The organism is Photobacterium sp. S4TG1, assembly GCF_036040035.1.
GTDB lineage: Bacteria > Pseudomonadota > Gammaproteobacteria > Enterobacterales > Vibrionaceae > Photobacterium.
This window is the reverse complement of sequence record NZ_JAYXUH010000012.1, coordinates 1-57671: the sequence shown is the minus strand read 5'-3', so window position 1 is coordinate 57671 and position 57671 is coordinate 1. Positions and strand designations below refer to the sequence as shown.

The following is a 57671-nucleotide window of genomic DNA, read 5'->3' as shown; positions in this document are numbered from 1 at the left end:
GAAAAGTCTCAAAATCTTGTGCACTCTTACAATGAACTTACACTAGGCGCTTGGGCAATAGGTATTCTCGCTTTAATCACGATCATAATGGAGATAGTAAAGTGACAGAAAATAAGAAACCTCAAAATAACAATCAAAAAACCCCACCAACAATAGATTATGTTAAAAAATCTAGAAATCCTGCACAAAATAATCAGAAAGATAAAAAAGAGAAGTCAACTAGTTGATAACTCGTATATACTAAGAAATTATGAGGTTAAATTTAATTTTTAGTAACTATATATCTATTAATGCGAATAAATGAATTAAGTGACAGTGTATCTGTTAGTATGCATAAATAGAAATAATGTTAAATAACCGCCCTTTTGTGGCGGTTTTTTCCATTCACCTCCCCATGGTTTCATCTCACCTCTGTTTTATTCGTTATAAACAAACATTGCTTTTTCCCCAAAAAATAATACTGTATATAAAAACAGTATTATTGGTTTTGTTATGGCTACCCGAAATCTAAAAGACAACAGCAAGAAACCATGGCTTTGTGAGTGTTATCCGCAAGGACGAGAAGGTAAACGTATTCGAAAGCGGTTTTCTACTAAAGGAGAAGCTATCACTTTTGAGCGTTTTACTATACGGGAAATTGAAGATAAACCTTGGCTTGGTCAAAAAGAAGATAATCGGCGCTTAACCGATCTAATTAAATATTGGAAACATGCTCATGGTATGACCCTTTCTAATGGAGAAAAAATCTATAGTTTATTAATACTTATTGCTGAAGCGATGAATAACCCAATAGCCTCTCGATTAACAAGTAAGCACTTTTCTGATTTTAGAAAAAAACGCTTATCTGGTGAGATTTCATTTATTGAAGATAAAAGGAATAGAGGAACTGCTAGTATTGCAACGTGTAATCTAGATTTAGCCTATCTTCACTCTGTTTTTAATAAGCTCATAGAACTAGGCGAATGGCACTCCCCTAACCCGCTTAAAGATATAAAGCCGTTTCGTAAAAAAGATAATGTAATGTCTTTTCTTACTAAAGAACAAATTACTATTTTATTAGACAGTTTAGCCACTGGACAAAATCCCGACATTATTAAAATCGTTAAACTATGCCTATCTACAGGAGCTCGTTGGAATGAAGCGGCTCAGCTTAAAGGTAGCCAACTAAGTAAATACAAAGTGACCTTTACCAAAACAAAAAGCGGTAAAAATAGATCGGTGCCTATCAGTAAAGAGCTCTATGACGAAATATATCAATCGACTGCAGGAGCTTTATTTTCGCCATGTTACTATGCATTTTTGTATAGGCTTAAAACGATGGACTTTAATCTGCCATCAGGACAGGCATCACATGTATTACGCCATTCGTTCGCAAGTCACTTCATGATGAACGGCGGTAATATATTGGTGTTAAAAGAAATATTAGGTCATTCTGATATTACCATGACCATGCGTTATGCCCACTTCTCACCAGATCACCTATCAGAAGCGCTCACCAAAAACCCTCTATTCAGCCTATAAAAATGGCGGCAGAATGGCGACAAACATCATTAAACGTCGCCTAATATCATAAAAAATCGTATACTTAAGTCATGTAAGCTATTGATTAAAAGTCTAACTTATTGTTTATTAATGATTTGTTATATGTTATTAACTTCTATGTTATAACTTTAAAATAGTAATAACCGTCGTCTTTTACTACACTCCTGACTTGTTCTGATGGCATAAATTACCGACAATATATCGGAACTTATTTTGAATGAAATAACGTCTGCTTCTTGTCGGTCTCATTAATAACGTTATAAAGACTCATCACTTTACGCAGATAACACTTAGTCCAACACAAAAAATCACAGACAGAACAACGTTAAATACTGCAAATTTAGTCATCATTATGCGTTGTTTATTTGGAGCTCTAGATTGAAAAAGTTATACCAACATCTCTATTTAGCCTTTGCCTTACTCACAGCTTTGTTTGGCATTACCTTTTCATCAATAGCAGCAGCAACACCACAACACAGTACTGGCTGGGTAACAAATCCACAGCACCCTCCTGTTGAAGTCAGACTGATGCTAACAGGACAGCAAGATCCCGCTAAGCACACTGTCCAAGGTTTACTTGAAGTTAAACTTGATACCGATTGGAAAACATATTGGCGATCACCAGGTGAAGGTGGTGTTGCACCAAGTATTAATTGGGAAACATCGTCAAATATTAGCCATGTCGATTGGCAATGGCCTTTACCTAAACGCTATGAATTTTTAGGTGTTGAAACTCTCGGCTACAAACACGATGTTGTATTTCCTCTTTCAATCCATGTAAAAGACATGACAAAACCAGTATTTCTTTCTGGAAAATTAACCATGTCATCATGCACAAGTATTTGTGTGTTAACCGATTACGAACTCTCATTTGATTTTATCCCAAGTAAATTACTGCCATCAACAGAAGCGATGTTTCTGTATAACAAAGGGGAAAGTCAGGTTCCAAAATCATCACCAACAGTCACTTTAAAAACGCTGTCTTATAATAAAGCAGAAAAAAAAGTGACCGTTGTGGCAACGAATAGTACTGGTTGGCAGCAACCAGATGTCATTCTTGATGGTGATACACAAGCAGTCAAAGACACGTCATTTCTCAAGCCAACAACAACTATCAAGGGCGACACACTTTATGCGACCTTGCCTGTAACAAGTTGGTTTGGCACTCCCAAGCTCGTAGGACAACCACTTCACGTAACAATAGGCGATCATGATCTTGCCGTTGAGATGACAGCGACTGCCACCGACACTCCCGTTAATATTCCAACCACGAATAGTAATCTTCTTAAAGTGATCGGTTTAGCCTTACTTGGCGGTCTGATTCTTAATATTATGCCATGTGTATTACCTGTATTAGGAATGAAGTTAAGTAGTGTTATTTCGGCTCAAGGACTTGCTCGTCGTCAAATCAGAACTCAATTTTTAGCCTCTGCTGCTGGCATCATTGTTTCATTCTGGCTGTTAGCTTCATTTTTAACCGCAATGAAACTATCAGGCCAAGCACTTGGATGGGGAATTCAATTTCAAAGCCCATGGTTTATTGGCGCAATGATCACAATTACGGTGTTATTTGGCGCTAATATGCTAGGTTTATTTGAAATTCGCCTTTCAAGTAATACCAATACATGGCTAGCAACTAAAGGTGATAGTTCTCATCTCGGCCATTTCATTCAAGGTATGTTTGCTACATTACTAGCAACGCCATGTAGCGCACCTTTCTTAGGCACTGCCGTTGCCTTTGCATTAGGCGCAGATTTAATTACCCTCTTTGCTATCTTTACTGCCCTGGCCGTTGGTATGGCTGCACCATGGTTATTGATCGCTCTTTTCCCACAACTAGCGACATTAATGCCCAAACCTGGCGCATGGATGGATCGCGTTAAGACATTATTTGGCTTAATGATGCTAGCCACATCTGTATGGCTATTAAGCTTAATGACCAGCTTTTTTAGTCCTACCTTAGTATGGGGATTAGGTGCTGTTATCTTAGTCACCATCTTATGGCTAGTCGGTCGTAAAAAAGGCCGTAAAACGGTAATTATTACCTTGGCTGTAATGTTGCTTGGTGCTGGTGCAAGTTTATTTACAGGTAGCTTAACTGCCAATAAATGGTCCACACCATTACCCGCAGATCATCACTGGATCCCATTAGATACTGCAAAAATTGCTACCGAAGTAGCGCAAGGTAAAACCGTTTTTGTCGATGTAACTGCACAATGGTGTATCACTTGTAAAGCCAATAAAATCGGTGTGATTTTACAAGAGCCAGTATATTCAGCCCTGGATAATAAGAATATTGTTCTAATGCGAGGTGATTGGACTAAACCATCAGATTACGTAACTGGATTCCTACAATCTCACGGTCGTTTTGGTGTGCCTTTTAATATTGTTTACGGCCCTAATGCACCAAAAGGTATTGAGTTACCAGTTATTTTATCGAGCGAAACTGTCCTTAGCGCCTTAAAAGAAGCGGGGAAATAATGACATCAGATACCAATAAAAAGCCTCGTTATACAAAACGACGATGGATTCAAAGTATTATTATACTTATCATCATGGCTATCGTTGCAGGTACAGCATTAGAAGCGTGGCGCAATCGCAATTTAGATAAAATGCAAATATCGACGTCACAGCCAACTTATACCACGATTGATAATAAAAAAGTTGATATTTTTAAAGACAGCTATGATCAAACGGTGCTGGTATATATATGGGCAACATGGTGTGGAAGTTGTAAGGTCGTTTCTCCTGTCATTAACTGGCTAAACAACCAACAATGGGCAGATCTCAAAATTGTAACCATTGCTATGCAATCAGGCGATGATCGCCGTTTACATGCTTACTTGCATACGAAAGGCTATAACTTTGCTGTTGTGAACGATAACAACAGAGCATTAACCCGTCAGTGGAAGCTTTCAAGAGCGCCAACTATTTTAATGATTAAGAATGGTCAGATTCAAAGTACAACGGCTGGATTGGTTACACCACCGGGATTATTTGCCCGTTTAGCATGGGTTGATATGAAGTAATAAAATACCAGCTACGCCGTTATTGTTTCGATTGAAAAGAATAATGCGTAGCTGGATAATTTTTTAATATTTGTCTAAGCGGCGTATTTGCCAGAAATGTCGTCGCCAATATGGATTATCTAAACGAGAGATAATAACGCCTTTTGATTGTGATGCATGTAAAAATTCTGAATTACCCAAATAAATTCCTACATGACGTGAATTACGCCCTGTTCTAAAAAAGACTAAATCACCTTCTTTGGCATTATTACGCTTAACTTGTTTACCTCGTTTTACTAATTCTAACGTTGTTCGTGGCAATGACTTTTGATAAACAGCCGAATAACCAACTTGCACGAAGGCCGAACAATCTATCCCTTTTTTAGAGGAACCACCATAGCGATATGGAGTACCTTTCCAATTATGATAAACACCATCAAACATTCCGTTATCAACAGGTAATGTATGTGCTATTTCTTGTTTTGGTGCTGGTGTTAATACCTTTGTGGTGTCTTTTTCATTCGATGGTGTCGATGAACACCCAACTGTTGACAATAAGGTCAATAAAATTAATATCGTTTTTTTTGTAATCAATCCATTCTTCACGACTTTTCCTACAATCCTTCAGTGGAAATAAATATATTCGATACAATCTACTAAATATTATAGTTACGTTCGTCATACTAACGTAAATCGTAACTAATAATTGTGCTATTGATTCAATTGTTCTATATATTATTATCTAATTTATATAATGATACATGACGAATTATACTATTCAAGAATACAACGAAGGCGGGTATAGATATTAAAGTGAATTTATCGTTAGTACAGATTGAAACTCACAAAGAAACATAATCGAAAATTAATATACAAATTAATAACACTTAAATTAAGTAAAAAAAAGCTCACACCGTAATGCAAGCTAAAACTAATACAATAGAAGAGATAAAATGATGATGTATCATCAATCACTACTGTAAATCTTTTAGTACTAAAAGCGAGGTCTTTAGCTTTCATTTTAAGAAAACGAGATACAATTCACAGGGTTATGTAACTAGCTATATTATTAACAGCATAAAAAAACCCTATGGATATCAGGTGATTATACCAAGATTATTCACAGGGCTAGTATTTTATAAACTTATAGGTAAAGCTTAGCCACTTCTGAAGGCTCTAATTCAATACCTTCCAGTGATTCATTCCAGTTCAAACCAACTAATACGCCGTCTTCTACTAGTGTGATCATCCAATCTTCAAGAAAAATGTCTAATGGTAGTTCACTTGGTTGAAACTCAGCCCATTCATCTGCACATTGCACTTTTGCATCAGCTTCATTTGACCAAAATGGCATCACTTCAGAGTCTTCAAATTCAGAAGATGCAACAGATAACCAATCACCCTCTTCGTTACGAAGGCTCCAAACAACACGTGTTGCTTGTGTTTCTGTTACGAACAAAGCTTTATTTGCTTGGATATCTGCAGTTAATTTAGTCATCATTTTCTCTCAATTAAAATGCTATAATATGGCTTTATCAGTTAAATATATCAACCTTTACCCTACCTAGATATTTTATCAAAAAAACACCTTATCAGCATTATTATTTAGTCATTGTTCCTTCGGCAGCATCAACAAAAAATCTAAGCTTACAATATGTGCCTTTTCTTCACAGCGTATATTGACTTATAAAATTTCAGTGACAGAATGTCAGCGAATATGATCAGTCTACACTAGGATAGTTTTTTAGGCCTGAGCGCCATTTTGATCATTCATCACAATAGCTTCTCAATATTGCAATGATATTGAGGCAACAACTACTTTTTAATCTTAGGTGTAAACATGCAATCACGTCGTGCAGGTAATATGCTTGCGGCATTTTCATTTATTCTTTGGGGAATATTACCGCTTTATTACCAATATCTACCTCAAGCAAATACAAATGAATTACTTGCATTAAGGCTTATATTCTCAGTACCTGTAATGTTAATTGTCATGGTATTACTACGACAGCCAATACCTGCGATGAAAACGATTCTTGCGGATAAAAAGTCATTAGCCATGTGTGGGTTAGCTGGCGTTATAATGAGTGTATCTTGGTATGCATTTACATGGGCTATCACTCATGACGATGTGTTAGCTGCCAGTTTAGGTTATTTTATTAACCCATTATTTGCGATTGCATTAGCCATGTTTTTTCTAAAAGAACGACTCACTAAAGCACAAGTCATTGCCGTTATTTTGGCTATTTTAGGTATCGGCTATCAGGTATGGGAATATGGGCGGTTGCCTTGGTTATCATTGATCATGGGTAGCTTTTTTGCCATCTATGGATTAACGAAAAAGTACATAAAATATGATGCACTGACGTCTGTAACCATTGAAGCGGCAATACTGACACCTTTTGCTCTTGTGTATATGATGTGGTTATATTTCAGTGGTGACAGTGTTGCATTAACATCAGGTACGACGACCTTTCTACTTTATGCTGGTGCTGCACCAGTGACCGTTGCACCATTGATATTTTTTGCTTTAGCACTCAATCGCACTAGCCTTACTATGGTCGGTCTCATGCAGTACATTGAGCCAAGTCTACAATTTCTATTGGCGGTATTCTTATTTGGTGAAGTATTTGATCAAACAAAAGCCATCAGTTTTGGCTTAATTTGGCTAGGATTAATTTTTTGTACGGTAGAAGCCCTACCTGCACTATTTCGTCGAAAAAAAATCATTCTAACGAGCCATTAATAAATACATAGCCTAACACCGTTTCATTATCGTTAGGCTATTGTATTTTCTACCGCCACTTATTAGGAAATAAATATGCCAACAACATCTCCTAAAGCCTCATTGAATGACCTTAAAGATTTACAACATGCACTTACTGAATTTGCTCAACAACGTCATTGGGATCAATTTCATACGCCTAAAAATCTCGTAATGGCATTAAGTGGCGAGATCGGTGAATTAATAGAGATATTTCAGTGGCTAACCCCAGAGCAAAGCCAGCAATTATCACCAGAAAAGAAACAACAGGCTCGCGAAGAAATCGCTGATGTAATGATGTATTTAGTGCGCTTAGCCGATAAATGTGACATTGATATACTTCAAGCATGTCAAGATAAGATTCAAAAAAATGCGGCCAAATATCCTATCAATAAGTGCTACGGCTCTGCTAAAAAATATAACGAATTAGATTAATATTACTGACTAATAAATGCAGAGAATAAAAAAGCTGACATAATGTCAGCTTTCTATAATGGTTTATTTTTCACCGACACCGCGGTTTTCTTTCTTCGCAAGCGCTATTTTACCAAAGCCCAACTTACGGAAATAACTATCTCGGTATTCACGCCCAGCTTTACTACACGTAGATACTGCTTCAACTTGTTGCTCCATTTTTAGAAATGTCGTTAAATCAATACCTTCAGCAGCAGCTACCGCTTCATGAATGTTACGGTGTATATCAAAAGAGAAAATTAATCGCTTCTCTTCTTCTTTGTAGGTATAAACAATAGTACGTGACATAACGTCCCCAATAGAGCATGAAAGGATAGCGAATTTACCGTATAAGACATCAATATGGAAGTAGAACCGTATTTAGTATAATGATTTACTTTTTTATGCCTTAATTATCAACAACTTCACACTGTTGCGGCATTAATAAATTATGTTGGAATAATTCACCTTCAGACATCGGCTTATAAAAATAAAAACCTTGAATATAGCGCACACCAAGTGAAGCTATAAATTCTAACTCTATTTGTTTTTCCACCCCTTCCACAACAATATCTGCTTGCGTAATTTTTCCAAGTTGTACTGCAATTTTAAATAACTCTTTTCCTCGTTGGCTATCAAGGTTTAAGACTAATGAGCGATCAATCTTAACTTTATTAAATTCAAATCGAGATAGATAGGCCAAAGAAGAATAACCAGTACCAAAATCATCGAGTGCAACTGAAATGCCAATACATTGTAATTCTGATATTATTTTAGTTACTTTTTCTTCGTCTAAAATTAAGAGTTCCTCTGTAAACTCCAATTCTATATGATGAAAAGATAACGCACTATTGCTGATTCGATCTTTTACAATATTAACAAAGTTTTTTAGTAAAACAGTATCAGGAGAGATATTAATCGATAATTTAAAATTAGGATTAATAATAATAAATTTTTCTGCTGCTTTTATCGCATTATCTAATACCCACAAATCTAATTCTGGCATTAAACCTAATTGATTGAAATCAGAAATAAAGGTTGGTGGTAATATTTTACCTTGATGATTTCTAAAGCGGATTAAAGCTTCACAGCCAACAATACGATTATTTTTAATATCTACCTGAGGCTGATAATAGAGAATAAATTCACCATCATTCTGTAATTTCTCAATACTCCTCTGAGCACGAAGATTATCGTGCAGCGACGGAATAAAACTGGTTAAGCGTGTTTTTGATTCAATGTCTTCACTTGTAAATAACCGATTTGAAAATATGTCAGAAACACCGATACCTAAACTACGCTTATCCATTAATTTGAAAAATGGAAAATAAATCGCTAAGCCAATGAACACTAATACTAACTGTAGTATTGCACCAGAAATTGCACCTCCTGTCGCCATATAGCCACTAATAAAAGGAGGCATTAACCAACTATGAATTTCACTTAACGGCGGTACGATACCCATATAAATTGCGCCATAAGCAATAATAAAACTTACTGTTGGTACTAATAAAAATGGAACTATCATTATTGGATTAAAAATAACAGGAATACCGTATAAAATAGGTTCATTGACATTAAATAAACAAAGTATTAATGCAGCTCTTGCTAATAATTTATAACCTTTACTTTTCGCAAAGAATAACATGCAAAGAACTAAGCTCAGCATATTGCCACTACCGCCAATACCTGTGAAAAAATCATAAAAATTGGTACTTAATATATTTAAGTTTACACCAAAGTTATGCCATTCAGTAATATTGACTAAAGTAATATTATATAAATCGGTTTTATAGGAATGCAGTATGTGATGCCCATTAATGCCAACAGCCCAAAATAAGCCTCGCAGCATTTCATAAATAAGGCCATCAATAAAAGAAGTTGGATCTAATCGTGGAATAAACGACCAAGGAATTAGCGATGATAATTGGTCACATACTTTACGAAACAAAAAACTCACAGATAATGTTATCGATATCGTAACAATAGAACCAGCCAACATACTCATCGATATATCAATAAATGACTGGTCAGTTTTTCCTTTGAATAGTTTTATTTTTCTTAATTTAGCAATAATTTCACAAGAGACATACGCCGTCAGCAATGACACAGGAAAATTATTAGGAAGAGGAATTAATGGCGATATCAAATTCCATTGATAGGAAACAATAAAAAATACCGTTAGTGACGTAGCAATTACCATTCCTTTTGGTATACGTTTTACTGCTGACAAATAAGTTGCAAGGTAAAAGTTAACCAATATAGGAATCATTATCCCTGTCGTTTGACCGACATAATGAACTGTTTTTCCAAAATCACTAAAATCAAAATAATCACAGAATAACGCTATCAACTCACAAAAGGTCGATATTAATACCAATGGTAACGCCATTAAAAAAACATTTGAGACTGCGACAAGATATTTATTAACAGATAACTGCGACATTCTTGTAAAGATTGGCATTATATTTTCTGCTTTAAAAGCATTATATTCAATGAGTTAAATATAATGCTTTTTTAATCAAGAGCCAATAATTTTCATCTCGAAATCTAGGTCAAACCACTAAAAATAAAAAATATTTTCTATTGCTTTTTCATTCCATTTGGCATTATTCAAAACACCACTACATATTCAATATGTTTCCCCATAGTTATACACAGAAACTGTGGATAAGTTCAACAACGAAACAAAATAGCACAATAACGCAACAAAATAGAAACAATAAACACTAACAAAAGCCTATTATTGACTAATTAATCAGCACTGCTTAATTATCGATCTTAAAATAATGAATAATCTGATTTTCACTGCCTTTCCATACCAAAGAAGGATTTCGTTGTTCTTGTTCATATTTACCATCAACCATAACATCGATTAGATCAGTAATTTGCTGTTGTTCTGGTGTCAGTTCTGACAATAGATACCCTGTCCATAACCAAATATCTTTATCATTGCATTCACGGCGCACACGTTGTACTAATTTGAGAACTGCAGCTACGTTTTGTGGATGCAGCGGATCGCCACCTGATAACGACAGTCCACGACGTTTAATACGCGTATCATTAAGGTCGTTAATCACTTGATCTTCCATTGCTTGCGTAAATGGATGGCCAGCATCAACACGCCACGTGCTTTGGTTATAACAACCTTTACATTGATGAACGCAACCAGAAACAAATAAAGTCACTCGCGTGCCAGGACCATTAACGATATCGACAGGGTAATAATTATGGTAGTTCATTTTATATCTCGGTTAATCTCAGCACATGTCATAACATGCTATCAATGCCCAAAACATAAAAAGTGCCCTAAAGCACTTTTTATATTTAACTTAAGTTTACTTATTACGATTACATGTGCTTAACGCGACGCTTAACTTCTTCTTGTTTACCGAAGTTAAACGGACGAGCATCTGGACTGCCTAAGTAGCCACATACACGGCGTGTTACAGATACACGTGATGGCTCATGGTTACCACATTTAGGACATGTAAAGCCTTTGCTCGTACAGTCAAACTCACCAGTAAAACCACAGTCATAACACTCGTCAATTGGTGTATTGGTACCGTAATATGGAACGCGGGTATAGCTGTAATCCCATACGTTTTCTAATGCTTCAAGGTTATGTTGAATATTTGGGTATTCGCCATAACAAATAAAACCACCATTCGCGATATCTGGGTATGCCATTTCAAAGTCAATCTTGTCATACGGATTCACTTTTTTCTCAACATCCAAGTGGAAACTATTCGTATAAAAACCGCGATCCGTTACGCCATCAACAACACCAAATTCTTTGGTATCAATCGCACAGAAGCGACTACATAGATTTTCACTTGGCGTACTGTAAAGACTAAAGCCGTAACCAGACTCTTCTTTCCAAGCATCTGTTGCATCACGTAAACGTTGAACAATAGCAACCGCTTTCTCACGCAGTATTTCACTGTCATACACATGAGTTTTATTACCGTACAATGCATTTACGGTTTCATGAATACCAATGTAACCTAATGAAATCGATGCACGGCCATTTTTGAAGATTTCAGAAACATCATCATCTTCTTTTAAACGTACACCACATGCGCCTTCCATATAAAGGATAGGAGCAACACGTGCTTTTACGCCATTTAAACGTGTAATACGCGTATCTAATGCGCGACGAGACAATGCTAAACGCTCATCCAAGATCTCAAAGAAGCGCGCTTCATCACCTTGTGCTTCTAATGCAATACGAGGTAAGTTGATACTTACTACACCAAGGTTATTTCGACCCTCATGAATGAGTTCACCATTTTCTTCATAAGGACCAAGGAAGCTACGACAGCCCATTGGGGTTTTAAACGAACCTGTTACTTCAACTAATTTGTCATAGTTTAGAATATCAGGGTACATACGTTTAGATGCACACTCTAATGCTAACTGTTTAATATCGTAGTTGGCGTCATCAGGTTTGTGGTTAAGACCATCTTTAATCGCAAAAACAAGCTTAGGGAATACAGCTGTTTTATGATTCTTACCTAAACCGGCAATACGGTTTTTAAGAATAGATTGTTGAATTAAACGCGATTCCCACGATGTGCCTAAACCAAAGCCAAAAGTTACAAAAGGTGTTTGACCATTCGCGGTATGTAATGTGTTTACTTCATATTCTAATGATTGGAATGCGTCATAACATTCTTTTTCAATGCGTGCTTGTGCAAAAGCAGTAGGATCAGCAATGCCCCACTCTGTTGCGACCTCTAAATGCTTGCTGTAACTTACCGTTACATAAGGTGCTAGCACTTCATCAATACGGTTAATTGTTGTGCCACCATATATATGACTCGCAACTTGAGCGATAATTTGTGCAGTAACAGCTGTAGCTGTAGAAATTGACTTAGGAGTATCAATTTCAGCATTACCCATTTTAAAGCCATTATTCAACATGCCATTAAGGTCAATTAGCATGCAATTAAACATTGGGAAAAATGGTGAATAATCTAAATCATGGTAGTGAATTTCACCACTTTCATGTGCTTTAACAATATCACGTGGCAACAAATGTTGGGTTGCATAATGTTTAGCAACAATACCAGCCAATAAATCACGTTGGGTTGGAATGACTTTACTGTCTTTGTTAGCATTCTCATTTAGCAAAGAAGCATTACTTTGTTCGATTAGGCCACGAATTTCATTATTTAAGCGACTTTTCTTCTCACGAGAGATATCTCGATCGTGACGGTATTCAATATAAGCGCGAGCAACAACCTTGTGTGGGCCTGCCATAAGTTGCGTTTCAACCGCTTCTTGAATGGCATGTATGTCAACATTATCAGCACCAGAGAACTGCTCTAATACTGCGTCAGCGACTGATGTAGCATAGGCTTCATCCATTGTATGACAATCTGAATCGCTGATGGAATTCGCTGCTCCAATAACAGCTTCTTTAATGCGTAAAACATCAAAAGACACACGGCAACCATCACGCTTTATTACTACAGGATTCACACAATGCTCCTAAAATCACAGAAAATTACAGTGTCACGTAACCACAAAATATAGTGTTCTATTTGTGTTCAGCAACAAGATGTAGGGTATTAGGCGCGATCTAGCGCAAAGAAACATTGATCAAGATCAATTTAATTAACGAGCAGTTTGTCTTCTGAACGATGGTTATGACTCGTCACAAAAATTTGAATGTAACCCTATTTAGAAAGCTCATTGTCAATAAATTTATTGTCACATTTACTAAAAATTAAAAAAAAATCACTTGCCTTTCGAGCAATTCTTGAGACTATCTCATGTACGACAACTATGGATCTAACTGAATGTATTTCTCTTCACTAGATACGCGCATTGATGACACTATATATAAAAATCTACGTCTTGGTTTTATCTGGGCATCTAAAATTTCTTTAATAACATTAATGTTAATTACTGGTGTTATTTGGGTTGATTTTTTTAACAAAGAAAATAGTAATTTACTATTAACAACGGTGAACTTTGGGATTCAAGGTCTACTTTTTGTCTTCGGCTTAGTTTTTTTTGTACAAAATAAAACACTTAAACATTATAAAATAATTTCATCTATTTATGCGTTACTGTTTGGAACAACGTGGGGAGGAGCGATTATCAATCTAAATAACTTAGGTCACGCCTATGTTATTGTTGAAATCGTCGGCAACCTATTATTTCTGGTGGTACTGCTCAGTTTTTATACCTATCGTATGGCTGTCTATCTAGCCACGCTACCAATCCTTGTATTTACAACTTGGTATAGTATTGCCGACCCTAGGTTTGATCTACTTTTTGCTTTTACTAAGCTGGCTATTACGATCATTATTATTGAATCAGGCCGACAATTACTTTTTAAATGGTTTACAACTCGAATTAAACAAGAGCACGACAACAAACGCTTACTTAATGAGTTAACAAACTTATCTTTTACGGATCAGCTAACTCAAATTAATAATCGCCGTTTTTTTGATTTTGCAATTGATAAACAAATAACTCATGCGAAGCACCACCGCACTCCACTATCGATTATTTTAATTGATATTGATTATTTTAAGCTTTTCAATGATACACAAGGGCACATTAACGGTGACATCTGTTTAAAATCAGTTGCAATGACGATTAAAAATAGCCTATTAAGACACAATGACACCGTATCTCGCTATGGTGGTGAAGAGTTTGTTGTACTATTACCCAATACAGATCTAAATGGAGCATGCCGGGTCGCCAAACGTATTCAATCCAGTTTAGCGACATTAGCTATTGTTCATCCATGCTCTGATATTAATGATTATGTAACAATCAGCCAAGGCATTGCTACATGGCAAATAAACCAACGCCCTAATCAATTAATTAATGAAGCAGATAATCGTCTTTATGATGCTAAAGAAGCAGGCCGTAACCAATATTGCAACGCAAAAAAATGAAAAGAGTGACAACATAATTGCACAGAAATATGGCACTCCATGGCAAATAAACTATCACCAATACATTTGTACAAAGAAATAAGGCACGGTCAATATTTGATCACCATAACCGATGATAATGACCATGCCTTATTTCTTTTTTGTGATACTCTTTTTCATATTATTTTCATTCACTACAAGTAAGAGCTACGCGCAGTCCTTTACGTTAATGAGCTGGAATATGCAATGGCTATCATTAAAGCAAACTTCGCCAGTCAAACGTTCAGTTGCTGATTATAATGCGTTACGCCAATTATTTACGACTTATTCACCTGACATTCTTGCTTTCCAAGAAGTTGATAGTACTGAAGCTCTATATCGAATCGTTGATAAAACACAATATAATATTTATCTATCAGATCGCATTCATAATCCACAAGATACCTTTAAAAAGAATAATCAATATACGGGGTTTGCTGTTAAACGGCATATCGTTGTTAATGATATTACAGATTTATCGCAATTAAGTTCACCTGCAATAGCGACTGGAATTCCAATGCCATTTAAAAACAAATTACGTTATGGCAGTATTATCGAAATAGTGATTAATCAACAATCAATTCAATTGCTCAACCTTCATCTCAAATCAGGTTGTTTTACCGAAACACAGTTATTCAAACAGAAAACGCAAGCATGTAAAACTCTCACACAACAGCTCACTTTAATCAAACAATGGGTTGAAACACAACAGCAGCAATCTTATCCCTTCATTATTGTTGGTGATATTAACCACCAGATAGTTGATAGCCGACAATTTCTCAGAAAAATCTCAAATGATGCAGGAGCAATCAAACTATTATCAACAGCAATAAAAGCCAATTGCACAGTAAAATTAGTAACAAAAAAAACGCGCATCCGTACTTATCGTCAACTCATTGATCATCTAATTGCTACCACTGATATCAAAGCACTAAGTCAACAACAAATTCAATATGATAGACAGAAACTCTTACAGTTTACTCTCAGCGACCACTGCCCATTATTGTTTACGCTATCACTTAATTCCATTGAAAAAAGTTAACTATTCGGCCGCATAGCCACCATTATAATAGCGTACATCCGGAATAATATTGTGCTTGTTGAGCAAGCGATACATAGTAGCACGTGAGACGCCTAAATCTTTTGCGGCCGATGCCACTTGCCCTTTATGAGTTTCCAACATCGTTACTAATACATCTTTTTCTGCTTCATCTTTTATGGTTCGTAAACTCTGCTTAGTATTTATCTTTTTAGGCAAATCAAAATGGTCAAGACTCACTTCATTACTATCATTTAATAATGAAACCCGCTTTACTTGATTTATTAACTCTCGAACATTACCAGGCCAGTTATAACGTAGTAATAATTGTTTTGCTTCCTCACTATAATGCATCGCTCGTGTGCTGTACTCTTTTGAGAATTTCTGTAAATAATATTCAGCCAATAATATAATATCAGCACCGCGTTCTCTTAATGTGGGTACTGCTACATGAAAGACATTCAGACGATAATAAAGCTCTTTATTAAAGGTATCATTTTTCACAGCTAACTCTAAATCAACGCTTGATGATGTAATAACTCGTACGTCAAAGTACCCCTGATCGTTTAGTTTTTCATTTTCTGGTTGTTGCAAATAATTCAGTAGTTTCAACTGTAATGATTTAGATAGTTCTTCCACACTATTTAATAAGACAGTGCCGCTTTTTATAGTACAGCTAAAATTCATATCTTGCTGAGGGTCTAAAAAATGTGTGCGCTGATCACTGTCAGATAATGAAGAACAATTAATAATGGTAAAGTCATCATTACGTCGTTTACTTAAATTATGGATTGTTTTCGCTATTAATTCTTTGCCAACCCCTTGCTCACCACTGAGTAAAACATTAACGTCAGTCATCGAAACGCGTTTGACCATGTCTCTCAAGTGCTTAATCGATTTAGATTCGCCATATAATCCAACTTCACATTGATGATTTTCATCAACCCAAGATGTTGATTCAATTTCTAGCATTCCTAATTGATGCCCTGCTGTATCTAATAACTGGCTTGTTGGTATGGGAGTAGAAAAAAAATCAATACAGAAATTATTTATAAATTGACAAATAGAATCAATTTTTAATTGTTCTTTCTTTATAATAGCGATCCATTTCACATGCTTGGTTTTATTTGCTCGTTGAGAAATACTATTTAAGCTAAAGTCATTGTTACTTAAATCAACAATACATACACAAGGGCTATATTCGTCTAATATCGCATCAGCAGTACGCAAATCGTAGCAACAGTGTGTTTTCCAACCGGCTTGTTCTAATAATGCTATCCAAGGTTCATAAGTACACCCCATGGCAACAAGACGTCCATTACTCTTTTTTTTGTCATTTATAGCTACCATTAGAGTCACCTTTTAAGAAAATAGCCATTATCAATTTATATTAAAAAATATAGGTAAGAACGGTCTATTTTGCATTGTATCAACCTTAAGAATGACATTAAAAATATACTAGATTAAATCTATTAATAACACTCATAGTTATTTAAGTGTTATATTTCATTACATTAAGAAAAAAACATGACAAAAATATTCATATGATTTATTTGTTTTTATAAAAAACAAATAAACAAAATATTGTACTTTATTGTTTTTTGTACATTTAAGTATTCATTAAAATATAACTATTTAGACATTATACTCTTACGCTAACGCCGAGTAAGAGTAGAAAAAGCATGGATAACACAAGACGTTACTCTACTTTTGTTTTATCCTTGCCTAAAATAATAATGTGTAAAAAATAGGACTACAGTATGTCTACCCCTTTAGATGCTGCAATGATCGAAACAATTCAAAGCTTTGATGCAGAAAAACGCTATAAACATTTAGTGAAAGAAGTCGTAGCTAACCGTGAAATCTGGATCCTTACCGATGAGCATGGATGTGTAATGCTCAATACTGATGATGAAGATTGCGTTCCTGTTTGGCCAAATAAAGAATTTGCCGAAGCGTGGGCGACAGGTGAATGGGAAACATGTAAAGCAGAAGCGATTTCATTAAATAAATGGCATAGCCGTTGGACGCATGGCTTAGAAGATGATGAACTTGCTCTCGTTGTTTTCCCTATTCCAGAACAGGAAGGCCTTGTAATCTACCCTGACGAACTAGACTACGAATTAAAAACACTCGCGAATAAACGTCGCTAATAGCAATTTTTTCTATCAAGGCTGGCATCACGCTAGCCTTCTTTTTATGTACTTATTATAAGGAACATTAAAACATTATGGACACCCTTATCAGAAAAATAAAACACACACCAAATAACGTTGATTTTAAAGAAATAATCGCAATGATTAATCACAACTATCATTATCAGCCAACACAATTTATTAATGGCCAAACAAACGATGCCGTGATTAACCTTGCAGGAACAAATGAAGGATCATGTAAAATATTTGCATTCGCACATTTACATCAACTGACTAAATCTGAAACTTTAGCCTGTTTTGGTGCATTTTATCGTGATGAGGTCGTTAAGTACCCACAAAATCATGATCATCAAAATATCCGTCAATTTATGATATCGGGTCCTGATGGCATTCATTTTGAACGCTTTCCCTTAAGTCTTAAAAAAGACATATAAAAACCACTGTTTAATATTCTTACAGTGGTTTTTATGGTGTTGCCATATTACCTATAAAGTTTTTTTACAATGACTGCATGTTTGTGGCGGCTTCATAAAAAAAGGAGAGCGGCTTGCCTGACCACAACTATCGCAAAATTTTGTTGAACGGATCGTAAGTAAAGTTACAGGCACTAGCAGGATCAATATCGAAATCATCCATGCTATCGGCGGTTGCATAAAAATAATAAAACCACCAATCACAACATTACTAAACACGGTATAAACTGGCCATAAACGGCGCTTTTTCGCTACATCGTTACCACGTTGGAATAGCATTACACTTCCCACCGTTAAACCTAGCCAAATGACAACGAAACCAATTAATAGATTTTCCTGCATCTTTTTTCCTTAAAATATACGCCGCTAAGTACAATACTTATTGAGCAAAACTAAATAATAATTACACTAAATCCACTTACCCAGTTGGTACATAGCCCCAAGTATTGATAGCTCTATTGTTACTATGCCGTATTTTACCTCTATTTGATAACAGCATTTATGATAAAAAAGGCATATCAGCCCGAAAACACGCCGCTAATCACCTTTTAATTCACTATGATTATGAATAATGTAAATAAAGTGTAATAAATAATTCAAAAATATGAATATCAGCACAGTATTCAACTTCTATTCAAGGTAAAGTTATTAAGATGTAAACAGGTAAGACATTACAACTAGCATACCCCTTTTAGATATACCCGTTTTTGTATGTTTTGATATTGCACTTGCAATATTTTTAGGAGTTGTTTAATGAACATAAAATCTGTTTTACGTACAAGTTTTGTTCTTTTTTGTATGCTCAGCCGCACCGTTGCAGCAGCACCAGCGATCGCTCCCGCCTTTAATACTCATGACCAATCACAGACTCGCCAGACACAAGCGAGCCGAAAGGCTTTCCAGCGTGATTTGAGTGGCTTATACAGCATTCAATCATGGCGAGATGATAACCTTCGTCAGCCTTTTACTAATTTTGATGCACTTTACTTAGCATCAACTGATGCACAAGTAGAATTACAAACCTTACTGCAAAGTGTCAGCTTGGCATCAACTACTGATATTATTATTCCTCAAATAAAATCAGCACAACGTTCACAACAAAAAATTGCTACTGAATTGCAGGGTGAAACAGATAAAATCACCGATATAGCACGAGGCTCTATTGTTGCTCAAAATATTCCCGCATTGGTTCAAGCGTATGAGCTATTAGCAAAAGAAGCGACCATTGTTAGTGTGAAAAACCGATTCAAAAACCCTACGCCATCAGGCTACCGTGATTTAAACGTATTAGTTCGCTTACCTCATAGTCAAATTATCACTGAGGTTCAACTGCACTTAGATGAAATTTCAACCATTAAAAATGGCCCAGAACATGATCTATATGAAAAAATTCAACATATCGAACGTTTAGCACAGCAGCAACAACGCTCACTATCTGAGTTTGAAATGGCGCAAATTAATCAACTTCGTCAACAATCGCATCAACTTTACCAAACTGCATGGTTAGGTTATTTACAACCACAAGCAGCATAACATGCACTAAAATTCAGCCCGTGACGATATTAATCCGCCACGGGCTATTTAATCATTATTGATTTATCTTTACGCTAATACATTATAAAATTTACATCACTTCAAGCATAATTTATGCATTCTTAACTAATGCATATAGCCTTTAAATAGAATCCATAGCATCATGAATAAAGACAACATTCTAATAACAATAAAAAGCTTTACATCTATAGAACAAGCGCTTGATTACTTTGAAATTGGCTTCGATAGTCAATTTATTAATGCAAACCGTCTCCAATTAGTAAAACGATTTAATGGCTATTTACTCTTAGAAAAACCCAAAGACTGGTTTGCCGCGCGTAGAGCATTGAAAAATGCTTATTGTCGAGTACAACGATCACAATTAGATAAAACGACTAGACAGGCATGCCGAGGATGCACCAGTTGTCAGAGACGGTGACATAACATAATAAAGTACAGTGAATAGAATATTTAATGTAAAAATCAAAATAGCACACAACCACAAGTATACTTAATAATCATATCTAGCAACGTCAATTCTTTACATGCTATTCCTGTTAAGAATACCGAAAATTGGAACTAAATTTAGTCACTAGCCATTTAATGTTTAATTATTGTTAATCTTAATATGAATATTTGTTTTGTTCATTTTATGCACTTGGTATTGATAATGTTATTTATTTGACCGCAATCATAGTTACACTAATTTACCTCTAATTTGAATTAATTCTCATCGTGAAAACGTTTTCAATCTTCTATTATCCTTCGCCATATTAAATGGACGCTTTCCAATATGGAGATAGATGATGGTTACAATATTTAGCCTTATTGTTATATTCCTTGTAGGCTTATTGATTTACAAGAAATACAACCCACAAACAACATTACTGCTTGGCGGTATTATAATGATGGCTGCGGCTATTGTTTTTAATACGGGCACACCACTTCCTGAAAACATTTCAAGCGGTAATCAATGGCTTGATATTTTTACATTCTTAAAAAATACCACAGCCAAAACAGTCGGCACTCTGGGTCTTATTATCATGGCCGTCGGTGGTTTTGCTAAATATATGGATCATATTGGTGCCTCACGCGCATTAGTCAATATTGCCATTAAACCATTAGGCTATTTCAAAGCCCCTTATTTAGTGATGGCTTTGGGTTATATTATGGGTCAGATCCTTAATATCTTTATTCCAAGTGCATCAGGCCTTGGCTTATTGTTAATGGTTACCCTATATCCTATTTTAGTACGCCTTGGTGTTAGTAAAATGTCTGCCGTTGCTGTTATCGCAACAGCAGCTTGTTTGGATTTAGGTCCTGCATCAGGTAACGTAAATTTGGCGGCACGTACTGCTGATATTCCTGTAACTGAATATTTTATTACCTACCAACTCCCCGTTGCTATTGCCACAATGATAACTATTGCCACTCTGCATTTCTTTGTTCAGCAATGGTTTGATCGTCGTGCCACAACAACTGATAATGTTGAACTTCAAGCAGAAGAAGAACACGTTGCGCCACCAGCATGGTATGCATTACTACCTATTATTCCACTTGCATTAATCATGATCTTTAGCCCAATGGCTATTGATACAGTAAAAATCGATGTCGTTACTGCAATGTTTATTTCAATCGCAGTGGCAATGGTATGTGAAGGTATTCGTCACGGTGCAAAACCTATCTTTAAAGATATTTTGGTTTATTTTGATAGCATGGGTAAACAATTTGCACGCGTTGTAACATTAGTTATTGCCGGTCAAGTGTTCGCTCATGGTATGAAAGTGATAGGTTTACTTGATACTGTGATTAATTTCGCAATTAATGCGTCATTATCCCCTGCAATAATGATAATTCTGATGGTTATTATTATTACTTTTGCCGCTATCTTAATGGGTTCAGGTAATGCACCATTCTTCTCATTTGCAGCCATGGTGCCAGATATTGCCAACAAAGTTGGCGTTAATGCCGTCGTAATGTTAATGCCAATGCAATTAGCATCTGGTATTGCGCGTTCAATGTCGCCTATCACGGGTGCGATTGTTGCGGTAGCTGGTGTTGCCGATGTATCACCATTTGAGCTCGTTAAACGAACTGCAATTCCAATGATTGGGGCGTTAATTGTTTCAACAGCAATGTCATTAATCATCGGCTTGTAATACAAGCAATAAAATAAAGAAAACCCCGTTAGTTATTATAATGATAAATAACTATGCGGGGTTTTTTATTATCTCTTATTTAGACTAACAAATAAGGTTAGATGCGTTCCCAAGGGCCATTAGCATTACCGGGTTTGTCACCTTTTGTCCACCATTTGGCGCGGTAATTATTATCCTCAAAGATAACTTCATCACCACCATTATATGTTTTAGATGCTGACCACCCACCAACTTCGCCTGTATCCTCTTCTACCCATACAGAAGATGTTCCAGGAGTTTCACCTTTCGTCCACCATTGAGCAGTATAAGTAACACCGTTATAGACTACGGTATCACCACTGTTATAAATAGTATCGGCATTCCACGTATCACCAACGGCACCACCATCCGCAGCCACATTAACAACCACCGTTTGTTGGGTCGATGCTTCACCATCAGAAACAGTAATCACGACATTAACGGTCGTATCTGTAGTGACAGTTGGCGCAGTAACAGTAATTTTTGCACCAGTTTCAGTAACAACAACTTTCCCTGCTGATGCAGAATAAGTAAGCGTATCACCGTCAGCATCGGTTGCCGTTACTGCTATAACGACACTCTGACCACTTTTAACATCAACTGTTGCTGGTGCCGTTAATTCAGGCGCTGTGTTTTCAACAACACCAGACCCCTTCACATTAACAACGACAGATTTCGTTGCACTCTTACGACCATCGGTCACTTTAACCACTATCGATGTCACGATATCAGTCGCAGTATTTGGTGCCGTATAAGTCACAGTTGCAGTACCATCTCCGTTATCTGTCACTTGCGCTTCTGTCGAGCTAAAGCTTAGACGATCACCATCAGTATCGGTTGCTGACACACTAAAGCTGATAGTCTCGCCAGACATTGCGGCTTGCGCACTCGGTACGGTTAATTCAGGCGCTGCATTAGGTGTGGTATTGGCACTAAAAACATCATCGATAGCTTCAGCTAATGGAGAACTAAGCTTCGTACATTCTTTTAACTTAGTTCCATGGTTAATAAAGGTACCTTCACATTGAATATCACCATGAACTTGCCACACAATAACCCCGCCAAGGTCATTATCTACAATGTACTGTGCTTTTTTCTTAATAGATGGAACATCATCATAACTTAAGAAATATTTACCTTTCACAGCATAAGGAACTTCTGCATTAGCATCCCACTTATGCTCCCAACCTGACGTTTTAACTATATAATTATAGTTTGGTGACCCTTCAAATTCTTTCCAGTTATCAACATCAACCGCACTGAGTAATGGACCATCAACAGACATGGTATACATACGTTTATCCGTTGGCGCACCTAAATAAGCTTCTGCTTCTGTGGTTTGTACACCGCGACCATAAAACGCAGCACCAAAGTTAATTTTTTCTGATGGAATACCTTGTTCAGCCATCCAAATACGGAGTGTTTCTAAATCTAAACCTGCATATTCTTCTTCAGGATATGGGTACAATGGCGCATTGTGGCCGGTAACATTTGACCATGCACCATTAAGGTCATAAGTCATCATGTTGAAGTAATCCATCGATTTAACAAGACGTGGCCAGTTGAAACCTTCAAGCTTAGCAGTAGATGCAGAGAATGCAGCAGTCAATAATTTATCTGGACCAATACGCTTACGAATATCTTCCATGAGCTGTTCGAAATTAGCAAAATCAGTAGGATCGCCAGCAAAGTTCATTCCGCCAAACCCTGGGTATTCCCAATCAATATCAATACCGTGAAAACCTAATGCCATTAACTTATCTAAATCTTTTAAGAAGCGCGCTTTTTTAACTGGATCTGCCGCCATTTCAGGAAAGTGCTTAGACATACTCCACCCCCCTAATGACGCCATAACCTTAACGCCTTTTTGATTCGCAAGATCAATCAATCCAGGGGCTCCGCCTTCTTTTTTAAGAGGAATCGGCATATTTCCTTCAATACCCGTTGGCTTATGACGCCACCCCTTACCACTTTTTACGAAACCTTGCGCTTTAACTTTGGCTAAATTCTCTGCATCCCACGGTTCATTAACAGGATATTGATGAATATATTCCAACTCACCCCACAAAATATGGAAATCCCAGCTTGAATACACATCAGGGTGTAATAACGGACCTGGCTCTTGCACACTACCTGGCTTATAAATTTGTTTATTTCGTAAATCACCACTGTGTAACGTGCCGTCTTTAGCGACCCCAAAAAATGAGAAGTTAAGAATAGAATAGATATCCATATCTACGTTTAAATGAGTCGCTTCACCTTTTACAGAGAAGCCAGCATTCGTTCCTTTCCATGCTTCCCATTGCGTTAAATAACCAATCACATTTTTATCATGACTTGGGGCTGCTTGTACTTGAGCCGCAGTACTTACTAACAAGAAACTCGCAATAATGCCCGCAATTTTGGTTTTATTAAATCCCTTTTCCATTTCGTGCTCCACGTTATGATTAATAGCTAATTGCCATTTCAGTTTTTATAATTTCAACTGTTTTTATAACGATCAGTAATGATATTTCTCATTAATAACCAGAACACAGTGTGATCGATCTTTTTTAGTTTAGCGAAAAAATTTTATATCTTTAGGCTCAATAGCTAACATTTATGCAACAAGTTAGTAAAATGGTATTTATTTTTAGCTACAAGATTCAAAAAAATCATGTTTTATCGCTAAAAATGCAAAAACAAACAGAGATAATGTTTATATAAAAATATCATTCTACAAATAAAAAGGGGGGGGTATAGGACAATATGCGTTGGCAAAGGAATTTGAAGTATAAAAAAAGCGAATCGTACGAAACGACCCGCTTTTTTTAATTAATAACTGCAACAATATATTGATTATTAACGAATAAATCGATTATAAACAAATAATAGAATGAAAGCGCCCAATGTGGCAGTAATGATACTACCAATATTTACACCTGTTGCGTGACCAAGGCCAATAAACTGCCCAACAAAGCCACCCACAAAAGCACCACCAATACCTAGCGCCATTGTTACAATCCAACCGCCACCATCTTCACCTGGCATTAACCATTTCGCTAATGCACCAGCAATTAAACCTAAAATAATCCAAGATATAATGCCCATTTTCTTTCCTCAATTGGCTAATTCTTCACTCTTAAAGAGATGATGTGATTATGGTACAAGTAGACATATATCACACTATTGAGTTCAATAAAAAATTCATATCAATAGAAAAAAATCATAGGTCAACGTTATTACTCATTATTTACTCATTAATTAATAGTGATTTACTGGCTTATAGATTCGTATTTCAAGTAAACTACCACCAGCTCAATAAGCAATAATAACGCACATTTTTTACTCAATAAAATAGAGAGTGACATTTAATGAAGTACCAATGGATTTTATTTGATGCTGATGAAACCTTGTTTCACTTTGATGCATTTCGCGGCCTTCAGCTGATGTTTTCTCGCCATAATATCACTTTTACCCACGCTGACTTTGAAGAATATGAAACGGTAAATAGACCATTATGGGTTGATTATCAAAATGGTAAAATTTCAGCCACAGAATTACAAAATATTCGTTTTGAATCGTGGGCAGCAACACTATCTCTGCCAACAGAACAGCTAAATCATGATTTTTTGATGGCAATGGCTGATATCTGTACACCATTAACTGGTGCTCAAGCACTCCTTGATGCATTAAAGCCACACGCTAAATTAGGCATAATCACCAATGGTTTCACCGCACTACAAGAAATTCGATTACAACGCACTGGATTTAAAAATTATTTTGATGTGCTCGTTATTTCAGAACAAGTAGGTGTTGCAAAACCAGATATTAAAATTTTTGATTATGCCTGTCAGAAAATGGATATGATGGAGCGTCAAAATATTTTAATGGTTGGTGATAACCCACAGTCAGATATTTTAGGCGGAATCAACGCTGGTATGGATACCTGCTGGCTAAATAGCGAACAAAAGCCACAACCGAAAGATATCAATCCGACCTATACCGTGACTTCACTTGCTGAATTACAAACATTGTTATTAAACCAGTAACAATTACTTTCCTCATAAATGACCAGGTGTTATTTCATAATGACAGTAATTCAGCTGTTTATATGGCATCTGGTCAGTGAATATGAAAAAAATATCGTTTATTTTCTCATCACGCTTTACAAGCGTGCCAATACCGATTAAGTTGATACTTCATTTTATTTAGAGCGTATAAGCTATGTCTCAGAACATTAACAACAATCAGGATGCTACAACCACAGCAACCTTACAGATTGCTTGTGCGCTAAACTCTGTCGTCGTCGTCATTCTCTGACGCTGACGGTTAATTTATTCGTCAGTAACGCTGGCGGATATGAATTTCACTTCTAAATTATCTCTTCCAGCATACTGACTCAAATTGTTTTATTTGAATTAAGGTATGTCATTTGAAAAGAAAAGAACTTGCAGCCATCGGTTTTATGACCTTTGCATTATTTCTCGGTGCTGGTAACTTAATATTCCCTCCCCTTATGGCACAGCAAGCAGGTGAAAATTGGCTCATTGCTATTGCTGGATTTCTATTAACTGCTGTTGGTTTACCCGCGTTAACACTTGTTGTTCTTGGTCGCTTATCTTCTGCTGACAAATTAACGGCGGCATTACCCAAATGGATGGATCGCTCATTTTGGTTTTTAGTATTAACAACACTAGGGCCCGCTTTTGTATTGCCCCGTGCTGTAACCGTTGCTTATGAAATGGGAATAAAACCGTTTTATTCTGGTAATGGATTAATGGTTTTCTCTGCTATTTTTTGTGCTCTTACATTAGCATTAGCTTTAAAACCGGGTAAGCTTGTTGATTATATCGGTAAAGTAATGACACCTGCACTGATTGCAATGCTTGCATTACTGGCTATTTCAGCCGTAATAAACCCATTAGGCTCACCAACAGCTGCCACTGAAACCTACCGCCAAGCACCTACCGTAAATGGGCTTATTCAAGGTTACATGACATTAGATGCTATCGCTGCGGTTGCTTTTGGTTGGGTTATCATTCAAACGATTCGTAATACGGGAGTGAAATGTGACAAAGCCATTTCTTACTACACGCTTCGCATCGCCCTGATTTACGCATTTCTTATGTCACTTTGTTACCTTGCAATGGGATATTTAGGCGCAACCTCTTCTGATATTGCACCACAAGCAACCAATGGTGGCGAAATTCTTACCCGCTATGCTGCAGGTGAGTTTGGCACATTAGGTCAACTGTTATTAGCAACAATCACCTTAATGGCATGTTTAACAACAACGGTTGGACTCACTAATGCTAATGGCGAATATTATAAAAATACCTACGGTATAAAATTCAAACTTAGTGCAACAGTAATTATGGTACTCACCGCTATTATCTCTAACGTAGGTTTAGAAACCATTATTCAAGTAAGTCTGCCAGCGATCTTAATTTTATGCCCAATTGCAATTTCATTGATTATTTCCACTTTCTTTATTAGTAATCATTCAACGCCAGAACAACGTCAAATATCAATTAGCCAAACAATTGTCGTTATTGTTGCAACATTATTTGGCAGTATTGATGCATTAAATATTTTAGGTAAATTACCAGCTAATATCGCATCATTTGCCGAACATTGGTTACCGTTATTTAGCTCACATGCTTCTTGGCTTGCTCCTGTTGCTATCACTATTTTCATCAGTAAACTGTGTTCACGCGAATATAAAAGTGCTGATAGTATTGCTGTTAACTAAAATATTCATACAAATTGTTATTGATAGGGCTAGTAAATTGCTAGCCCTAGCGCTCATATTTCAAATGAAAACTAACGATAGCGAACAACATAACCAATCAATATAATCACCAAAACAAAAATAAACATACGATAACCACCTAACTATTTAACATTTAACACTTTAATCTGAATGTTTTTATAATGATTAAAAAAAAATTGAAGAAAGTTATTTACAACACTAAGTTTTCTTTATATTTTTAACTGATAATTCACTGATTCATTTCATAGAAGTTGTTAACTTATGCATTCAACACAGTTTGAACATAGAAAACAAAAAGACTTAGCATCGACGATAGCGGCTAACGCTTGGGTAGATGTTGCTTCTATGTCGATAAAAAAAACATCACGAATTATTTCCGCTTTTATCCTAGTGATTATTCGCTAGGCTGGCGGACAAGCTTCCGTCAGCCATGCTGATGGGAGATAGTTTCAACTCTTCATATCTTCTTTCAGCAAACCTGCGGAAACATTATTTAACGAAGCAACAGCAATATAATACTTGCACGTTTAAGTTATTAGTTACTGTTCGATATTCATTACAATGCAGGTATAACATTTGAAAACACAAGACTTACTCGCTATCGGTCTAATGACCTTCGCTCTATTTCTCGGTGCTGGCAATTTGATCTTCCCCCCTGCTATGGGCTTAGATGCAGGAACATCATTAACATCAGCTATGAGCGGTTTTTTAGTAACAGCAGTGGGATTACCCGCTTTTACTATTATTGTACTTGGTCGCATTGGTAGCACTAAAAACCTAACTAAGGCATTACCTAAGTGGTTAGCAACAACATTTTGGGTATTATTGTTCACAGCAATTGGCCCAGCATTTGGGATGCCACGTGCTGTTACTGTTGCTTATGAAATGGGATTAAAGCCTTTTTTCAAAGCCGATCATCTCGTCGCGTTCTCTATCGTTTTTTCGGCTTTAACCTTAATTTTAGCATTTAAGCCAGGTAACCTAGTCAGTTACATTGGTAAAGTAATGACTCCTGCACTGATTTTACTTTTAGCAGGTTTAGGCCTAGCTGCATTCTTTTCACCACTTGGCGTACCAGCGGCACCTTATGGAGACTACCAACATAGCGCTGTCACCAGCGGTTTAATTCAAGGTTACATGACCATGGATGCTATTGCCGCTGTAGGTTTTGGTTGGGTTATCATTCAAGCGATTAAAGAAAAAGGCGTCGTTTCACAAAAAGGTATCGCAAATATCTCGTTTAAAGTAGCAATGATCTATTTTGTTCTTATGGGTGGTTGCTATATTGCGATGGGATATGTTGGTGCAACATCAACCTCAATTGCAACTCATGGTATGAACGGCAGTGTGATCTTAACGCGTTATGTTGCAGGTGAATTTGGTGCTTACGGTCAATGGTTATTAGCCGCAATCATTATCATGGCATGTCTAACCACGACTGTTGGCTTAACCAATGCTTGTGCTGAATATTATCAGCAAACTTTCAAAGCTTCATTTGGCTTTACTGCAACGATTATTGTGGTATTAACCGGTATTATTGCTAACTTCGGCCTTAATGATATTTTGAAAGTCAGCTTACCTGCTATCTTGGTTCTATGTCCGATTGCTATTGCATTAGTTTTAGCATCATTAACAGCATCAGCCATGAATGTTTCAACGTTGACGCATACTTCGGTATTAGTCACTGCAATGATCTTTGGTTCTGTTGACGCCATTAGTATTTTAGGCAAAATGCCAGCAGATCTTAACCAATTCTTTAACGAAGCATTACCACTATACCAAGCACATGCTAGTTGGTTATTACCAACATTATTGATTTTAGTTATGACCACAATAATGACACGATTACCTATCGTTGCACGTAAATTTAATATTGTTGATTACCGTTTAGATTCAGTAACAAACAATTAATGCAAGAGCGCGAAAGATAATTGGGGTTATCGCGACGCGCTGTCAGTCTTATATTTGTTACTCATAAAAAAAGCCTCTTACTGCTTCAATAATAAATGAAGAACAGTAAGAGGCTTTTTATTACACAAAGATCACATGATCTTATTCAGGTAAACGCTCACCAGTCATGAATGCGTGCAAGATTTCAGGAGTCAATTCACCCGCTTCTTCTAAACGCTTAAGCTCTGCCACAATTTTCTTTTGATCATCAATTGATGGAATCGGTAATTCTGGCTCTTTTTCATAATCATCAGGTAACGATATATTAAGATCGTGCATGGTAAACCCTTGGTTATCTAAAACAAATTAAAACTGCTACGATTATACACTGAAAATCGACCAGAGTTCAGCTTTACCACATTGTGACGACTGAATTACAACGATGCTTGATGTTGAGCAATTAACTGATCAATGCTTTCTTGTGCACGTGACTGAGCATGCTCAAACGTTTCTTCTTGGCTCATCGGTTCAACCACTTCATAGTAACATTTCAATTTAGGCTCAGTTCCAGATGGACGCACAACAACACGTGCTCCCCCTTCTAAGTGATAAATCAATACATCGCTAATTGGCAAATCAATCGCTTCTACAGAACCATCATTAAACGTACGTAACGACGTTTTGAAATCTTCAGTACTATGAATAGCTAATCCGGCAATAGATTGTGGCGGTGTCGCGCGTAAAGAATCTCCGATAGGAGCTGCTGCAGGATCAAGAGCAATACTACGTTGCGCATTAATATATAAGCCATATTCACGATAAATGGCCTCTAGCTGATCCCAAACCGTTTGCCCTTTTGCGGTTAATTCAGCTGTTAATTGTGCAAATACGACTAATGCAGACAAGCCATCTTTATCCCATACCGTTGAGCCAATGGTGTAACCTAAGGCTTCTTCATAAGCAAATAAGAATTGATGATCATCTGTTTGGCGATCCATTGCGACATTGGTTAGCCATTTAAAGCCAGTTAATGTTTGGTAATATTGCGCTCCAAGCGCAGTAGCTATTTTTCCCAATAAGGTTGAAGAAACAATTGTATTCCCAACTAGGCTCGCAGATGCTTGAGCATGATTAAGTAGATAATAACCAAATAAAGTCCCTACTTGATCCCCTGTTAGCATCTGATATTCACCATCAGTACGACGAGCAGCAACGGCGAAACGATCGGCATCAGGATCATTTGCACATGCTAAGATAGCACCATGCTGTTTGGCTTCTGCAATAACAAGATCCATAGCGCCAGGTTCTTCTGGATTTGGAAATTTAACCGTCGGGAAAGCGCCGTCAGGCTCTCGCTGAGCTGCAACACTATAAACATGAGTAAAACCCGCATCTGCTAATAATGTTTCAGCCATCTCAGCGCCAACACCATGCATAGCCGTATAAGCTAAGCTTATCGCTTGTGGATTATGATGATTATTTAATAGTGGTGCTGCATTTATAGCTTGTCGATAATCTTGATAATAAGCATCATCAAGCCAAACTAATAACCCTTTTGCTTCCGCTTCTGCTAAGTCCATAAGCTGTAAATCAGAATGAGTGGCTTTATCTATTTCAGCGGCAATACCTGCATCATGAGGTGGAATAATCTGTGCACCATTATTCCAATACACTTTAAAACCATTATACGCCGGAGGATTATGACTTGCGGTCACAACAACTGCGGCTGCTGTATCTAAATGCTTGACCCCAAAAGCGACAATCGGCGTTGCTGCCACTTTAATTGTCAGATAAACCTTAATGCCCTGTGCAACCAATACTGAAGCTGTATCGTGAGCAAATTGACGAGAATCAGGACGTCCATCATAACCAATTACGACCCCTTTATGGGCACTGTTGCTATCAGTACGGAGTAAATATTGCCCTAGACCTGTCGCTGTTTCTTGAATAACTAGTCGATTCATACGATTAGGCCCGGCACCAACAATGCCTCGCAAACCTGCAGTACCAAACGCTAAGCGACCATTAAATCGATCGGCTAATTCTTCAGTCGCATTATCTGCCACTAATTGTTGTAATTCTTGACGTGATTTAGGGTCAGAGTCACGTTGCAGCCAACGTGTGATTTCATTATTCATTATTGTTATCCTAGTACGTTTATCATTATAACAATGCAATGATAATGACTGACCATGAAAATGCTTACAGACACTACCATCGTACATTTATTTATCATTACCATCGTTTAAGCAATACAAATGATAAATACTCTCATTAAAATATGCCCTATTGGCTTAAATTACAACTGCCTTGAACTAACATTTAGTGAGCAAACGATTACTTTTCTTTGAGTCTATTCGTACTATTTATGCATCATTTTAAACAGTAATACCTAAAACCTCTCATCGCCAAATATTTTGGATATAAAAAAAGCCTCAATCGAGGCTTTTTTTTAATTGCAGTTTTTACCACATTAAGTCATCTGGAATAACAAAATCTGCATACGGATCATCTTCATCAACAATGCTGTCATCAACCACGTTGTTAAGTACGATGGATTCTTGATCACGAAGCGCAATCTTATCCGCTACCGATGCTGGAATAACTTCATAGCCATCAAGATAACGAGCAATCGCAAGGCGGCCATTAACAAGCTGCTTTTGAATTAAACTATCAACATAAATTTTCTTCACCGTCGTACCATCGGTAAAGTTATAACCAATATCACCGTTATTACGATCCAAGCGGTTCATTTCGATTAATTGTTTAACCTGTGCTAAAAATGCTTTCTGTTGCGCATCTTCATCTCGCTGACGATTAAGCGCTTTGTCTTTCTCTAATTGAGAGACGCGATTTTCCTCAACAGCAGCCTTTGCTTCTTTTGCTTGTGTGCGTGATTTCTTTGTTGTCTTACCGGCTTTTTTTAGCTTTTTCTTATCGATAAGACCTGCTTTTAGCATTTGCTCTTGTAGGCTTAGCTTTGCCATTGAAACTCCATCAATTATTCGTTGCGATGAGTGACTCTTCCACTCATTGATTAATGAACGCCATTATCTCTGTTTGCTCTAAAACAGGTCAAGCATTGCTGCACATTGTGATCATTATACCCAAAATGATTTTGTCACCTTGATCACATTTAGGAGGAAAGGCTTGTCATCACAATATGGCTTATTTTTACATTAAAATGTCATAAAATGCTGAATATTTAATCTTATTTTTGTATTATTATTAATAACATGCTTATTAATAGCTGTGATTAATACATTTAATAAGGAACATCATATGAGCTTATTAGATCTTGTGCGTGGCATTTATATATCACGATTTTTAGTAACCGCATAATAATCTTATTGAGCAAAGGATCTTAATTATGAATATGGTTGAAATTATTCGTCTTGGGGCACAATTTTTTAATCAATCACGTGCAAATACTCAATCTACCGATGAAAACAGTATTTTCTCTGCATTATCATCTTTACTAGGAGGGAATGACCTAGGCCAACACGTTGATCTTCAAGCTTTTATTAAAACCCTTCATCAATCAAATTTATCCCATATCGCTAACTCTTGGCTAAGTAACGATATGAACGCTACTCTTTCAGCAGCCAATATTACAACCCTATTTGGCGCACAAAAATTGGCAACTTTGGCTTCACAACTTCATATGGAAGAACCCGATGTCATTATCGGGCTACAAGATGCATTGCCAACGATGATAGATCAAGCCAGTCCTGGGGGTGATATTGACCATACTCTACTTGTTCAACCCACAGGAGAAATTAATAGTCTTGATGATTTAATGGATATCAATAATCTTAAAAATTTCGCCTCAACGATTTTTAATAAAAAATGATGTGTTAGCTCTATTTATAAGTCGCTGTATCTAAATGATATTGCGGCTTATACTCGTTGAAAATCATACACCGAGCCCAACTTTAAAATACGGGTAAGTTCATCTAATGCCGTTTGCGATGCTAATAATAATGCAGGATCAACTAAATCATCCTCAACTAAACGATCTCGATAATGCAAATGGATCCACTGTTGTAAACGTCTAAATAAGCTATCCGTTAATAAAACAGCAGGATTCATTGCTTTATGTTCCTGTGGGGTTAATACCACCCTTAGTCTTAAGCATGCCGGGCCTCCACCATTTTGCATACTCTGATTTAAATCAAATAAATCAACCCGATTAATCCCTTGCTGCGCTTGTAATAGCTGTTGAATATATTGCCATACATGGGAGTTCTCTCGGCATTGCTGGGGTAAAATCAAACTAACATCACCGTTGGGTAGCGTAACTAATTGTGAATTGAATAAATAACTACCTATCGCATCATTAACACTCACTCTGTTATTAGGCACTTCAATAATAGTTAAATTTCCCGCCATTTTTTGTTGAAGTTGCAAATAAACATTCGCTTGATTTAAAAAAGCATGTTGATGGCAAAGTAAGGTTTGCTGATTACCAACCGCAATAACATCATTATGAAATACGCCCTGATCGATGACGAGTGGGTTTTGTTGCACCATTATCACATGTCGAGGATCAAGTTGATGTAATCGAGCTATGGCAGCACTCGCTTCGTAAGTTTGTCTTGCAGGATAACGCGTGGGGGATGGCTGATTATGATCAAAGCCATAACGCCCAAACACAAACATTTCAATACCTTGATCTTGATGTTGAACACAAAATCGAGTGTGGTTAGCGGCACCTTCATCACCTAACTGCTCTGATGTTGGTAATGGTTGATGGTGATAAAAATGATTATCGTCATTAAACATTGCAGCTAAAATACGGCTTGTTGTTTGCTGTTCTATAGAACGGTGGAAATGGCTAGCTAAATTTGCGGGAGTAAAATGTACACGCTGATCTTGCGTATCCGCTGACGGTGAAACAGTTGCCGCATTAGCAGCCCACATACTTGATGCTGAATAACAACTGGTTAATAGCTTTGGTGCATGTTGTGCCGCTTGTTGTAATACACGGCGATCACTGCCACTAAAGCCTAATCGACGCAGCATTTTTATATCCGGTCGCATTTGTGGTGCTATTACCCCTTGTATTAAGCCTAAATTAGCCAGTGCTTGCATTTTATTCAACCCCTGCAAAGCAGCTCTTTTGGGGTTTGAAACTTGGTGGTTATTAGTTAGCGACGCGATATTACCCGCAGATAGTCCACTATAATTATGCGTAGGCCCAACTAACCCATCAAAATTAGCTTCATGTGCCATCATTCCCTTCCTCCATGACGAATATAAAGCGCATATAACTATTATAGCCTGTAGCTATTAAATAAATTTCAGCCTCAGTTAAGACCAATGGTTTATCATAATCAAACGGGTTATCTGGCTTGAATTGGTGTAATTCTACTCAGTGTTTTATAAAAATCGAAAAAAACGCCATTTAATTATTGCGTAATAGCATTAACATCCCTAAAATTAACTCATCCGATGAGTTTTATAAATATTTATTATAACAAATACCAGTTGTACTACTGTAAATAATAGCTACAATGCCCAGCCCCAAACCAAAGCGTGGCATTTCAAACTAAGGTTATGCTCTATGAAAGTAAAAGTAGTCGATTTTATCAAACGTAAACGTGAAGTGTTATCACATCACCAGTTTGAATTTAAAGACTGGCTATCACCATCAATTCGCGATTATTGGATCGAATTTCTCAATAAGGCCAACAGCAGTCACTTTGCAACTTGGGTAAAAGATCATAACCTCGTCTCGATATCTAATGGTGAAACGGTATCTGAACCAATTGAGATTGAAATGCATCCAGAAGCAACCAAAGTCATGAATGAGCTCACTGCATCATTAGGTGAAGAAATTCATGTTGGCGAATGGTTGACGGTTGATCAATTGCGTATCAATAATTTTGCTAAAGTCACAGATGATCATCAATGGATCCATACTGATCCAGAAAAAGCAGCAGCAGAATCTCCTTTTAAAACAACCATTGCTCATGGTTTTTTAACGCTTTCACTCCTATCTGTATTAACAGACAGTGTTGATCCTGCAAGTCCAAAGTTTCCATCTGCAAAAATGACTGTAAACTATGGCTTAAATCAAGTTCGATTCCCTTATCCAGTTAAATCTGGCGTGAATATTCGTGCTAGAACAAAAATTCAATCTGTAACTCCTATCAAACGTGGTTTAGAAATAGTTCAAGAAATCACTGTTGAAATTGAAGGCTGTCGTCGCCCTGCTTGTGTTGCAGAATCTGTTATGCGTCTTTATTTTTAGTTTTAGTTTTAGTTTTTAAAGCTAATGTACAATGTTTATTTAAAAAAGCCGCTATGTCGGCTTTTTCTTTATTCGTGATTTTTCAATAGCAAAAGCCATAACAGAAGCAAAAAAACTCCACTTTCATAACCTTAGCTATTCTAGGCTATACAAGTTTACAACCTAAAACCTAACTTTTCATTAATGAATGTTTACCTACAGAAGAAGACTGGTATGGTAGCCGAACATTTTTTGGCTGGGTATCATCATGAACAAGTGGATTAAATTTATTCCCCTCATTTTATTGGTTGGCTATTTCATCACTTATGATGTTTTTAACCAAGCAAGTCAATCGACACCAACAGAACAAACAACAAATAACCAGTAACAAATCTAGCTATAGTCATATTTTTATGTCATAAATAGATTAAAGGTAGCATGGTGATCAATCCATGCTCTTACTGATATTATTTTCTGCATTACTCTCTTATTCCCCCTTCTCATCACCTATATTATTGACCATCATTCTTTACTTATTCATCATACAAATACTATTAACCCGCAACAAATAGTAACCTTACCTTGCAATTATCGCTATTTTCACACCAAATATGTGATGTTATTCTCATTTTATAATCTAGAAAACAATAAGATTCTCTAGACATATCATAATTAAAATCATTTTTACCAAATCACATTTGTTCCAGTTTATAAGTGTGATTTGGTTTTTTTACATTCCTCATTAACAAAATATCCTATTCTGTATTGACTGCTTTACCTCTCTTAAGCGACAAGGTAAATTCATGGCATCCACATTTAGTCAGGTATGCGTGATGTCTTCAAAAATTAGAGTACTGATTTCAGACTCAACTAATCCATGGTTCAACCTTGCTGTTGAAGATGCTATTTTCCGTACAATGTCTCCCAAACAACAGGTGTTATTCTTATGGCGTAATGACAACACCGTTGTTATTGGCCGTGCACAAAATCCATGGAAAGAGTGTAATACACTAAAAATGGAACAAGATGGTATTACATTAGCACGCCGTCAAAGTGGAGGGGGTGCCGTATTTCATGATCTAGGAAATACTAACTTTACGTTTATGGCAGGAAAGCCTGATTACAATAAAACAATTTCAACTGATATTGTCCTTACTGCACTCAATAAACTCGGTATTCAAGGTAAGGCCACAGGCCGTAATGATTTGGTTGTTGAAGATGCCGAAGGCGAACGTAAGTTTTCAGGTTCAGCCTACCGTGAAACGATGGATCGAGGTTTTCATCATGGCACTTTATTGCTCAGTGCTGATTTAACCCGCTTAGCCAATTATCTTAATCCAGATAAGAAGAAATTAGCTGCAAAAGGGATCACATCCGTTCGTTCACGAGTAACAAACCTTAATCAAATCATTGAAAATATTGACCATAATATGGTCTGTGATGCCATCATTGAGACATTTTGTGAATATTACAAAGACTATGCTGAAATTGAACATATTTCGCCACAAGCTCTACCTGAATTAGCCGGTTTTAATGATACTTTTGCGAAATTTAGCCGTTGGGATTGGAATTTTGGTAACACGCCACAATTCACACACAGCATTGATGAACGTTTTGCTTGGGGAGGTATCGAACTGCACCTTGATGTTAATAAAGGTGTGATTACAGAAGTGAAGCTCTTTACTGACAGTTTAGATCTCGTGCCATTAGACTTACTTGAACAACGATTACTTAATCTCACTTATAATGCAACCGCGATAAATACGGCTATTGATAACCTCGCTATAGAATATCCACAATATAATGACGTATTAATGGATATTGCCCATTGGCTACAAAACACCATAATTTGATACAATTACTAAGATGAAAGATAATAACAAGACCGCTTTAAAAACGGTCTTGTTGCTCATTCTATTTCTTTAGTTGCTCGCAATCATCACAACACGGATTCAGTTTTCTCTCCTGACAATTGTACGGCTCAATATGAATAATAATATCGGCAACTTCATCGAGTTCACTTAGCAAGTGTGTTTTAAAGTTTTCAGTAATATTGTGCGCACGTTCAACACTCATTTCAGGATCGACTAATAAATGAAAATCTAACAAAATAATACTACCAGTACGGCGACTTCTGATCTCATGCACTTCTTTAATATCTTTATCTTCAGCGGCATAAGCCTGAATTTGTTTTTCAATATCAGAATCTGCTTTTGCTTCCGTCAACTCTAAAATAGCAGGCCATAAAATCTCAAATGAAGCTTTTAATATCATTGCTGTAACAATTAATGCTGCGATTTGATCTAAATAGTGGAATGTTGGGAAAAAATAATTCGCAATAACAGCAATAGCAACCGGCAAGGAACTCAAAGCGTCTGAACGGTGATGCCAAGCATTAGCGTACAATGCACGGCTGTTAATTTTTTTCGCTTGAATTACCGTCCAACGGTACAGCACTTCTTTTACAACAATAGACACAGCCGCAGCACTAAACGCTAATATACCCGGTTGTAAATGTGATTCTGTACTTATTGAATGTAGAGAGTCCCAGCCAATACCCAGACCTACAATAGCTAAAATAATACCAATAAAAATATTCGTCAGTGTTTCAAAGCGACCATGCCCATAAGGATGTTCTTTATCTGCTGGTGCTGTCCAATAACGCGAACCAATCAAAATAGCGGTATCGGTTACCAAATCAGAAAAACTGTGTACACCATCGGCAATAAGTGCCTGACTGCCAGTAAGTTTACCTATCGTAATTTTTATAAATGCTAAAGCAATGTTTGCAATAGATCCGACCCAGGTAACTTTTTGAATTAACTTCACTGCCGTTGTAGACATAACGCCCCATAAAAAAGAAAGAATGGATCCAATTATGATAACGAATTTAGCCCATTAAATGTGATCTTTTTTATATTTATAGCGACTTTATTATGTCCTTTGAAATACCATGATAACAATGACAATCGATTGTATGATCATTCACCATTCCAACGGCTTGCATAAAAGCATAACAAGTTATATTGCCAATAAATTTAAACCCATGCTGTTTTAAAAATTGGCTCAGTGCTAATGATGCTGCAGTAGTGGTAGGAACCTGATCTTTTGTAGACCAATGGTTAAGCTGTGGCTTATTGTTAACAAACTGCCAAAGTGGCGTTGCCAAATTACCGTACTGACGTTGTAAGGCTTGTGCAGCACGTGCATTCGTAAATACCGAACGTAGCTTACTGCGGTGACGAACAACGTCATAACTCTCTATAATTGTGGTTATGCGTGATTCAATTTCTTGATCACTATAGGCTGCAAGCTTATCAATATCATATTCTTCAAAAGCCTCGTTATAGTTCGCACGCTTTTTTAAAATAGTATACCAATTAAGCCCTGCTTGAGCGCCTTCCAAGGTTATAAATTCAAATAAATAGCGATCATTTTTATTAGGTTTACCCCATTCATCATCATGATATTGGCTTTCTATATTAGAATGATTTGCCCAATAACAGCGTATTTTTAACCCAGCCATTTCAATCCTATAAATTAAATAATTAAGCGTTTTATAAAATACTTAAAAAACATTAATAAGTATACCTAAGATTATATTCATTTAATCTTAAATTAATTTAATAGAAGTTATTCGCAAGCATCATTATTACTTCAAAACACTTATCTACATCACATTATCTATATTAACTATCAATATATGGTTTTAGTTTAGCTTCTTTACGGCATACTAATAATGTCTATAGCATAGATTGGTTCATTAAGGGATTAAGTATGAAAAATATTGCGGAATTTATCGCACAAATGGAACGTGATAAGTGCACATATAATGCTTGGGTATATGAAAAAGAAGGATGCTATAAACAGTTAAAGTGTAGTAATACCACAAATTGTTATTCATTCCTCAAGGAGATATCTGAATACCACTTACAAATCATCATTGAATTAAACAATAATAAATTAGATAACTATTTATTATTACCGGAAATTAATGTTGTAACTCATATTGGATTTAATAATCAAAAAATAACGACTCTTGCAGCATAAATAATTAAAAATAATAATGAAAAACTTAGGCTAGTTTACATTTATAATAAAAACAGATCATATGATCTGTTTTTTAATTCTTGTCATTATAAAATAATTGATTATAAAAAAGTTAAACCAACAACACATATGCTTCTTGTTGGTTATAATAAACATCAATTGGTTATAAAACAAACCTTAATTTATAAAAAAGTGATATGCATCGAAAGCTTTATTGTGTTTTCGATAAATTATATAACATCACTTCTTTTCCTGCTTCACAAGCAGAATATCCTTGTTGCCACCCATCCGTAAATTGCGTAGACCTATTCTCTAATGTCATATCTTGAACGTAGCTATATCCTGCAACCTTTGCCTTTGCAAGAGCTGATTCACAGCCTTGGTTATAGCCATAGTGATAAATACTGTTGTATTTAACGTCACTTATGTATTCATCAGGTAAAAATCGCATCTCACCGTCATCAGTGTGTGTACAGCCAATAACGAGTAGTGCCATGCCACACATGACTATCATTTTAGGTTGCATGTTATCTCCTTTACCATGCTTATTTAATTCTTATCAGTGTAGCAATAAATTTTATTTATCACTGAAAATAAACGCATATCTTTGAACCAATACAAAAAAACCGCCAGCATAACTGCTGGCGGCTCATTCGTTATCATTAACAATGGATCGTTAACGATTAAGGATCTTGTGACTCAGGCTTTGGTAGGTAATGTTCAGGTTTTAAGCCTAAGAATTCAGGAAGTAATGTACCTACTGAAATCGATGACCATGTACCGGTTAATACACCAATAAACATCGCAATAGAGAAGCCTTGTAGCGATGCGCCGCCTAATAACCATAATGAACTGATTGTCATCAACGTCGTACCTGATGTCACCATCGTACGAGAGAACGTTGCGATAATCGCTTCATTGTTGGTTGCTTCAATGTCTTGTTTTGGTTTCGCAATGAGAAGTTCACGAATACGGTCGGCAATAACAATCGAGTCATTTAATGAGTAACCCAAGATAGCTAAGATAGCCGCTAGTACGGTTAAGTTAAACTCCATTTGGGTCATAGCAAAGAAACCAACCGCTAAAATAACATCGTGCATTAGGGCAAGTAATGCACCCGCAGCAAGACGCCATTCAAAGCGGTAACTTAGGTAACCAAGAATACAAAGCATTGTTACAAGTAATGCTAAACCACCTTGAGATGCCATTTCAGCACCCACTTGCGGGCCAACAATACTGGTATTTAATACTTGTACTTGCGCATGTAGCGGATCAAGTACTTGCGTGATGTCTGGGTACGTTACACCTTTTGCTGGCACAGCATAGCGTAGAATCCAACGGCCAGGTTCATCAGCAGCAATTACCACTACGTCTTGCTTAAAACCAGCATCCATCAATGGTTCAATTTCACTGCTAGTGATTTGGCTGTTCATCTGAACTTCACTAACAACACCGCCAGTAAAATCAAGACCCCAGTTTAGACCACGAATACAAATGAAGCTGATCGAGATAACCATTAGCGCAATTGACACGATACCGGTCATATAACGCAATTTAGTTAAGTTTGTAATAATCCAATTTTTCATTGCGTTAAACCCTTACATCTCGACGAGAATCACGACCCCAAACCAAGTTAATAATGGCGCGGGAAGTAAATATACCAGTGAACATACTGGTTAGAAGACCTAGACCTAACGTCAATGCAAAGCCTTGAATTGGACCATTACCGATAGAGTAAAGAACCACTGCGGTGATCATTGTGGTAAAGTTGGCATCGAAAATAGTACCAAATGCACTACTGAAACCACGATCAATCGCTTGAGCAAAACTGCGCCCTTCTCGAACCATATCGCGAATACGTTCAAAAATAAGCACGTTGGTATCTACCGCCATACCCACGGTTAATACCAGACCTGCAATACCCGGCAGGGTTAATACCGCACCAGGAATCAAGGCAAGTAAACCAAATAGCATGATCATGTTAGTGATCAACGCAATGTTTGCAACCCAACCTAAGCGACGGTACCACAATGCCATAAAGACTAATGTCACACCTAAACCTAATGCTAACGCTGCGAAACCATTTTTAATGTTTTCAGCACCCAATGTTGGACCAATTGTGCGCTCTTCAACGATAGTTACTGGCGCAGTTAATGAACCTGCACGTAGTAATAATGCTAATTGTTGTGCATCAGCCAGTGAACCCGCACCTGTAATACGGAAACGACTACCTAACTGAGTTTGAATGGTTGCAACACTGATGATCTTATTAGTTTGTACTGTTTGACCTTTCGCGTTACGCGTATATTCGCTGAACGAAGTCGCCATTGGCTGACCTACGTTATTACGAGAGAAGTCTGACATCATGCTGCCACCAGCACTGTCTAAGGTAATATTAACCTCAGGTGTACCCATCTCACCCATACTTGCACGAGCATCGATAATATGATCACCCGTTAATACTGGCTTACGGCTAACACGTACAGGACGACCATCTTTGTCGTCAATGATCATGGTGCTACCTGTACCTTCTTGCTTCACAGCATAGAAAGCCAAACTTGCCGTCGCACCGATAACATTTTTCGCCGCGGCTGGATCTTGTACACCAGGAAGCTCAATACGAATACGGTTTTCACCTTGACGCTGAACAGATGCTTCTGTAATACCAAGCTGCTCAATACGGCCACGCATAGTTTGCAAGTTCTGCTGTACAGTTAGGTTACGCAGATTGGTTTGCTCATCTTCACGCATAGACAATACTAAATTATTGCCTTCGCCATTCTTCGCTTGCCATTGTGGGTATTGAGTACGAAGGTATGTGCGAATCTTATCATTCGCTTCTTCACTTGGCAGGCGCACAATAACTTGGTTATTAGTGGTCATTTCTGAACGTGCCGCACGAATATCTTGCTTACGGAAATCGCCACGAAGATCGTCAGTCAGCTGCTGTGCATGCTGCTTATAAACTTCTTTCATATCGACATCAAGTAAGAACTGAACACCACCACGTAAATCAAGACCTAACTTAATAGGCTCAAAACCTAGGCCTAATAGCCATTTTGGTGCAGCAGGTTCTAATGCTAACGTTAAACGATCTTCATTATGAATAATGCTGTTTAACGCTTCTTTAGTATTTGTTTGCTCTTTGGTTGAATTAACCACCACTACCGTGCGAGTTGGCTGCTGTTCAATAGTTTTGGCTTCAATGCCGTTTTCTTTTAGAACACGTTGAATCTCAAAAGGTGTTGGCATTGCGCCGCCTTTCGCACTGATTTGTACTGCTGCATTTTCGCCATACCATGTTGGAATAGCACTAAGCAACATAATCGAGACTGTCACAATTAACACAACATATTTCCATGCTGAGTAATGATTCAGAATCTGTTTATTATTCTTTTTTCTCATTATTTTAAGCCATATCTCTAGCAACAAGTCATATTGTTGCGACCGATAACACATCAATAATTATTATTAACTTCTCTTTAAATTAGAGAAAACAACTCGTTATTATCATATTCACAGCCGATAATATTGAGCATTAATAATAGCTATTGATAGATTTAATACATAAATTAATAAAACGTTTTATGTGTCGATGAAAGCAACATCACTAAGTAAAGCACACCATGCCATAAATGACATAAGTGCCAGTAATGTCTTATGCGGTAACGAACGAGTGTCCGTAGTGTGAATAGAGTAAATTAGATTCTTTCCAGCCAGACACACGTGATGACGAGGATTTTATCGTTAAAATCCAATCACTTTGTGGGCTGAGAGGCTCAATATACCCAATGGCAAGCATAGGTATAGGGAGTAAGGGGAATTCAAAGGCTAATTCAAATGTCGGCGCAATTTCATCAGCACTATGATAAAAACTATTTAACGATCGTGTCGAAGTATTAATCATATTTTGTAGATTAATCACTTCAGCGCGGTGATGTTTACCACTATGAGGCGGTAATTTAAGATTTGTTGGCGATGGAAAATTCCATACTAAGCGGGTGCTATAAAAAGAAACGGGTAAGCCATTATTACTTACATAGCGATCCGTGGGATGTTTTTGTGTCGGCGCTTGGTTCGCATCATGATGCAGAGCACGATCAATATAGCTCGCAGTCTCTATTGTCACCTTTGTAGCATTAACCACCTTTGGGTTAAGCACTGGTGCTTCAAGTACATCTGTATATACAGGACTGGTCGAGGTGAAATGCATAATGTTTGTATGTGTCGATGCCGAAGCAAATGAACTTGCTCCTAGACATAACACCAATAACATTATACGTAACACTGCTGTCAACATTAGATTTGACTAAGCCAATCCACAAAATAAAAGTGAGTGTTATGATAATTGCCAACACAAATTGTTACAAGCGATTAATTTCAAATAATTAATCCTATTGATAAACCTCACTTATTTACATAAAACACATACAAGGTATAGCCATTTACGCAATAATGCAGTCTGTTATGATGTTACAAACTGCTCACAATTAAAATCAAGGAAGTATTGACGATGACAGCAAACGTTGCTTTTTTAGGGCTTGGAACAATGGGCTATTCAATGGCTGGCCACCTTGCCAAAGCGGGTTATCATGTAACCGTTTATAATCGAACTCAAGCAAAAGCTGAAGCTTGGGCTCAAGAATATAAGGGCGCGACAGCCCTCACCCCTTCTGATGCCGTAAAAGATGCTGACATTATTTTCACCTGTGTCGGTAACGACAATGACGTACGCGAAATTTATAAAGGCCAGCAAGGTATTTTAGTTACCGCAAAGCCAGGGGCTATTTTAGTCGATCACACCACAGCCTCAGCCGATGTGGCACGTGAAATTGCCGATGCCGCACATGCTATTGGTTGCGATTTTTTAGATGCCCCCGTCTCAGGCGGTGAAGCTGGCGCAATTAATGGATGCCTAACCGTTATGGTTGGCGGCAATGAAGCGGTATTTAATAAAGTCAAACATGCTATTTCACAATATGCAAAAGCAACGACATTAATGGGCGAAACAGGCTATGGCCAAATAACAAAAATGGCTAATCAGTTATGTATCGCAGGTGTATTACAGGGCTTATCTGAAGCGGTAACACTTGCGAAAGCAGCAGGGCTTGATATTCACACCATGACAGAAGTATTAAAGCACGGTGCTGCTGGCTCATGGCAATTAGAAAATCGAGCGCAAACCATGGCGGCTGATTCGTTTGATTTTGGCTTTGCTATTGATTGGATGCGTAAAGATCTTGCTATCTGTTTTGATGCGGCTGAAAAACTTAACGTGGAATTGCCCTTAGCAAAACAAGTTGATAGTGAATATGAAAAGCTACAACAACGTGGATTTAATCGCGCTGATACCTCAGTCTTAATTAAGCAATTTGATAAGTAACACCATCAATACATATAACAAAGCCGTAGCAACAACCATTGCTACGGCTTTGTTCTTACGCTATTTCTAGCTTGATTAATGTGTTACATCTCGATTATAACGTGACGAAAATACCCGCTAGCGTAGCACTCATTAAGTTTGCTAACGTTGCCGCCATTACTGCTTTAAAGCCCAATTTAGCAACATCACTACGACGCTCTGGTGCCATAACACCAATTGAACCGATCTGAATCGCAATAGAACCAATATTAGCAAAGCCACATAATGCAAAAGTAATAATAACTTGAGTATGCTGTGATAATGTTTCTTTTACTGATGCAAAATCCATAAAAGCAACAAATTCATTAAGAATCAGTTTTTCACCAATGAAGGTACCCGCAGCCATCATTTCATGAGTTGGCACGCCAATAACAAACGCTAGTGGTGAAAAGATATAACCAAGAATCAACTGCATGCTCAATGGGGTTGTTGCAAACCATTGTGACGCTGTATCCATGCCAATTGCAGACGTTAAACTCGCTAGACCATAACCCACTTGCTCAAGGCCAGCATTCGCCATTGCAATAACACTCACAAATGCAATTAACATCGTACCAATTGCAACCGAGACTTTCATACCGTTCATTGCGCCCGCAGCCAATGCATCAATGGCATTACTGTGCTCACTGGTTGCCATTTCGATTTCAACTTGTTCTTCTGGCACTTGTTGTTCTGGCACTAAAATCTTAGCCATTAACAAACCACCAGGCGCAGCCATAAAGCTAGCTGCAATCAAAAATTTAAGATCAACACCTAAGCCTGCATAACCACCTAAAACTGAGCCCGCAACAGATGCCATGCCACATGTCATTACAACGAAAAGTTCAGAGCGGGTCATTTTCGCTAAGAATGGACGCACCAATAATGGAGATTCACCCTGCGATAAGAAGATATTACCCGTTGCTACTAATGATTCCGCACGGCTAGTTCCCAATAGTTTTTGAATACCACCACCCAACACTTTAATTACCCATTGCATAATACCGAAGTAGTACAACAGTGAAATTAAGGCACTAATGAAGATCACCAATGGCAACACACGGATCGCAAACACAAAACCGCTTTTTTCAATATTAGACAAATCACCGAAAACGAACTGAATACCAACATCAGCAAAGCTCAATAGGCCAGCAATACCATGGCTCATTGCACCAAGCATTTTTTGACCAAGAGGCACATACAATACCAATGCAGCAAAACCCGCTTGTAGTACTAAAGCACCCAGCACTGTGCGCCAGTTGATAGCTTTGCGGTTATCTGAAAGTAAAATTGCGAATAAAACCAGTACGACAATACCGGCCAAACTAATTAACAACTGCATTATTTCGTCCTATTGTGTTGCGAATAATGTAGGTATTGATTGTATTGTGGCATCGGAAAAACATTTGCTGAAGGATCAACAAAAGATGGATATTACGCCAATATGCGTAAATAACTAAAGGGGTGTTCGTCCAATGGTACAACATACAAGTCACCTAAATTAACAAGCTATAGTTAACGCCGGTCCAACTCCGTGGGTCGTTCACATATCCTAGTGACAGCTTGTAATAAGGTGGCTGAACGTAATTGTTCTGGCCGAGGCGAGAGTATATAGAGATCTTGGTCACATTAAAAATTTAGTATAGTGTTTTTTTACATTTATACATAATTCGCATAAATAATAGCCTGTATACTCCTTTTAGCGACTATTTCATCGAAAAAAAACCACAAAAAAGCCCAGTTACTTTATATAACTAGGCTTTAATAATTCAATATACCACTAACAAATACCGCCATTGGCAATTATTTAGTTAATGCTGTATCTAACCATTGATCAAAGGCAGTTTTAGGCATTGCACCATTGAGCATGTCTACCATTTTACCACCTTTAAAGACCATAATGGTTGGAATGCTACGAATACGGTATTGGCCAGCCAATGCTTGTTGCGCTTCTGTATCGATTTTAACGAAACGAGCTGCACCATTACGCTCGGTTGCTACATCAGCAAATACTGGAGCAAAACCTACGCATGGACTACACCAAGGGGCCCAAAAATCGACAACAACAGGTTTATCACCATTAATTAGGTTTGCAAAGTTATCAGCAGTACCTTCAATTGGCATGCCATCAAGTAATTTTTCTTTACAAGTTCCACACGTCGCTTCATCGTTTATACGATCAAGGGGTAAACGGTTTAAGGCTTTACAATGTGGGCAGCGAGTTGTCATGGTTGTCATAATGAATTTCCGAATCTAATTCTAAACTATTGTTATTTAATCTATCTCTATCATTCTCAAAACAAAAGCTGTTTTTACTGATTAAGCTGATAGGGAAAACCTATGTGTTGAGAGCGACGTTATATCAACAACCACCAGTAATAAACCTAAAAAATAAAACGGATTAAAAAGTTAGCGTTTTAATCCGTTTAAGCAATTTCACAGCCTTATTCAGTTAATGGCTGCTCTGCTGCAACATTGCTTACTTTGCTGCAAGTCCAACCTAGCGTACCGAGTTTGGTGGCAAATGCTTGAGCTTTACTTTCACAATAACCGACCTCATGGTTTGCACTCCATAACACTTGGCTGCCGCTCGATTTTATATATTGCACATCACAAGGTACTTTGTTACCCGGTTGACTATAAACGACTTCAACAGTGCGCTCTGCTGTGCCATTTTTACAAACATAAGCCTCTTGTGCTGATGCTTGAAAAGATAAAATAGACAACATCAACAATAACATTACTTTCATAACAACCTCAGGATAAGAACTTTCGCATTAAGTTTAGTCGGCTTGAGGATTAACACCTCAATCCCTCACATTTTATAATACTAACATTTGTATGATGTACAGCCGATTAACAACTATTATACCGTCGGCTATTACGTAATATTCTGAATCATATTAAAAAAACGGTCATCTTCACTCGCAATAGTAAAACCACATCGAGTATATAAGTGATAAGCCGGACTGATTTTAAACACTCTTAACCTCAACTGTTTTACGCCATATTCACGTGCTAATCGAACAGACTCCGTAATAGCTTGAGCACCCATACCTTGATTTTGATATTGATCGCTAATTTGAAGATCGCGTAAATAACATTCGTCATCACCAACAGCTAATCGAATAGCACCTACCACTTCGCCATCACACACTATATCCCAATTTTCTAAGCCAGCTATTTGCTCTATTATTGTTGGTTGCTCCCAATTAACAGCATAATGCTCATAATAGGTACGCATATTGTTGTATGTGATCTGCGCTGACGCTGATAAATCACGGGTTGATTGGTATAAAATCATGGGCTCTTTCCTTTGTTATCACGACGCTCATTACCACAACACAGTGTAAGTTTCATTAATCGGGCTGATTAACAATCGCTAGCCACTGTTGCTGAGTGATTGTATATAAGCAGTGTCGCTCTAACCGATGTCCTTGATCCAATTTAGGATGATTAAAATCCTGCTGTGTATTTTTCATTCCGATTTTAGTCATAACCCGTTGCGAAGGCTGATTCTGCAAGGCAGTGAAAGCAAAAACTGATGAAGCTTTAAGAACCTCAAAAGCAAACTGTAGTGCTTTTGTTGCCGCTTCAGGCGCATAGCCTGATCCCCAATATTCAGCTGATAATCGCCAACCTATTTCGATAAAGGGAGCATTAGGAATACCACTGGTTTCATCTTGACTATGTAGCCCCACAAACCCAATAAACTTCCCGGTTGATTTTAGTTCCACCGCCCAAAATCCCCATCCGCGTTGTGCTATAAGTTCTTCTATTCTAGAAGCTTGCGCATCGCTTTCATTATTGGACAATATTGCAGGAAAATAGCGCATTACTTGAGGATCTGCGTTCAACTTAGCATAAGCACGATAGTCACTCGGCTTCCATTGCCGAAGAATAAGGTGTTGCGTTTCCATATGCATGTTTACTCCTTGTTATATGCTTTATCCTTAACCACATAGAGATATATCAACGATGAGTTGTATCAACAACATCTAATCATCATAATTTCGACGATAACCTTTGAATATTTATATTTTTAGATTGAGATTAGCAATTATGGATAAGAAATTAATACACCAAGGAATAGAAGCATTAAGCCTTATCGATCAAGACATAGCACAAGCAGTTAACCAATATGGCTTGCCTGATGGTCGCACTTACCCTAAAGGGTTTGAAGCTTTCCTTTTTACCATCATTAGCCAACAACTATCAACTAAAGTGGCAATAACAATTACTGATAGAGTTTTAGCGTTAATGCCAGCTTGTACTCCAGAACAATTTATTCAAATTTCAACGCAAGCATTAAGAGATGCTGGATTATCACACCGAAAAATTGAATATACACAAGGTATTGCAGCTGCAGCACTCGAGGGCAATTTTGATATCGATGGATTGCAACACCTTGATAATGAACGCGCAATCAAAACAATCATTAACATGCGAGGCCTTGGTCGCTGGAGCGCTGAGATCTACTTGATGTTTGCTTTAGAGCGGCAAGATATTTTGCCTGCCGATGACTTAGGTATCCTTTTAGGTTTGCAAAAACTAAAAGGATTAGCATCAAAACCAACCCCAAAAGAAGCACGTGACATTGTAACGCATTGGGCTCCATGGCGAAGTGCTGGCTCACTATTATTATGGCATTATTATCATCAGAATTAACGACTGATAAACACCTAGGGAATATCCACCAGTTCCCCCTAGCCTAAAAAACACTTGACCAGTGGTCGATATATACCCTAACATTTACTGACCAACTGGTCAGTCGTCATTAAAAGTGAATATGATAGATAAGAGACAGCAGATTATTGAAGTAGCAACACAACTATTTGCGGAACACGGGTTTGAAAAGACGCCAGTTTCCACTATTTGTGAAAAAGCAAAGATATCAAAAGGCTTGGTATTTCATCACTTTAAAAATAAAAATGAGCTGTTAAGAGAAGTTTTTATTCACATCACTCAGATTATCGAAGAAGCAGATAAAGAGGATGAAGGCGTTGTTGAAAATGAACTAGCCTTAGAAACCATGATCCATTCTATCTTTGATGCAATGACTGTTCCTGAACATCATAAGATTTATCAATTCAATTTTAGCGTAATGGTTCACCCAACAACCAGAGCTATTGTTGTCGACCTGATTAATGAACGATATAAAGGTTTACAAGCATCAACGGAAAAAGTATTCCGCTCTTTGGGTCATTCTAATCCAGTTATCGTAACAAAAATGTTCATCGCCGAGATCGATGGCATTGCTATGAATTACTTACTTAATGATGATTTTCCAATCAAAGAAATCAGGCAAGAATTCATCAAAAAGTATTGTTAAAGAAACTAAAAATCATGTACACCTAAGTACGTGATTTTTTTGACCACACAAACAAACCGTCCAGTCGGTCAGTGATTAAAAAAGGAAAAATCAATGAATACACCCTATCAAATTCAATATGAAGCGTTCGTTAAAGCTGGCGGGCTATATGATGAGAGACACGCTAAACTCTACGCAGAGTTCGCAGATAATCTTATTGAAGACGGCAGCTTTTCAATTGTCTACGAAGGTGTAGCACATGCATGTTATACCCCAATTGTAATTGACGCAGCACCACATCTAAAATGTTATGTTCTCGCACCTCTTGCCGTATTACCTGAATACCAAGGAAAAGGCTATGCGACAAGATTAATGGAAGAAGCTGAAAAGCAATTGGACGCTGACGTTATCTTTGTGATGGGTGAACCGTTCCATTACGGAAATCGCTATAACACTCAACACAATGTATTACCACCAGTAAAAACGCTGGCTCCTTTAGAGTGTTGGTTTGCGCGTGAACTTACTTCAGGCGCACTAGATGGTATTGGCCAATCAACCTCATCTATAAAAGGACCTTATGCTGAGCCATTAATGTGGGGGCACCCAAGCGAGCAGGTGTAACATAAATATTAAGTTACTCCTCGTCAAAGTGTAATGAGTTAGTAAATTTAGCCTCATTTATGGATGTGCCGCCTAAAGACAATATTAAGACAGCCATATCTTTACTTTAAAAATTCAGTACCTTGTAAGTTGATTCCCTATCGCCCTCGTGGGCATTCACTGTTAGAAATGACGATAACGTTATGAGAATCCTAAAGTTAAAAAGTTATGGTTTTCTTTTTGTTCCACCAAATGGATTTTGCCCTTATGTAAGTTATTCCTTTTTACTCAATAAACTATTATCTCCAATTAGGAAAAATAGCTAAGCTCAATTTCATTTTGTTTAAGTAAATCAAGCCACGTATTCGATTTGAAAAACTCATAATCAGCGACTCGAAAATTCATTCCCCCTATGATGTTACGCGTTTGAGGAGCGTCCAGCATTGGATGGCTAGCCAGATAATGAAGTCCTGGCTTTAATGCAGCCAGCATCGGCTTATACTGGCTAACTCGTTGCTCCACTCGATTCGCAATCATTCCATCTGGCAGTTCAAAAATCATACTTAAGCCATCGGTTCCTTTTTTCCCTATATCAACCAGCGCATGTCTCGTCGAATTAAACACCGAATGATGAGGTAACGAAGCGTGAAGCTTATATTCCACTGCCAGCTTTTGAAATAGTGCACGCAAATCTGCCCTCATATAGAGAAATCCGGTGTGACAGTCGATGTGCTGCGGCTTTAAACCCACACGTAGCGCCATATCTAATTGAGCTCTAAGTTCCTTTTCAACATCAATTACCTGCATCGTTTGCAGGTTGTCATTGATATCATCATAGAAGCACCCATTTTCGAGACATAGACTTGGAACATCGCTAGGTTTACAAATAGGTTTTCCGTGATGTACCCCAAGGTGGATACCGTAAGGTAAATTATGTTTTGCGAGTAGTTTACGGGTATCAAGGAAATCCGAACCATATACCATAAGGCTTGTGGAGGAAATTCTTCCCATTTCGTACAGTTCTAGTGTTGCGAGTATCGTATCATGATGGTTAGCACCGTCATCAACATTGACGATAAGACGTTTTTGATGACTCATAATGAACACCTTCTTGGTAATTTACCTTACTTTTTTGGTAAACCTATCGAGGAGATAAGTCTGTGCGTTTTTGAACTTTCGGCTTAAAAATACTGACAAATAGATATCAAACTGCAACACTGTTGACAGTGTCAACCATGTTATAGCCCGACGAAGTTGACACTGTCAACAAGCAATGCTTCAATATGTTAACTAAATAGAAAGAGTAAAAAAGTGAATACACTAAGGAATCACTTACTGCTGGCAGCACGTGATATCGTGGAGTCAAATGGCGTTCAGGCAATCTCAATGCGTAGCTTAGGAGAAGTGGCAAATGTCTCTCGTGGGGCCGCTTATCGTCATTTCTCAAATAAACATGATCTGCTATGCGCTTTAGCAGGCTCTATGGGTAATGAATTGTCGTCAGCATTGGCTAGTTCTGTAAATTCAAATGATAGTGTAAAACAACAATTTCAACAGATGGCGAAAGCCTACATAACGTTTTCGTTTCAGTCGGCAGAACGTTACGCCCTTATTTTTAACTCACCAGACTTGCACCAAAATCCAACTGACGAATTACGACAAAGTTTAAATGAAGCTTTTCAGCGTTTGGTCGACTTAATAGAAATGGGCCATGCAGATAACAGTATTGTTAATGAATCCATAGAACATCAAGCGAATTTTGTCTGGTCTAGTTTACATGGATTCTGTACGCTAATATTAGGCAGAAAAGAACAATATGATGTATATACAGCAGACCAAGCCGACTTTGTTATTAACAAGCTATGGCGATCTTTAGCCTGTTAATTTGCCTATATTAAATATAGATAGGGTCAGTATTGCCTATTCATTATCTTATATTTTGAGAAAGCATTCATGGTGATTCAATAGCTTATCTAAGCTAACAAATTTTAGAGCAAAACATGTTTTCAGTTAGCTTAGTAAATGTCCTGAAATAGCACAGCGTTACCGCCTTTAGCAACTAAATCCCTACTACACTCCACCTCTGATAGTGATAGAATCTCCGCATCAAAATTACCGAGAAACTCTATGTTTATCCATCACGTTAATGACATCGACTGGCTAGTGATTACAGCTTTTGAAGAACTGAAAACTTTATTTATCGAAGAAGCTGGTGCGATCCCCGGTTGCTTCTCTACCGCCAGCGAATTGAACCTGATTGATCAAGCCAAGCGTAGTTATGGATATTTGCCTACACTCAGCGGTGTAGTCACCGACACAGGAACATTTCAAAGCCAGAATAACGAAGCAGACTTAGACCCACAGCTTGCCTGCCTAGTTGAAGGACGTGGTCGAGTGTTTATCTATCACGGCTGTTTTGTGGCTTTTGTGAATAACGAGCAAACTTTTATTACTCGAATGGATTGAAAATTTTCCTATAAATTAAATAGACGCATTGCTTGCTCCTGCCATTTATCTGCAACCATTTTATTTATAAACAGGAGCTAACTGAATGCGTCGAATCTTTAGCAAGGTCAGGGCCATAAACAAGTTAGCTCCACTCCACCTCAATTACATTTTATCGGCAAAGTACGCCATGATTTCAGCGGTTGTCATTTCTTTGGTTTGATTAGTAAAGCAATAATAACTAGGGCGGGCATCGCTGAAATACTGCATATCCATTGTTAGCCCTTTTATATCAGGGAACAGACCGACAGGCATATTATATTCACCGCTGGCTTTTACTTTATAGAATAAATGGGTGCCACATTCATTACAAAAACCGCGCGAAGCCCAATCTGATGAGTGATATATTTTGATGTTCTCTTCACCTTCAAAGGTTACTTGAGTACCACATTGAACAGCAAAAAATGGCGCACCACCCCATGTTCGGCATGATTGGCAATGGCACACTGAAAACTTAGGATTAGCGTCTGCTGCAACAATTTTTACCGCACCGCAAAGGCAACTTGCTTTTGAATCTGACATAGTAAAATACCGTTAGTTGATAGATAAAAAATAGCGTCTATTCATCATAATCACACTTTAAATACTGTATATAAAAACAGTTATATTTTGTGATGCCATTCAAAAACATATTTAAAGTAACCAAAACAACAAAGAATATAGGACAGCCATATATTTACGTTAAAAATTCAATGCGCTGTGAGTAGATTCCCTATCGCCCTCGTGGCATTCACTGTAGGGAATGGCGATAATCAGCCCTGACAATATTTATTGAGTTATCATCTCTGAACGCTGAAAAAATTGACGTAAACCCCTCATTGCTGGTTTTTCTAAATAATAATAGCTAAATGTTGATATTACCAAAACAACTGCCATATAAAAAAAACCACCAACTATGGCTGGTATCCAGCTTGTTTGGAGATGCCACAATACCAATTGTTGCGGTAAAAGGAGGTTTATAATTTCAATACCAACGAGTAAAATAACGGCATGCCAGAGATAAAGTGAATAAGATATATCACCTAAAAATTGAGTAACTTTGTTCTCAAATAATTTAAAAATGACGGTATTACGTTGTTGTTGTTGCGCCGAGATAAAAACAAGTAAGGCAAATACTATAATAATGAACACATCATTAAAGGGTAGTGCTGGTAAATGTAATGCATATATACACATTAAGAAGATTACTAACAGTAACATATCACTATTAATACGTTCTTTCGTTTTTTCCGACAAGGTAATGGTACACATCCAAGTACCTAATACAAAGCTTGATAAAGCTCTAATATATGCTAGTACACCACCAGTAATATCAAGTGATCCATGGTGAGAATTAATAGCAACTAAAGATATAATAAATAAAACGGGGATCGCTAAAGAAACCTTCTTTTGCATCAAAACAGGCACAATAAAAGGAAATACCATATAACTTAACCATTCAACACTTAATGACCATGATGAAATATTCCATGAAAGATCTTTTTCAAGAACACCTTGTAGCATCATGATATTTGGTATGAGAGCGTCACCACGATTAAATGGCCCATGGAAAGCAGGAATACCAGACATCCCCCAACCATCAAATAATGCTCCGCCATAGAAGCCAATATTTGCCATATATTTAAAGGTCTCCCAAGCGACTAAAACCAATAATGTGACAAGGAACAGAGGATAAATTCGAGAAAAACGCAGTCCTATAAACTTGCTCCAATTATAGAAATTAATCCCTTTGAAAAAAGTATTTTGATAAACGTGCATGATAACGAAACCACTTAGGATGAAGAATAAATCAACCCATAAGTAACTGTTTTCTAAAAAATGAGTATATTCAATTAACGTATCTTTCCATTGTGGAAAGATAACTAGTCTAGCGTGAAAAAAAGCCACACAGATAGCAGCAATACCACGTAGAGGCGTTAATATCGGGATTGACTTATTCATGTTTATTTCTTCAATATAGTATTTGAAATTAGACTAATAGCTAATTTTACATCGATCTACATTTCTACATGATTTTTAACGCCTAAATAGATATTAAAAATAAAATATCTGAACTGAATCCAATTAAACCTTCATTACTCATCTTGTTTCATTCAATAATACAGTAGTATGTCATGGCACATTAAACAAATACTGTAAGTAGATTCCCTATCGCCCTCGCGGGCATTCACTGTAGGGAATAACGAGGTTGGGTTGTCGTTCATTACAATACCGCAAAGATTAAGGCGAGTTCGTGATTATGGTTTATTACGAGGGCATAAAGACGAAACAACTTCAACTGATCCAATATGCCTTTATGTTAGCAGGGCAACTAACGTTGCCCCCACAACAAAAAGTTGTCCGTTTAACGGCACAACCCTTTTGTCCATGCTGTCAGCATGTCATGCAATTAGCGGGGATTTTTCGACCCAGATAAAAACGTAAAATAATAAGGATAATGGCATTAACGCGTAATAATTAAAGAGGATTTTATTATAAATCAAAGTATTAAAATTATTGGTTCACGCCAAGGATAACGCTCGACTTCTTTTCAGCACCACCCTTCATGACATTCGCAATATTTACTTATATAAAGCGACTTGGGCTTGTCCAACACTTGAATAGGTGTCAGCTGCGCGACGCATATCCTTATCTGTTAGGTGTATTTACACTTGCTGCATAGGTTTTATACACCAAAATACTCCCTTTGGTGTAGAACGACCAACTACTTTATCAAATGACACTTTTCCTGTTTTAGAGCAGATGGTTAGATCAACTTTGTTGGTAATCCAGTTCTGAAAAGGTGCTTCTGAAACTGACAAGTTAATTATGGATTGCTTTTGTATACATACATTAATGTTTCTTCGGGTAGTACGTGACCAAAACCAACCTTTTCCGCCGATTAAACAAGCCTCAAAGGAGTGTTTATCGGGTACCAACTTCCTTATTTTTCGGAGAATATTAGGCAAAGCTTTAACACTGCAAGGGTGATCAAAATGACAAAGAAATGCGACTTTGTTCAAGCTGTCCCAGCCATAAAATCCCGTACAAATCCAAATGTTATTGGTTGACAATGATTTAGCATTTTTTGCTATTGAATATTGATGTTGTAAGACTTGAACGTTATCCATCGCTCCTCCGAACACCTAACGCCAAAATCAGGGGCTGCCGTAGGCAGTCCCCTGGATTTTTTTGTTAGGCCATTGTTTGACATAGTTCTTGGATATATTCGAGTTCAAAGTGGCCACTTTCTATCATTAAAGTAAGTTCAAGGTAATTGGCACAAAACATTGCGTCATTAATTTTATCCAGAGACATAATAATATTTCTCTCATTCGGATGAGATATTTTTTTAATTTTATCTACATATGAAGATAGAAATAATTTCCCTGTTCCTGGATTATCCATTTCATAGAACCCAATTACTCCTGCTAACTCAAATAATGGTGAGTCCCATCTCATCTCTTCCCAGTCAAGGATTGCATTTACACTATTGGATTCACAATTAATTAAAAGATTGCTTGCGCCAAAATCACCATGGATAAGCTGTCTTTCTTTAATATATGGTTCCAGTCTATCTAAAACCTCCGAACATTTTTTTTCTAGTTTGAAAAATAATTCAGAGGTAATACACTGAGACTTTAATTTTTCTTCGGTATGCTCTGACAACAGCTCATTATATATTTCATTTGCCGTAAGGAGTCTATATTTTGAAATCGGCTGCCTAAGTGATGCCACATCCATAAATAAACTTCGTGCCAACCAAAGTTTCTTATGCAACTCTGCTAGGGTTTCTGCTGCTAATGTTATGTGTTGTGAGTTATCGTCTTTAGGAATATCTCCTATAACAAATGGAAACAGG

57 protein-coding genes and 1 pseudogene (1 of these 58 running past the window's edge) are annotated in these 57671 nt (G+C 37.3%); 28 read left to right on the top strand and 30 right to left on the bottom strand.

What is annotated here, in order from left to right; all coding sequences use genetic code 11:
- From VXS03_RS13990 to VXS03_RS13970, 5 genes are all read left to right on the top strand, one after another.
- Nucleotides 1-105, top strand: the 3' portion of a protein-coding gene (locus VXS03_RS13990; RefSeq protein WP_327764400.1) for a hypothetical protein. The gene continues 369 nt to the left of window position 1, outside the view; 105 of the gene's 474 nt are visible here — the last part of the coding sequence; its start codon lies beyond the left edge, outside the window; it ends in the stop codon at nt 103-105.
- Entirely contained in the window at nt 102-227 is a 126-nt protein-coding gene (locus tag VXS03_RS13985) for a hypothetical protein (protein ID WP_327764399.1), read from the top strand. Before VXS03_RS13990 ends, VXS03_RS13985 begins: the two co-directional genes overlap by 4 nt.
- A 265-nt stretch (nt 228-492) precedes the next feature.
- Nucleotides 493-1521, top strand: a complete 1029-nt coding sequence (locus VXS03_RS13980; RefSeq protein WP_327764398.1) for a phage integrase — start codon at nt 493-495, stop codon at nt 1519-1521.
- 399 nt (nt 1522-1920) lie between these two features.
- Nucleotides 1921-4023, top strand: coding sequence for a protein-disulfide reductase DsbD family protein (locus VXS03_RS13975; RefSeq protein WP_327764397.1), 2103 nt, complete (start codon nt 1921-1923; stop codon nt 4021-4023).
- The gene (locus VXS03_RS13970) at nt 4023-4571 is read left to right on the top strand and encodes a thioredoxin domain-containing protein (protein WP_327764395.1); all 549 of its coding nucleotides are present in this window, start codon (nt 4023-4025) and stop codon (nt 4569-4571) included. The genes VXS03_RS13975 and VXS03_RS13970 overlap by 1 nt, the downstream gene beginning before the upstream one ends.
- Nucleotides 4572-4634: 63 nt before the next feature.
- Here VXS03_RS13970 and VXS03_RS13965 read toward each other — a convergent pair whose 3' ends face one another.
- Together VXS03_RS13965 and VXS03_RS13960 are read right to left on the bottom strand one after the other, a co-directional pair.
- Nucleotides 4635-5156 (bottom strand): NlpC/P60 family protein, encoded by a 522-nt coding sequence (locus VXS03_RS13965; RefSeq protein ID WP_442957453.1) that lies wholly within the window; start codon nt 5154-5156, stop codon nt 4635-4637.
- Between the two features lie 538 nt (nt 5157-5694).
- Nucleotides 5695-6048 (bottom strand): DUF2750 domain-containing protein, encoded by a 354-nt coding sequence (locus tag VXS03_RS13960; RefSeq protein WP_080156522.1) that lies wholly within the window; start codon nt 6046-6048, stop codon nt 5695-5697.
- 342 nt (nt 6049-6390) lie between these two features.
- On the opposite strand from VXS03_RS13960, the gene rarD reads away from it, so the two are divergent.
- Both rarD and VXS03_RS13950 read left to right on the top strand, forming a co-directional pair.
- Complete coding sequence (gene rarD / locus VXS03_RS13955; protein WP_327764394.1) at nt 6391-7296, top strand: EamA family transporter RarD; 906 nt, start codon at nt 6391-6393, stop codon at nt 7294-7296.
- A gap of 75 nt (nt 7297-7371) precedes the next feature.
- Entirely contained in the window at nt 7372-7749 is a 378-nt protein-coding gene (locus VXS03_RS13950; protein ID WP_327764393.1) for a nucleotide pyrophosphohydrolase, read from the top strand.
- A gap of 63 nt (nt 7750-7812) precedes the next feature.
- On the opposite strand, the gene VXS03_RS13945 is transcribed toward VXS03_RS13950, so the two are convergent.
- From VXS03_RS13945 to nrdD, 4 genes are all read right to left on the bottom strand, one after another.
- Nucleotides 7813-8076 (bottom strand): DUF2960 family protein, encoded by a 264-nt coding sequence (locus tag VXS03_RS13945; protein ID WP_036791038.1) that lies wholly within the window; start codon nt 8074-8076, stop codon nt 7813-7815.
- Nucleotides 8077-8176: 100 nt separating this feature from the next.
- The gene (locus VXS03_RS13940) at nt 8177-10231 is read right to left on the bottom strand and encodes an EAL domain-containing protein (protein ID WP_327764392.1); all 2055 of its coding nucleotides are present in this window, start codon (nt 10229-10231) and stop codon (nt 8177-8179) included.
- A 304-nt stretch (nt 10232-10535) separates the two neighbouring features.
- Complete coding sequence (gene nrdG, locus VXS03_RS13935; RefSeq protein WP_327764391.1) at nt 10536-11009, bottom strand: anaerobic ribonucleoside-triphosphate reductase-activating protein; 474 nt, start codon at nt 11007-11009, stop codon at nt 10536-10538.
- Between the two features lie 109 nt (nt 11010-11118).
- A complete protein-coding gene (gene nrdD / locus VXS03_RS13930; RefSeq protein ID WP_327764390.1) occupies nt 11119-13254 on the bottom strand; it encodes an anaerobic ribonucleoside-triphosphate reductase in 2136 nt (711 codons plus the stop codon).
- A gap of 320 nt (nt 13255-13574) precedes the next feature.
- Between nrdD and VXS03_RS13925 the strand changes: the two genes are divergently transcribed.
- Both VXS03_RS13925 and VXS03_RS13920 read left to right on the top strand, forming a co-directional pair.
- Nucleotides 13575-14687 (top strand): GGDEF domain-containing protein, encoded by a 1113-nt coding sequence (locus tag VXS03_RS13925; RefSeq protein WP_327764388.1) that lies wholly within the window; start codon nt 13575-13577, stop codon nt 14685-14687.
- A 220-nt stretch (nt 14688-14907) separates the two neighbouring features.
- Nucleotides 14908-15747 (top strand): endonuclease/exonuclease/phosphatase family protein, encoded by an 840-nt coding sequence (locus tag VXS03_RS13920; protein WP_327764386.1) that lies wholly within the window; start codon nt 14908-14910, stop codon nt 15745-15747.
- Here the strand turns inward: VXS03_RS13920 and VXS03_RS13915 are convergent, their stop codons facing one another.
- Nucleotides 15748-17094 (bottom strand): sigma-54-dependent transcriptional regulator, encoded by a 1347-nt coding sequence (locus tag VXS03_RS13915; protein ID WP_327764384.1) that lies wholly within the window; start codon nt 17092-17094, stop codon nt 15748-15750. It lies immediately after the preceding gene.
- Nucleotides 17095-17504: 410 nt separating this feature from the next.
- Between VXS03_RS13915 and VXS03_RS13910 the strand changes: the two genes are divergently transcribed.
- The gene (locus VXS03_RS13910; protein WP_045028823.1) at nt 17505-17897 is read left to right on the top strand and encodes a DUF2750 domain-containing protein; all 393 of its coding nucleotides are present in this window, start codon (nt 17505-17507) and stop codon (nt 17895-17897) included.
- A gap of 77 nt (nt 17898-17974) precedes the next feature.
- A complete protein-coding gene (locus tag VXS03_RS13905; protein ID WP_327764383.1) occupies nt 17975-18334 on the top strand; it encodes a HopJ type III effector protein in 360 nt (119 codons plus the stop codon).
- A 51-nt stretch (nt 18335-18385) separates the two neighbouring features.
- Here the strand turns inward: VXS03_RS13905 and VXS03_RS13900 are convergent, their stop codons facing one another.
- Nucleotides 18386-18715: a hypothetical protein gene (locus tag VXS03_RS13900; RefSeq protein ID WP_327764382.1), complete on the bottom strand. Its 330-nt coding sequence runs from the start codon at nt 18713-18715 to the stop codon at nt 18386-18388.
- Between the two features lie 411 nt (nt 18716-19126).
- Here VXS03_RS13900 and VXS03_RS13895 point away from each other — a divergent pair, with 411 nt between their 5' ends.
- From VXS03_RS13895 to dcuC, 3 genes are all read left to right on the top strand, one after another.
- Nucleotides 19127-19906 carry a RelA/SpoT domain-containing protein gene (locus VXS03_RS13895; protein ID WP_327764380.1) on the top strand — a complete coding sequence of 260 codons (780 nt, stop codon included), beginning with the start codon at nt 19127-19129 and terminating at the stop codon, nt 19904-19906.
- Between the two features lie 163 nt (nt 19907-20069).
- Nucleotides 20070-20345 (top strand): nitrogenase-stabilizing/protective protein NifW, encoded by a 276-nt coding sequence (locus tag VXS03_RS13890; RefSeq protein ID WP_327764379.1) that lies wholly within the window; start codon nt 20070-20072, stop codon nt 20343-20345.
- A gap of 364 nt (nt 20346-20709) precedes the next feature.
- On the top strand, nt 20710-22065 hold the full coding sequence (gene dcuC / locus VXS03_RS13885) for a C4-dicarboxylate transporter DcuC (RefSeq protein WP_327764377.1): 1356 nt from the start codon (nt 20710-20712) through the stop codon (nt 22063-22065).
- A gap of 97 nt (nt 22066-22162) precedes the next feature.
- Here the strand turns inward: dcuC and VXS03_RS13880 are convergent, their stop codons facing one another.
- Entirely contained in the window at nt 22163-24511 is a 2349-nt protein-coding gene (locus VXS03_RS13880; protein ID WP_327764375.1) for a glycosyl hydrolase family 18 protein, read from the bottom strand.
- A 413-nt stretch (nt 24512-24924) separates the two neighbouring features.
- A complete protein-coding gene (locus tag VXS03_RS13875; RefSeq protein ID WP_080155699.1) occupies nt 24925-25173 on the bottom strand; it encodes a GlsB/YeaQ/YmgE family stress response membrane protein in 249 nt (82 codons plus the stop codon).
- A 263-nt stretch (nt 25174-25436) separates the two neighbouring features.
- Between VXS03_RS13875 and yjjG the strand changes: the two genes are divergently transcribed.
- The 3 genes from yjjG (at nt 25437) to brnQ (VXS03_RS13860) (ending at nt 29749) form a co-directional block, all read left to right on the top strand.
- Entirely contained in the window at nt 25437-26114 is a 678-nt protein-coding gene (yjjG, locus tag VXS03_RS13870) for a pyrimidine 5'-nucleotidase (protein WP_327764373.1), read from the top strand.
- Nucleotides 26115-26497: 383 nt separating this feature from the next.
- Nucleotides 26498-27817 (top strand): branched-chain amino acid transport system II carrier protein, encoded by a 1320-nt coding sequence (gene brnQ / locus VXS03_RS13865; RefSeq protein WP_327764371.1) that lies wholly within the window; start codon nt 26498-26500, stop codon nt 27815-27817.
- Between the two features lie 597 nt (nt 27818-28414).
- Nucleotides 28415-29749: a branched-chain amino acid transport system II carrier protein gene (gene brnQ, locus VXS03_RS13860; RefSeq protein ID WP_327764370.1), complete on the top strand. Its 1335-nt coding sequence runs from the start codon at nt 28415-28417 to the stop codon at nt 29747-29749.
- A 141-nt stretch (nt 29750-29890) separates the two neighbouring features.
- Here the strand turns inward: brnQ (VXS03_RS13860) and VXS03_RS13855 are convergent, their stop codons facing one another.
- The 3 genes from VXS03_RS13855 to VXS03_RS13845 form a co-directional block, all read right to left on the bottom strand.
- Nucleotides 29891-30067, bottom strand: a complete 177-nt coding sequence (locus VXS03_RS13855; RefSeq protein ID WP_080155695.1) for an ATPase — start codon at nt 30065-30067, stop codon at nt 29891-29893.
- 95 nt (nt 30068-30162) lie between these two features.
- Complete coding sequence (locus tag VXS03_RS13850; protein ID WP_327764369.1) at nt 30163-31866, bottom strand: phospho-sugar mutase; 1704 nt, start codon at nt 31864-31866, stop codon at nt 30163-30165.
- 327 nt (nt 31867-32193) lie between these two features.
- On the bottom strand, nt 32194-32715 hold the full coding sequence (locus tag VXS03_RS13845; protein WP_327764368.1) for a DUF2058 domain-containing protein: 522 nt from the start codon (nt 32713-32715) through the stop codon (nt 32194-32196).
- Nucleotides 32716-33098: 383 nt separating this feature from the next.
- On the opposite strand from VXS03_RS13845, the gene VXS03_RS13840 reads away from it, so the two are divergent.
- Complete coding sequence (locus VXS03_RS13840; RefSeq protein ID WP_327764367.1) at nt 33099-33581, top strand: YidB family protein; 483 nt, start codon at nt 33099-33101, stop codon at nt 33579-33581.
- A 47-nt stretch (nt 33582-33628) separates the two neighbouring features.
- Here VXS03_RS13840 and astB read toward each other — a convergent pair whose 3' ends face one another.
- A complete protein-coding gene (gene astB / locus VXS03_RS13835; protein WP_327764366.1) occupies nt 33629-34966 on the bottom strand; it encodes an N-succinylarginine dihydrolase in 1338 nt (445 codons plus the stop codon).
- Nucleotides 34967-35294: 328 nt separating this feature from the next.
- On the opposite strand from astB, the gene VXS03_RS13830 reads away from it, so the two are divergent.
- Together VXS03_RS13830 and VXS03_RS13825 are read left to right on the top strand one after the other, a co-directional pair.
- Complete coding sequence (locus tag VXS03_RS13830; protein ID WP_327764365.1) at nt 35295-35984, top strand: MaoC family dehydratase; 690 nt, start codon at nt 35295-35297, stop codon at nt 35982-35984.
- A gap of 812 nt (nt 35985-36796) precedes the next feature.
- Nucleotides 36797-37816: a lipoate--protein ligase gene (locus VXS03_RS13825; protein ID WP_327764467.1), complete on the top strand. Its 1020-nt coding sequence runs from the start codon at nt 36797-36799 to the stop codon at nt 37814-37816.
- 61 nt (nt 37817-37877) lie between these two features.
- Here VXS03_RS13825 and VXS03_RS13820 read toward each other — a convergent pair whose 3' ends face one another.
- Together VXS03_RS13820 and VXS03_RS13815 are read right to left on the bottom strand one after the other, a co-directional pair.
- Nucleotides 37878-38807 carry a cation diffusion facilitator family transporter gene (locus tag VXS03_RS13820; RefSeq protein ID WP_327764364.1) on the bottom strand — a complete coding sequence of 310 codons (930 nt, stop codon included), beginning with the start codon at nt 38805-38807 and terminating at the stop codon, nt 37878-37880.
- Between the two features lie 76 nt (nt 38808-38883).
- On the bottom strand, nt 38884-39489 hold the full coding sequence (locus tag VXS03_RS13815; RefSeq protein ID WP_327764363.1) for a DNA-3-methyladenine glycosylase I: 606 nt from the start codon (nt 39487-39489) through the stop codon (nt 38884-38886).
- A gap of 251 nt (nt 39490-39740) precedes the next feature.
- Between VXS03_RS13815 and VXS03_RS13810 the strand changes: the two genes are divergently transcribed.
- Nucleotides 39741-40013: a hypothetical protein gene (locus tag VXS03_RS13810; RefSeq protein ID WP_327764362.1), complete on the top strand. Its 273-nt coding sequence runs from the start codon at nt 39741-39743 to the stop codon at nt 40011-40013.
- A gap of 211 nt (nt 40014-40224) precedes the next feature.
- Here VXS03_RS13810 and VXS03_RS13805 read toward each other — a convergent pair whose 3' ends face one another.
- The 4 genes from VXS03_RS13805 to VXS03_RS13790 form a co-directional block, all read right to left on the bottom strand.
- A complete protein-coding gene (locus VXS03_RS13805; protein WP_327764361.1) occupies nt 40225-40539 on the bottom strand; it encodes a hypothetical protein in 315 nt (104 codons plus the stop codon).
- 157 nt (nt 40540-40696) lie between these two features.
- Nucleotides 40697-41599 (bottom strand): protein translocase subunit SecF, encoded by a 903-nt coding sequence (gene secF, locus VXS03_RS13800; RefSeq protein WP_327764360.1) that lies wholly within the window; start codon nt 41597-41599, stop codon nt 40697-40699.
- 4 nt (nt 41600-41603) lie between these two features.
- A complete protein-coding gene (secD, locus tag VXS03_RS13795) occupies nt 41604-43418 on the bottom strand; it encodes a protein translocase subunit SecD (protein WP_327764359.1) in 1815 nt (604 codons plus the stop codon).
- Nucleotides 43419-43671: 253 nt separating this feature from the next.
- Nucleotides 43672-44301, bottom strand: coding sequence for a hypothetical protein (locus VXS03_RS13790; RefSeq protein WP_327764358.1), 630 nt, complete (start codon nt 44299-44301; stop codon nt 43672-43674).
- Nucleotides 44302-44526: 225 nt separating this feature from the next.
- Here VXS03_RS13790 and VXS03_RS13785 point away from each other — a divergent pair, with 225 nt between their 5' ends.
- On the top strand, nt 44527-45396 hold the full coding sequence (locus tag VXS03_RS13785) for an NAD(P)-dependent oxidoreductase (protein ID WP_327764357.1): 870 nt from the start codon (nt 44527-44529) through the stop codon (nt 45394-45396).
- Between the two features lie 94 nt (nt 45397-45490).
- Here VXS03_RS13785 and VXS03_RS13780 read toward each other — a convergent pair whose 3' ends face one another.
- From VXS03_RS13780 to VXS03_RS13760, 5 genes are all read right to left on the bottom strand, one after another.
- Nucleotides 45491-46756 (bottom strand): NupC/NupG family nucleoside CNT transporter, encoded by a 1266-nt coding sequence (locus tag VXS03_RS13780; protein ID WP_080155680.1) that lies wholly within the window; start codon nt 46754-46756, stop codon nt 45491-45493.
- 461 nt (nt 46757-47217) lie between these two features.
- Nucleotides 47218-47652, bottom strand: a complete 435-nt coding sequence (gene trxC / locus VXS03_RS13775) for a thioredoxin TrxC (RefSeq protein ID WP_327764355.1) — start codon at nt 47650-47652, stop codon at nt 47218-47220.
- Between the two features lie 206 nt (nt 47653-47858).
- Nucleotides 47859-48164 carry a hypothetical protein gene (locus VXS03_RS13770; protein ID WP_327764354.1) on the bottom strand — a complete coding sequence of 102 codons (306 nt, stop codon included), beginning with the start codon at nt 48162-48164 and terminating at the stop codon, nt 47859-47861.
- 131 nt (nt 48165-48295) lie between these two features.
- Nucleotides 48296-48718: a GNAT family N-acetyltransferase gene (locus tag VXS03_RS13765; protein WP_327764353.1), complete on the bottom strand. Its 423-nt coding sequence runs from the start codon at nt 48716-48718 to the stop codon at nt 48296-48298.
- A gap of 55 nt (nt 48719-48773) precedes the next feature.
- Complete coding sequence (locus tag VXS03_RS13760) at nt 48774-49340, bottom strand: GNAT family N-acetyltransferase (RefSeq protein ID WP_327764352.1); 567 nt, start codon at nt 49338-49340, stop codon at nt 48774-48776.
- 136 nt (nt 49341-49476) lie between these two features.
- Between VXS03_RS13760 and VXS03_RS13755 the strand changes: the two genes are divergently transcribed.
- From VXS03_RS13755 to VXS03_RS13745, 3 genes are all read left to right on the top strand, one after another.
- On the top strand, nt 49477-50082 hold the full coding sequence (locus VXS03_RS13755) for a DNA-3-methyladenine glycosylase family protein (RefSeq protein ID WP_327764351.1): 606 nt from the start codon (nt 49477-49479) through the stop codon (nt 50080-50082).
- A gap of 121 nt (nt 50083-50203) precedes the next feature.
- Nucleotides 50204-50746 carry a TetR/AcrR family transcriptional regulator gene (locus tag VXS03_RS13750; protein ID WP_327764350.1) on the top strand — a complete coding sequence of 181 codons (543 nt, stop codon included), beginning with the start codon at nt 50204-50206 and terminating at the stop codon, nt 50744-50746.
- A 93-nt stretch (nt 50747-50839) separates the two neighbouring features.
- Nucleotides 50840-51346: a GNAT family N-acetyltransferase gene (locus VXS03_RS13745; RefSeq protein WP_327764349.1), complete on the top strand. Its 507-nt coding sequence runs from the start codon at nt 50840-50842 to the stop codon at nt 51344-51346.
- Nucleotides 51347-51634: 288 nt separating this feature from the next.
- Here the strand turns inward: VXS03_RS13745 and VXS03_RS13740 are convergent, their stop codons facing one another.
- Entirely contained in the window at nt 51635-52423 is a 789-nt protein-coding gene (locus VXS03_RS13740; RefSeq protein ID WP_327764347.1) for a ChbG/HpnK family deacetylase, read from the bottom strand.
- 213 nt (nt 52424-52636) lie between these two features.
- Here VXS03_RS13740 and VXS03_RS13735 point away from each other — a divergent pair, with 213 nt between their 5' ends.
- Nucleotides 52637-53209, top strand: a complete 573-nt coding sequence (locus tag VXS03_RS13735; protein WP_327764346.1) for a TetR/AcrR family transcriptional regulator — start codon at nt 52637-52639, stop codon at nt 53207-53209.
- A gap of 243 nt (nt 53210-53452) precedes the next feature.
- The gene (locus VXS03_RS13730; RefSeq protein WP_327764345.1) at nt 53453-53791 is read left to right on the top strand and encodes a cytosolic protein; all 339 of its coding nucleotides are present in this window, start codon (nt 53453-53455) and stop codon (nt 53789-53791) included.
- 144 nt (nt 53792-53935) lie between these two features.
- Here the strand turns inward: VXS03_RS13730 and VXS03_RS13725 are convergent, their stop codons facing one another.
- Entirely contained in the window at nt 53936-54352 is a 417-nt protein-coding gene (locus VXS03_RS13725) for a GFA family protein (protein WP_327764343.1), read from the bottom strand.
- 246 nt (nt 54353-54598) lie between these two features.
- Nucleotides 54599-55771: an acyltransferase family protein gene (locus tag VXS03_RS13720; RefSeq protein WP_327764341.1), complete on the bottom strand. Its 1173-nt coding sequence runs from the start codon at nt 55769-55771 to the stop codon at nt 54599-54601.
- 267 nt (nt 55772-56038) lie between these two features.
- On the opposite strand from VXS03_RS13720, the pseudogene VXS03_RS20315 reads away from it, so the two are divergent.
- Nucleotides 56039-56246: pseudogene (locus tag VXS03_RS20315) on the top strand (IS91 family transposase); the annotation flags it as partial.
- A 229-nt stretch (nt 56247-56475) separates the two neighbouring features.
- Here VXS03_RS20315 and VXS03_RS13715 read toward each other — a convergent pair.
- Nucleotides 56476-56940, bottom strand: coding sequence for a hypothetical protein (locus VXS03_RS13715; RefSeq protein ID WP_327764340.1), 465 nt, complete (start codon nt 56938-56940; stop codon nt 56476-56478).
- 64 nt (nt 56941-57004) lie between these two features.
- Nucleotides 57005-57671 (bottom strand): aminoglycoside phosphotransferase family protein (locus tag VXS03_RS13710; RefSeq protein WP_327764338.1); only part of this gene is annotated, 667 nt, incomplete at its 5' end.

What these genes read in the sequence shown, in the direction of transcription:
- VXS03_RS13915 (WP_327764384.1), bottom strand. Translation starts at nt 17,094, where the DNA reads ATGGTAGCTATAAATGACAAAAAAAAGAGTAATGGACGTCTTGTTGCC.
- VXS03_RS13720 (WP_327764341.1), bottom strand. Translation starts at nt 55,771, where the DNA reads ATGAATAAGTCAATCCCGATATTAACGCCTCTACGTGGTATTGCTGCT.
- VXS03_RS13755 (WP_327764351.1), top strand. Translation starts at nt 49,477, where the DNA reads ATGGATAAGAAATTAATACACCAAGGAATAGAAGCATTAAGCCTTATC.
- VXS03_RS13980 (WP_327764398.1), top strand. Translation starts at nt 493, where the DNA reads ATGGCTACCCGAAATCTAAAAGACAACAGCAAGAAACCATGGCTTTGT.
- VXS03_RS13970 (WP_327764395.1), top strand. Translation starts at nt 4,023, where the DNA reads ATGACATCAGATACCAATAAAAAGCCTCGTTATACAAAACGACGATGG.
- VXS03_RS13910 (WP_045028823.1), top strand. Translation starts at nt 17,505, where the DNA reads ATGTCTACCCCTTTAGATGCTGCAATGATCGAAACAATTCAAAGCTTT.
- VXS03_RS13875 (WP_080155699.1), bottom strand. Translation starts at nt 25,173, where the DNA reads ATGGGCATTATATCTTGGATTATTTTAGGTTTAATTGCTGGTGCATTA.
- VXS03_RS13880 (WP_327764375.1), bottom strand. Translation starts at nt 24,511, where the DNA reads ATGGAAAAGGGATTTAATAAAACCAAAATTGCGGGCATTATTGCGAGT.
- VXS03_RS13900 (WP_327764382.1), bottom strand. Translation starts at nt 18,715, where the DNA reads ATGCAGGAAAATCTATTAATTGGTTTCGTTGTCATTTGGCTAGGTTTA.
- VXS03_RS13760 (WP_327764352.1), bottom strand. Translation starts at nt 49,340, where the DNA reads ATGCATATGGAAACGCAACACCTTATTCTTCGGCAATGGAAGCCGAGT.
- VXS03_RS13770 (WP_327764354.1), bottom strand. Translation starts at nt 48,164, where the DNA reads ATGAAAGTAATGTTATTGTTGATGTTGTCTATTTTATCTTTTCAAGCA.
- VXS03_RS13825 (WP_327764467.1), top strand. Translation starts at nt 36,797, where the DNA reads ATGTCTTCAAAAATTAGAGTACTGATTTCAGACTCAACTAATCCATGG.
- VXS03_RS13925 (WP_327764388.1), top strand. Translation starts at nt 13,575, where the DNA reads ATGTATTTCTCTTCACTAGATACGCGCATTGATGACACTATATATAAA.
- nrdG (WP_327764391.1), bottom strand. Translation starts at nt 11,009, where the DNA reads ATGAACTACCATAATTATTACCCTGTCGATATCGTTAATGGTCCTGGC.
- secD (WP_327764359.1), bottom strand. Translation starts at nt 43,418, where the DNA reads ATGAGAAAAAAGAATAATAAACAGATTCTGAATCATTACTCAGCATGG.
- VXS03_RS13810 (WP_327764362.1), top strand. Translation starts at nt 39,741, where the DNA reads ATGAAAAATATTGCGGAATTTATCGCACAAATGGAACGTGATAAGTGC.
- VXS03_RS13715 (WP_327764340.1), bottom strand. Translation starts at nt 56,940, where the DNA reads ATGGATAACGTTCAAGTCTTACAACATCAATATTCAATAGCAAAAAAT.
- VXS03_RS13950 (WP_327764393.1), top strand. Translation starts at nt 7,372, where the DNA reads ATGCCAACAACATCTCCTAAAGCCTCATTGAATGACCTTAAAGATTTA.
- VXS03_RS13840 (WP_327764367.1), top strand. Translation starts at nt 33,099, where the DNA reads ATGAATATGGTTGAAATTATTCGTCTTGGGGCACAATTTTTTAATCAA.
- VXS03_RS13895 (WP_327764380.1), top strand. Translation starts at nt 19,127, where the DNA reads ATGAACATAAAATCTGTTTTACGTACAAGTTTTGTTCTTTTTTGTATG.
- VXS03_RS13805 (WP_327764361.1), bottom strand. Translation starts at nt 40,539, where the DNA reads ATGCAACCTAAAATGATAGTCATGTGTGGCATGGCACTACTCGTTATT.
- dcuC (WP_327764377.1), top strand. Translation starts at nt 20,710, where the DNA reads ATGATGGTTACAATATTTAGCCTTATTGTTATATTCCTTGTAGGCTTA.
- VXS03_RS13940 (WP_327764392.1), bottom strand. Translation starts at nt 10,231, where the DNA reads ATGCCAATCTTTACAAGAATGTCGCAGTTATCTGTTAATAAATATCTT.
- VXS03_RS13750 (WP_327764350.1), top strand. Translation starts at nt 50,204, where the DNA reads ATGATAGATAAGAGACAGCAGATTATTGAAGTAGCAACACAACTATTT.
- secF (WP_327764360.1), bottom strand. Translation starts at nt 41,599, where the DNA reads ATGAAAAATTGGATTATTACAAACTTAACTAAATTGCGTTATATGACC.
- rarD (WP_327764394.1), top strand. Translation starts at nt 6,391, where the DNA reads ATGCAATCACGTCGTGCAGGTAATATGCTTGCGGCATTTTCATTTATT.
- VXS03_RS13890 (WP_327764379.1), top strand. Translation starts at nt 20,070, where the DNA reads ATGAATAAAGACAACATTCTAATAACAATAAAAAGCTTTACATCTATA.
- VXS03_RS13960 (WP_080156522.1), bottom strand. Translation starts at nt 6,048, where the DNA reads ATGACTAAATTAACTGCAGATATCCAAGCAAATAAAGCTTTGTTCGTA.
- VXS03_RS13725 (WP_327764343.1), bottom strand. Translation starts at nt 54,352, where the DNA reads ATGTCAGATTCAAAAGCAAGTTGCCTTTGCGGTGCGGTAAAAATTGTT.
- VXS03_RS13920 (WP_327764386.1), top strand. Translation starts at nt 14,908, where the DNA reads ATGCAATGGCTATCATTAAAGCAAACTTCGCCAGTCAAACGTTCAGTT.
- VXS03_RS13945 (WP_036791038.1), bottom strand. Translation starts at nt 8,076, where the DNA reads ATGTCACGTACTATTGTTTATACCTACAAAGAAGAAGAGAAGCGATTA.
- VXS03_RS13780 (WP_080155680.1), bottom strand. Translation starts at nt 46,756, where the DNA reads ATGCAGTTGTTAATTAGTTTGGCCGGTATTGTCGTACTGGTTTTATTC.
- VXS03_RS13730 (WP_327764345.1), top strand. Translation starts at nt 53,453, where the DNA reads ATGTTTATCCATCACGTTAATGACATCGACTGGCTAGTGATTACAGCT.
- astB (WP_327764366.1), bottom strand. Translation starts at nt 34,966, where the DNA reads ATGATGGCACATGAAGCTAATTTTGATGGGTTAGTTGGGCCTACGCAT.
- trxC (WP_327764355.1), bottom strand. Translation starts at nt 47,652, where the DNA reads ATGACAACCATGACAACTCGCTGCCCACATTGTAAAGCCTTAAACCGT.
- VXS03_RS13745 (WP_327764349.1), top strand. Translation starts at nt 50,840, where the DNA reads ATGAATACACCCTATCAAATTCAATATGAAGCGTTCGTTAAAGCTGGC.
- VXS03_RS13740 (WP_327764347.1), bottom strand. Translation starts at nt 52,423, where the DNA reads ATGAGTCATCAAAAACGTCTTATCGTCAATGTTGATGACGGTGCTAAC.
- yjjG (WP_327764373.1), top strand. Translation starts at nt 25,437, where the DNA reads ATGAAGTACCAATGGATTTTATTTGATGCTGATGAAACCTTGTTTCAC.
- VXS03_RS13855 (WP_080155695.1), bottom strand. Translation starts at nt 30,067, where the DNA reads ATGCACGATCTTAATATATCGTTACCTGATGATTATGAAAAAGAGCCA.
- VXS03_RS13815 (WP_327764363.1), bottom strand. Translation starts at nt 39,489, where the DNA reads ATGGCTGGGTTAAAAATACGCTGTTATTGGGCAAATCATTCTAATATA.
- VXS03_RS13765 (WP_327764353.1), bottom strand. Translation starts at nt 48,718, where the DNA reads ATGATTTTATACCAATCAACCCGTGATTTATCAGCGTCAGCGCAGATC.
- VXS03_RS13845 (WP_327764368.1), bottom strand. Translation starts at nt 32,715, where the DNA reads ATGGCAAAGCTAAGCCTACAAGAGCAAATGCTAAAAGCAGGTCTTATC.
- VXS03_RS13850 (WP_327764369.1), bottom strand. Translation starts at nt 31,866, where the DNA reads ATGAATAATGAAATCACACGTTGGCTGCAACGTGACTCTGACCCTAAA.
- VXS03_RS13820 (WP_327764364.1), bottom strand. Translation starts at nt 38,807, where the DNA reads ATGTCTACAACGGCAGTGAAGTTAATTCAAAAAGTTACCTGGGTCGGA.
- VXS03_RS13830 (WP_327764365.1), top strand. Translation starts at nt 35,295, where the DNA reads ATGAAAGTAAAAGTAGTCGATTTTATCAAACGTAAACGTGAAGTGTTA.
- VXS03_RS13785 (WP_327764357.1), top strand. Translation starts at nt 44,527, where the DNA reads ATGACAGCAAACGTTGCTTTTTTAGGGCTTGGAACAATGGGCTATTCA.
- VXS03_RS13905 (WP_327764383.1), top strand. Translation starts at nt 17,975, where the DNA reads ATGGACACCCTTATCAGAAAAATAAAACACACACCAAATAACGTTGAT.